Source organism: Acidovorax sp. (assembly GCF_027492855.1).
Taxonomy (GTDB): Bacteria; Pseudomonadota; Gammaproteobacteria; order Burkholderiales; family Burkholderiaceae_C; genus Acidovorax.
The window spans coordinates 1-54,856 of record NZ_JAPUDY010000067.1 but is presented as its reverse complement, the minus strand read 5'-3'; the positions used below and the strand labels follow the sequence as shown (position 1 = coordinate 54,856).

At 65.4% G+C, this 54,856-nt stretch carries 54 protein-coding genes (1 of these 54 cut by a window edge); 15 read left to right on the top strand and 39 right to left on the bottom strand.

Annotated features, from left to right (window positions below; all coding sequences use genetic code 11):
* The 6 genes from adk to Q0105_RS12990 form a co-directional block, all read right to left on the bottom strand.
* On the bottom strand, nucleotides 1-294 hold the 5' portion of the coding sequence (adk, locus tag Q0105_RS13015; RefSeq protein ID WP_298212436.1) for an adenylate kinase. 363 nt of this gene lie to the left of the window's left edge; the window shows 294 of its 657 coding nt (coding positions 1-294); its start codon is at nucleotides 292-294; its stop codon lies off the left edge, out of view.
* A gap of 187 nt (nucleotides 295-481) precedes the next feature.
* Nucleotides 482-1,300 (bottom strand): 3-deoxy-manno-octulosonate cytidylyltransferase, encoded by an 819-nt coding sequence (gene kdsB / locus Q0105_RS13010; RefSeq protein ID WP_298212434.1) that lies wholly within the window; start codon nucleotides 1,298-1,300, stop codon nucleotides 482-484.
* Complete coding sequence (locus Q0105_RS13005) at nucleotides 1,297-1,479, bottom strand: Trm112 family protein (protein WP_056165650.1); 183 nt, start codon at nucleotides 1,477-1,479, stop codon at nucleotides 1,297-1,299. The genes kdsB and Q0105_RS13005 overlap by 4 nt, the downstream gene beginning before the upstream one ends.
* Nucleotides 1,480-1,492: 13 nt before the next feature.
* A complete protein-coding gene (gene lpxK, locus Q0105_RS13000) occupies nucleotides 1,493-2,563 on the bottom strand; it encodes a tetraacyldisaccharide 4'-kinase (protein WP_298212429.1) in 1,071 nt (356 codons plus the stop codon).
* Between the two features lie 5 nt (nucleotides 2,564-2,568).
* A complete protein-coding gene (locus Q0105_RS12995; RefSeq protein ID WP_298212427.1) occupies nucleotides 2,569-3,006 on the bottom strand; it encodes a biopolymer transporter ExbD in 438 nt (145 codons plus the stop codon).
* A gap of 106 nt (nucleotides 3,007-3,112) precedes the next feature.
* Nucleotides 3,113-3,757 carry a MotA/TolQ/ExbB proton channel family protein gene (locus tag Q0105_RS12990; RefSeq protein WP_298212425.1) on the bottom strand — a complete coding sequence of 215 codons (645 nt, stop codon included), beginning with the start codon at nucleotides 3,755-3,757 and terminating at the stop codon, nucleotides 3,113-3,115.
* Nucleotides 3,758-4,109: 352 nt separating this feature from the next.
* On the opposite strand from Q0105_RS12990, the gene xseA reads away from it, so the two are divergent.
* Together xseA and Q0105_RS12980 are read left to right on the top strand one after the other, a co-directional pair.
* Nucleotides 4,110-5,438 carry an exodeoxyribonuclease VII large subunit gene (gene xseA, locus Q0105_RS12985; protein WP_298212423.1) on the top strand — a complete coding sequence of 443 codons (1,329 nt, stop codon included), beginning with the start codon at nucleotides 4,110-4,112 and terminating at the stop codon, nucleotides 5,436-5,438.
* A 206-nt stretch (nucleotides 5,439-5,644) separates the two neighbouring features.
* Nucleotides 5,645-6,226 carry a Fe-Mn family superoxide dismutase gene (locus Q0105_RS12980; RefSeq protein WP_298212421.1) on the top strand — a complete coding sequence of 194 codons (582 nt, stop codon included), beginning with the start codon at nucleotides 5,645-5,647 and terminating at the stop codon, nucleotides 6,224-6,226.
* Between the two features lie 185 nt (nucleotides 6,227-6,411).
* Here the strand turns inward: Q0105_RS12980 and Q0105_RS12975 are convergent, their stop codons facing one another.
* A complete protein-coding gene (locus Q0105_RS12975; RefSeq protein ID WP_298212419.1) occupies nucleotides 6,412-6,942 on the bottom strand; it encodes a DUF192 domain-containing protein in 531 nt (176 codons plus the stop codon).
* 182 nt (nucleotides 6,943-7,124) lie between these two features.
* Entirely contained in the window at nucleotides 7,125-7,340 is a 216-nt protein-coding gene (locus Q0105_RS12970; RefSeq protein WP_298212417.1) for a hypothetical protein, read from the bottom strand.
* A gap of 182 nt (nucleotides 7,341-7,522) precedes the next feature.
* On the opposite strand from Q0105_RS12970, the gene icd reads away from it, so the two are divergent.
* Nucleotides 7,523-8,782: an NADP-dependent isocitrate dehydrogenase gene (gene icd / locus Q0105_RS12965; RefSeq protein WP_298212415.1), complete on the top strand. Its 1,260-nt coding sequence runs from the start codon at nucleotides 7,523-7,525 to the stop codon at nucleotides 8,780-8,782.
* A gap of 451 nt (nucleotides 8,783-9,233) precedes the next feature.
* Here icd and Q0105_RS12960 read toward each other — a convergent pair whose 3' ends face one another.
* Nucleotides 9,234-9,512, bottom strand: coding sequence for a DUF4377 domain-containing protein (locus Q0105_RS12960; RefSeq protein ID WP_298212413.1), 279 nt, complete (start codon nucleotides 9,510-9,512; stop codon nucleotides 9,234-9,236).
* A gap of 87 nt (nucleotides 9,513-9,599) precedes the next feature.
* Nucleotides 9,600-10,121, bottom strand: a complete 522-nt coding sequence (locus Q0105_RS12955) for an META domain-containing protein (RefSeq protein WP_298212411.1) — start codon at nucleotides 10,119-10,121, stop codon at nucleotides 9,600-9,602.
* Nucleotides 10,122-10,511: 390 nt separating this feature from the next.
* Between Q0105_RS12955 and Q0105_RS12950 the strand changes: the two genes are divergently transcribed.
* On the top strand, nucleotides 10,512-11,159 hold the full coding sequence (locus Q0105_RS12950) for a DUF4272 domain-containing protein (RefSeq protein ID WP_298212409.1): 648 nt from the start codon (nucleotides 10,512-10,514) through the stop codon (nucleotides 11,157-11,159).
* A 71-nt stretch (nucleotides 11,160-11,230) separates the two neighbouring features.
* Nucleotides 11,231-11,710, top strand: a complete 480-nt coding sequence (locus tag Q0105_RS12945) for an ASCH domain-containing protein (protein WP_298212407.1) — start codon at nucleotides 11,231-11,233, stop codon at nucleotides 11,708-11,710.
* Between the two features lie 66 nt (nucleotides 11,711-11,776).
* Here Q0105_RS12945 and mmsB read toward each other — a convergent pair whose 3' ends face one another.
* From mmsB to Q0105_RS12910, 7 genes are all read right to left on the bottom strand, one after another.
* On the bottom strand, nucleotides 11,777-12,661 hold the full coding sequence (mmsB, locus tag Q0105_RS12940; RefSeq protein ID WP_298212405.1) for a 3-hydroxyisobutyrate dehydrogenase: 885 nt from the start codon (nucleotides 12,659-12,661) through the stop codon (nucleotides 11,777-11,779).
* Nucleotides 12,662-12,907: 246 nt separating this feature from the next.
* Nucleotides 12,908-13,306 carry a DUF488 family protein gene (locus Q0105_RS12935; protein ID WP_298212403.1) on the bottom strand — a complete coding sequence of 133 codons (399 nt, stop codon included), beginning with the start codon at nucleotides 13,304-13,306 and terminating at the stop codon, nucleotides 12,908-12,910.
* Nucleotides 13,307-13,344: 38 nt separating this feature from the next.
* A complete protein-coding gene (locus Q0105_RS12930) occupies nucleotides 13,345-13,812 on the bottom strand; it encodes a TfoX/Sxy family protein (protein ID WP_298212401.1) in 468 nt (155 codons plus the stop codon).
* A gap of 1 nt (nucleotide 13,813) precedes the next feature.
* The gene (locus Q0105_RS12925; protein ID WP_298212399.1) at nucleotides 13,814-14,431 is read right to left on the bottom strand and encodes an MOSC domain-containing protein; all 618 of its coding nucleotides are present in this window, start codon (nucleotides 14,429-14,431) and stop codon (nucleotides 13,814-13,816) included.
* Between the two features lie 22 nt (nucleotides 14,432-14,453).
* On the bottom strand, nucleotides 14,454-15,620 hold the full coding sequence (locus Q0105_RS12920) for an acyl-CoA dehydrogenase family protein (RefSeq protein WP_298212397.1): 1,167 nt from the start codon (nucleotides 15,618-15,620) through the stop codon (nucleotides 14,454-14,456).
* A gap of 36 nt (nucleotides 15,621-15,656) precedes the next feature.
* Nucleotides 15,657-16,019 (bottom strand): lysozyme inhibitor LprI family protein, encoded by a 363-nt coding sequence (locus tag Q0105_RS12915; protein WP_298212395.1) that lies wholly within the window; start codon nucleotides 16,017-16,019, stop codon nucleotides 15,657-15,659.
* A 287-nt stretch (nucleotides 16,020-16,306) separates the two neighbouring features.
* Nucleotides 16,307-17,830 carry a CoA-acylating methylmalonate-semialdehyde dehydrogenase gene (locus Q0105_RS12910; RefSeq protein WP_298212394.1) on the bottom strand — a complete coding sequence of 508 codons (1,524 nt, stop codon included), beginning with the start codon at nucleotides 17,828-17,830 and terminating at the stop codon, nucleotides 16,307-16,309.
* A 168-nt stretch (nucleotides 17,831-17,998) separates the two neighbouring features.
* Between Q0105_RS12910 and Q0105_RS12905 the strand changes: the two genes are divergently transcribed.
* Together Q0105_RS12905 and Q0105_RS12900 are read left to right on the top strand one after the other, a co-directional pair.
* Nucleotides 17,999-18,898: a LysR family transcriptional regulator gene (locus tag Q0105_RS12905; RefSeq protein WP_298212392.1), complete on the top strand. Its 900-nt coding sequence runs from the start codon at nucleotides 17,999-18,001 to the stop codon at nucleotides 18,896-18,898.
* Nucleotides 18,899-19,172: 274 nt separating this feature from the next.
* A complete protein-coding gene (locus Q0105_RS12900) occupies nucleotides 19,173-19,748 on the top strand; it encodes a hypothetical protein (protein WP_298212390.1) in 576 nt (191 codons plus the stop codon).
* Between the two features lie 101 nt (nucleotides 19,749-19,849).
* Here the strand turns inward: Q0105_RS12900 and Q0105_RS12895 are convergent, their stop codons facing one another.
* From Q0105_RS12895 to Q0105_RS12880, 4 genes are all read right to left on the bottom strand, one after another.
* Nucleotides 19,850-21,466, bottom strand: coding sequence for a DHA2 family efflux MFS transporter permease subunit (locus Q0105_RS12895; protein ID WP_298212388.1), 1,617 nt, complete (start codon nucleotides 21,464-21,466; stop codon nucleotides 19,850-19,852).
* 12 nt (nucleotides 21,467-21,478) lie between these two features.
* Complete coding sequence (locus tag Q0105_RS12890) at nucleotides 21,479-22,816, bottom strand: HlyD family efflux transporter periplasmic adaptor subunit (RefSeq protein ID WP_298212386.1); 1,338 nt, start codon at nucleotides 22,814-22,816, stop codon at nucleotides 21,479-21,481.
* A 153-nt stretch (nucleotides 22,817-22,969) separates the two neighbouring features.
* On the bottom strand, nucleotides 22,970-24,445 hold the full coding sequence (locus tag Q0105_RS12885) for an efflux transporter outer membrane subunit (protein ID WP_298212384.1): 1,476 nt from the start codon (nucleotides 24,443-24,445) through the stop codon (nucleotides 22,970-22,972).
* Between the two features lie 70 nt (nucleotides 24,446-24,515).
* Complete coding sequence (locus tag Q0105_RS12880) at nucleotides 24,516-25,019, bottom strand: MarR family transcriptional regulator (protein WP_298212382.1); 504 nt, start codon at nucleotides 25,017-25,019, stop codon at nucleotides 24,516-24,518.
* Nucleotides 25,020-25,281: 262 nt separating this feature from the next.
* Between Q0105_RS12880 and Q0105_RS12875 the strand changes: the two genes are divergently transcribed.
* Nucleotides 25,282-26,238, top strand: a complete 957-nt coding sequence (locus Q0105_RS12875; protein ID WP_298212380.1) for a ketopantoate reductase family protein — start codon at nucleotides 25,282-25,284, stop codon at nucleotides 26,236-26,238.
* A gap of 132 nt (nucleotides 26,239-26,370) precedes the next feature.
* On the opposite strand, the gene Q0105_RS12870 is transcribed toward Q0105_RS12875, so the two are convergent.
* Nucleotides 26,371-26,847: a hypothetical protein gene (locus Q0105_RS12870; protein ID WP_298212378.1), complete on the bottom strand. Its 477-nt coding sequence runs from the start codon at nucleotides 26,845-26,847 to the stop codon at nucleotides 26,371-26,373.
* Between the two features lie 247 nt (nucleotides 26,848-27,094).
* The gene (locus Q0105_RS12865; protein ID WP_298212376.1) at nucleotides 27,095-27,418 is read right to left on the bottom strand and encodes a hypothetical protein; all 324 of its coding nucleotides are present in this window, start codon (nucleotides 27,416-27,418) and stop codon (nucleotides 27,095-27,097) included.
* 635 nt (nucleotides 27,419-28,053) lie between these two features.
* On the opposite strand from Q0105_RS12865, the gene Q0105_RS12860 reads away from it, so the two are divergent.
* Both Q0105_RS12860 and Q0105_RS12855 read left to right on the top strand, forming a co-directional pair.
* Nucleotides 28,054-28,200: a hypothetical protein gene (locus tag Q0105_RS12860; protein WP_298212374.1), complete on the top strand. Its 147-nt coding sequence runs from the start codon at nucleotides 28,054-28,056 to the stop codon at nucleotides 28,198-28,200.
* A 1-nt stretch (nucleotide 28,201) separates the two neighbouring features.
* Nucleotides 28,202-28,603, top strand: coding sequence for a hypothetical protein (locus Q0105_RS12855; RefSeq protein WP_298212372.1), 402 nt, complete (start codon nucleotides 28,202-28,204; stop codon nucleotides 28,601-28,603).
* A 37-nt stretch (nucleotides 28,604-28,640) separates the two neighbouring features.
* Here the strand turns inward: Q0105_RS12855 and metE are convergent, their stop codons facing one another.
* Nucleotides 28,641-31,019, bottom strand: a complete 2,379-nt coding sequence (metE, locus tag Q0105_RS12850) for a 5-methyltetrahydropteroyltriglutamate--homocysteine S-methyltransferase (protein ID WP_298212370.1) — start codon at nucleotides 31,017-31,019, stop codon at nucleotides 28,641-28,643.
* A gap of 108 nt (nucleotides 31,020-31,127) precedes the next feature.
* On the opposite strand from metE, the gene Q0105_RS12845 reads away from it, so the two are divergent.
* A complete protein-coding gene (locus Q0105_RS12845) occupies nucleotides 31,128-32,066 on the top strand; it encodes a LysR family transcriptional regulator (RefSeq protein WP_298212368.1) in 939 nt (312 codons plus the stop codon).
* Here Q0105_RS12845 and kdgD read toward each other — a convergent pair whose 3' ends face one another.
* Nucleotides 32,067-32,984, bottom strand: a complete 918-nt coding sequence (gene kdgD, locus Q0105_RS12840; protein ID WP_298212366.1) for a 5-dehydro-4-deoxyglucarate dehydratase — start codon at nucleotides 32,982-32,984, stop codon at nucleotides 32,067-32,069.
* 42 nt (nucleotides 32,985-33,026) lie between these two features.
* A complete protein-coding gene (locus Q0105_RS12835) occupies nucleotides 33,027-34,007 on the bottom strand; it encodes a tripartite tricarboxylate transporter substrate binding protein (RefSeq protein ID WP_298212364.1) in 981 nt (326 codons plus the stop codon).
* A gap of 403 nt (nucleotides 34,008-34,410) precedes the next feature.
* Here Q0105_RS12835 and Q0105_RS12830 point away from each other — a divergent pair, with 403 nt between their 5' ends.
* Nucleotides 34,411-35,403, top strand: a complete 993-nt coding sequence (locus Q0105_RS12830) for a tripartite tricarboxylate transporter substrate binding protein (protein ID WP_298212362.1) — start codon at nucleotides 34,411-34,413, stop codon at nucleotides 35,401-35,403.
* A gap of 56 nt (nucleotides 35,404-35,459) precedes the next feature.
* Here Q0105_RS12830 and Q0105_RS12825 read toward each other — a convergent pair whose 3' ends face one another.
* The 12 genes from Q0105_RS12825 to prpC all read right to left on the bottom strand — a co-directional run bounded on the left by Q0105_RS12825 (nucleotide 35,460) and on the right by prpC (nucleotide 49,018).
* Nucleotides 35,460-35,753 (bottom strand): helix-turn-helix transcriptional regulator, encoded by a 294-nt coding sequence (locus tag Q0105_RS12825; protein WP_298212360.1) that lies wholly within the window; start codon nucleotides 35,751-35,753, stop codon nucleotides 35,460-35,462.
* Between the two features lie 166 nt (nucleotides 35,754-35,919).
* On the bottom strand, nucleotides 35,920-37,179 hold the full coding sequence (locus Q0105_RS12820; RefSeq protein WP_298212358.1) for a hypothetical protein: 1,260 nt from the start codon (nucleotides 37,177-37,179) through the stop codon (nucleotides 35,920-35,922).
* A gap of 221 nt (nucleotides 37,180-37,400) precedes the next feature.
* Nucleotides 37,401-37,817 (bottom strand): hypothetical protein, encoded by a 417-nt coding sequence (locus tag Q0105_RS12815; RefSeq protein WP_298212356.1) that lies wholly within the window; start codon nucleotides 37,815-37,817, stop codon nucleotides 37,401-37,403.
* Nucleotides 37,814-38,212 (bottom strand): transcriptional repressor, encoded by a 399-nt coding sequence (locus tag Q0105_RS12810; RefSeq protein WP_298212354.1) that lies wholly within the window; start codon nucleotides 38,210-38,212, stop codon nucleotides 37,814-37,816. The genes Q0105_RS12815 and Q0105_RS12810 overlap by 4 nt, the downstream gene beginning before the upstream one ends.
* A gap of 225 nt (nucleotides 38,213-38,437) precedes the next feature.
* Nucleotides 38,438-40,273: an ABC transporter ATP-binding protein gene (locus Q0105_RS12805; protein ID WP_298212463.1), complete on the bottom strand. Its 1,836-nt coding sequence runs from the start codon at nucleotides 40,271-40,273 to the stop codon at nucleotides 38,438-38,440.
* A 79-nt stretch (nucleotides 40,274-40,352) separates the two neighbouring features.
* Nucleotides 40,353-41,081 carry a LysR substrate-binding domain-containing protein gene (locus Q0105_RS12800; protein WP_298212352.1) on the bottom strand — a complete coding sequence of 243 codons (729 nt, stop codon included), beginning with the start codon at nucleotides 41,079-41,081 and terminating at the stop codon, nucleotides 40,353-40,355.
* Nucleotides 41,082-41,099: 18 nt separating this feature from the next.
* On the bottom strand, nucleotides 41,100-41,567 hold the full coding sequence (locus Q0105_RS12795) for a CopD family protein (RefSeq protein WP_298212462.1): 468 nt from the start codon (nucleotides 41,565-41,567) through the stop codon (nucleotides 41,100-41,102).
* Between the two features lie 35 nt (nucleotides 41,568-41,602).
* Entirely contained in the window at nucleotides 41,603-42,949 is a 1,347-nt protein-coding gene (locus Q0105_RS12790) for a diguanylate cyclase (protein ID WP_298212350.1), read from the bottom strand.
* Between the two features lie 90 nt (nucleotides 42,950-43,039).
* Nucleotides 43,040-43,900 (bottom strand): isocitrate lyase/PEP mutase family protein, encoded by an 861-nt coding sequence (locus Q0105_RS12785; RefSeq protein WP_298212348.1) that lies wholly within the window; start codon nucleotides 43,898-43,900, stop codon nucleotides 43,040-43,042.
* A gap of 61 nt (nucleotides 43,901-43,961) precedes the next feature.
* Nucleotides 43,962-45,155 (bottom strand): 2-methylaconitate cis-trans isomerase PrpF, encoded by a 1,194-nt coding sequence (gene prpF, locus Q0105_RS12780; RefSeq protein ID WP_298212346.1) that lies wholly within the window; start codon nucleotides 45,153-45,155, stop codon nucleotides 43,962-43,964.
* A 54-nt stretch (nucleotides 45,156-45,209) separates the two neighbouring features.
* On the bottom strand, nucleotides 45,210-47,828 hold the full coding sequence (acnD, locus tag Q0105_RS12775; RefSeq protein WP_298212344.1) for a Fe/S-dependent 2-methylisocitrate dehydratase AcnD: 2,619 nt from the start codon (nucleotides 47,826-47,828) through the stop codon (nucleotides 45,210-45,212).
* A gap of 26 nt (nucleotides 47,829-47,854) precedes the next feature.
* On the bottom strand, nucleotides 47,855-49,018 hold the full coding sequence (gene prpC, locus Q0105_RS12770; protein ID WP_298212342.1) for a 2-methylcitrate synthase: 1,164 nt from the start codon (nucleotides 49,016-49,018) through the stop codon (nucleotides 47,855-47,857).
* Nucleotides 49,019-49,189: 171 nt separating this feature from the next.
* On the opposite strand from prpC, the gene Q0105_RS12765 reads away from it, so the two are divergent.
* Complete coding sequence (locus Q0105_RS12765; RefSeq protein ID WP_298212340.1) at nucleotides 49,190-50,662, top strand: short-chain fatty acyl-CoA regulator family protein; 1,473 nt, start codon at nucleotides 49,190-49,192, stop codon at nucleotides 50,660-50,662.
* A 19-nt stretch (nucleotides 50,663-50,681) separates the two neighbouring features.
* Here Q0105_RS12765 and Q0105_RS12760 read toward each other — a convergent pair whose 3' ends face one another.
* Nucleotides 50,682-51,077: a hypothetical protein gene (locus Q0105_RS12760; RefSeq protein ID WP_298212465.1), complete on the bottom strand. Its 396-nt coding sequence runs from the start codon at nucleotides 51,075-51,077 to the stop codon at nucleotides 50,682-50,684.
* Here Q0105_RS12760 and Q0105_RS12755 point away from each other — a divergent pair.
* Both Q0105_RS12755 and Q0105_RS12750 read left to right on the top strand, forming a co-directional pair.
* A complete protein-coding gene (locus Q0105_RS12755; protein WP_366145927.1) occupies nucleotides 51,076-54,159 on the top strand; it encodes an EAL domain-containing protein in 3,084 nt (1,027 codons plus the stop codon). The two genes, Q0105_RS12760 and Q0105_RS12755, sit on opposite strands and share 2 nt — an antisense overlap.
* A gap of 227 nt (nucleotides 54,160-54,386) precedes the next feature.
* On the top strand, nucleotides 54,387-54,856 hold a 470-nt coding region (locus Q0105_RS12750; protein WP_298212338.1), incomplete at its 3' end, for an AAA family ATPase.

The following is a 54,856-nucleotide window of genomic DNA, read 5'->3' as shown; positions in this document are numbered from 1 at the left end:
TGCCTTCATGGCGTCGGCCTGGGGAATGGTGCGGGGGAAACCGTCGAACAGGAAGCCGCTGGCGCAGTCGGGCTGCGTGATGCGTTCCTTGACCAGACCGATGATGATGTCGTCACTGACCAGGGCGCCCGAGTCCATCACGGCCTTGGCCTGCAGCCCCAAGGGCGTGCCCGCCTTGACGGCTGCGCGCAGCATGTCGCCGGTGGAGATCTGGGGGATGCCGTATTTCTGGCAGATGAACGTGGCTTGCGTGCCCTTTCCGGCGCCAGGCGCGCCCAACAGAATCAGTCTCATGGAATTCCTCGAAGGTTAGAAATCGGGTGGCGCCGCTGGCAGGGGCGTTCGAAGGGCGCCTCTGGCCATTCTGTGCGTCCGGGATGCGGTGCTCTGGTTGCGGGCGAGGATAGCATGTGACTACCTTGCGCTGACTTACATAGGTGACGCTCTCCAAAAGGGGGCGCGCACAAGGGCGGCAGAGGGTTTAGCCAAGCAGCGCGCGCACCCGCTCCAGGTCTTCGGGCGTGTCCACGCCGGGGCCGGGTGCGGTGGCCGCCAGATGCACCGCGATGTGGTGGCCGTGCCAGAGCGCACGCAGTTGTTCCAGGGCCTCGACCGCTTCGGTGGGGGCAGGGGCGAGCTGCGGAAACTGCCGCAGAAACCCCGCGCGGTAGCTGTAGATGCCGATGTGCCGCAGCGGCGCAAAGCCCTGCAGCGCGGCCACCCCAGGGGCTGCGGCTTGTGCGGCGCCTTGCCACCAGGCGGTGCCCGCATGGTCGCGGGCGAAGGGAATGGGCGCGCGGCTGAAGTAGTGCGCCAGGCCCCGTGCGTCCAGCACCACCTTCACCACGTTGGGGTTGGCGTAGTCGGCCGGCGAGGCAATGGCGTGGGCGGCCGTGCCCATGCTGGCCTCGGGCCTCGCGGGCAGCAGGGCCGCCACGGCGTTGATGAGGCCGGGGTCCATCAAGGGCTCGTCGCCTTGCACGTTGACGACGATGTCGTCGCCATCCAGCCCCAATTGGGCACAGGCTTCGGCCAGCCGGTCGCTGCCGCTGGCGTGGTCTGCACGGGTCATCACGGCCTGCACGCCATGGGCTGCGCAGGCCGCAAGAATGCGGGCGTCGTCGGCGGCCACCACCACGCGGGTGGCGGCGCTTTGTGCGGCGCGCTGGGCCACCCGCACCACCATGGGCAGGCCGGCAATGTCGGCCAGGGGCTTGTCGGGCAGGCGGCTTGACGCCATGCGGGCCGGGATCAGCACGGTGAAGCTGCTGCCTGCCGCCAAAGCCGTTGTGCTGTTCACCGCTCCAGCTCCTCGTCGGTCAGCGTGCGGGCTTCGTTTTCGAGCAGCACCGGAATGCCGTCGCGCACCGGGTAGGCCAGCCGTGCGCTGCGCGAGACGAGTTCCTGCGCCTCGCGGTCATAGGTCAGGGGGCCTTTGGTGACGGGGCAGACCAGCAGTTCAAGCAGTTTGGGGTCCATGGAGCGGGTTCGTTCAGGCAAAAGGGGATGATAGCGGCGGCTTGGGGGCCGCCGCCGTGGGCAGCAGCGCCGACAGCCGGGTATCCAGGGCGTCAAAAAAGAGGGGATCGACGTGCACTGCCAGCGGCACGGCCAGCGCGTCAGGGTGCCGGGACCACAGCTTGACGGCATCCTTTTCGGTGCAAATCAAGGGATGGCGCTTGTCTGATAAGCGCTGCCAGTTATCAAAATCATAGTGATCCGGCAAGGCCTCGATGCGCGCGAACGTCAGGCCCTCGGCCTGCAGCATGGCAAAGAAGTCGCCGGGCCGCGCCACGGCGGCCAGTGCGTGCAGGGGCTGGCCGCGCAGGCTGGCCAATGGCACCTGGCTGCCGTCGGAGCGCCGTGCATGGGGCGCCAGGCGGCGCTGCAGGCCAAACGCCGGGGCCTGCGTTTCCTGGGGGGCGGCGTTGCCCGCATGCAGCACAAAATCCACGCGACGCGGCCAGGGTTCGCGCAGGGGGCCTGCGGGCAGCAGAAAGCCGTTGCCAATGCCCTCGTCGTTGAAGATGCAGATTTCCAGGTCGCGCCGCAGCGCCAGGTGCTGCAAGCCGTCGTCGCAGACGATCACGTCGGTGTCGGGGTGGGCCGCCAGCAGCGCGCGGGCTGCGGTGATGCGGCGCGGGGCCACGAAGACCGGCACGGCGTTGCCACCGCCCAGGCTGCGGGCGATCAGCAAGGGTTCATCGCCCACTTCGCTGGCCAGGCTGTCGGGCAGCACCGCGCGGCAGTCCTGGCCGCTGCGGCCGTAGCCACGCGAGACCACACCTGCGCGCAGCCCACGGGCCTTTAGGTGCTGCACAAGTGCGATGACCACCGGGGTCTTGCCCGCGCCCCCCGCGATCACATTGCCCACCACGATGACGGGGCGGCCGGGGTGCTCGGCGCGCAGCAGGCCGGTGCGGTACAGCCCCCGGCGCAGCGCCACCAGGGCGCGATACAGCAGCGACACCGGCCACAGCGCCCAGGCGGCCGGGCCGCGCGTCTGCCAGATGGTTTGCAGGCCCCGCTCGGCCGTGGCTCGGGGGGCGGGTGTTTGGGGCATGCCCGTCAGCGGCTGGCCGCGCGCGTGGACGCAGACGATGACTGCGTGGCGAAGGTGATCTGCGTGAGGCCCACGCGGCGCGCGGCCTCCATCACCGTGACCACGGACTGGTGCGGCGCCATGGCGTCGGCGCTGATGATGACCACGCTGCCCGGCCCCGCCGTGGCGGCGCTGCGCAGCGCCTGGGCGATGGCGTCCACGCCCTTGCCGTCCACGCCGGTTTTGTTGACGGCATAGCGGCCATCGGCGGCCACCGCCACGATGACTTCCTTGGGGTGGTCGCGCTGTTGCTCGGCATCGGCCACGGGCAAGGTGAGCTGCAGCTCGGTGAACTTGCTGTAGGTGGTGGTCAGCATCAGAAAGATGAGGATCACCAGCAGCACGTCGATGAACGGGATCAGGTTGATCTCGGGCTCATCCTTGGTGCGGGGGCGGAAGTTCATTGGCGAAGCCTTTCAGGCTGAGGTTTTGCCGCCGGGCCGCCCCAAGGCAAAACGCGTCCCCCTCGGGGAGCAGGGAGCCACGCGCAGCGGGCCGACCGTGGGGGCCTCATTTCTTGCGAAGACGCAGGATATGGCGCACGAACTGCTCGGAGGCCAGCTCCAGCGTGAGCAGGTAGCCGTCCACACGGGCGCGGAAGTAGCGCCAGAAGATCAGCGCAGGGATGGCCACGATCAGGCCGAAGGCGGTGTTATACAGGGCGATCGAGATGCCGTGCGCCAACTGGGTGGGGTTGCCGCCGCCCATGGCCTGGCCCACGCCGCCGCCGCCCGCCTGCGATCCGAAGATCTCGATCATGCCGATCACGGTGCCCAAAAGGCCCAGCAGCGGCGCGGCCGAGGCGATGGTGGCCAGGGCGGCGAGGTATTTCTCCAGCCGGTGGGCCACCGCGCGGCCGGTGCCTTCCATGGCGGCACGCAGGTCGGTTTCGCTGCACTGGGGGTTGCTGTTCATGGTGCGCAGGCCGCTGGCCAACACCTCGCCCAGGGCCGAGTTCTGCGCGAGCTGGTTCACCACATCGGGCGTGGGCAGGGCTTTGGACGACACCGTGATGGCTTCGTCCAGGAGTTTGGGCGGTGCGACGCGGGCCGTTTTGAGGGCCAGGAAACGTTCAAAAATCAGTGCCAGCCCCAGGACGGAACACGCGATCAGGGGCCAGATGGGCCAGCCTGCGGCTTGTATGATGGACAGCAAATCTCTCTCCGCGCAGATGAAAGCAAACGGCGATTATGGCCCAGCTTACAGGTGCTGCCGCGTCACAAACCGTTACGTTGCCGTGCACGCCATCCCTTCCTCCGCTCACCCACAAAAACTGTGGATAACTTTGTGGGCAACCCACGTTGAGGGCCCCGCAAAGCGGCTCCACACCGTGCTTGCAACAGATTGATGAAAAATTGCGCAATGAAAAATGTATATAAATCAATAACTTGCACGTGCGCTGGTGCTTTCCGGGCAGGTGCTGCCTTGACCCAGGTCCGCACCGCCGCTTGCCGGTTTCTGTGGAGTACTCGCAAGGCGAGCGCGGCGCAAACGCCCGCCGTTGCTGATGTTTGAGCGCACAAACCCAGGCGTGGCGCCGCGTGTGTGGGAAGTTGGCGCGCTGTGCCGCGCCATTGCTGATGCCCTGGAGGCCCGATTCAACCCTGTAGCGGTGCGCGGCGAGATCACGGGCTTCTCGCGCGCGTCCAGCGGGCATTGCTACTTCTCGATCAAGGACGCCAACGGCCAGCTGCGCTGCGCCATGTTCCGCCGCGCGGCCAGCCTGCTTGACTTTTCGCCGCGCGATGGTGAATTGGTGGAGTTGCGCGGCCGCCTTGGGGTGTACGAGGCGCGCGGCGATCTGCAGTTCATCGTCGAAAACATGCAGCGGGCCGGGCAGGGCGCGTTGTTCGAGCAGTTCCTGCGCCTGAAGGCCCAGCTCGACGCCGAAGGCCTGTTCGACACCGCCCGCAAGCGCCCGCTGCCACTGCAGCCGCGTGGCATCGGCCTGGTCACCTCGCCCGGCGCGGCGGCGTTACATGACGTGGTCACGGCGCTGCGCCGCCGGGTGCCACACATCCCCGTGGTGCTGGTGCCCGCGCAGGTGCAGGGCGTGGCCGCGCCGCCGTCCATCGTCGCCGCGCTATCAAAACTGTATCTGCTTGCGCAGGCAGGACAAGCGCCAGGGGCTGATTTGACCCGGAATCCACCCATCGACATCATCCTGCTGGTGCGCGGCGGCGGCTCCATCGAAGACCTGTGGGCCTTCAACGACGAGCAACTGGCCCGCACCATCGTGCAAAGCCCGGTGCCGCTCATCAGCGGCGTGGGGCACGAGACCGACTTCACCATCGCCGACTTCTGCGCCGACCTGCGCGCGCCCACGCCCACGGCGGCGGCCGAACTGGTGGCCCAGCCGCGCGACGTGTGGCTGGGCGCGCTGGGCCTGCTGGCGGGGCGCATGGGCGACGGCGTGCAGCGCCAGCTCGACGCCCGCCACCAGCGGCTTGACCAGGCCGCCGCGCGCCTGGGCCGCCCCTCGGGGCTGGTCGCGCGCGAGCAGATGCAACTGGCCCGCCTGGCCCAGCGCATGCGCCATGGTGTGCTATTAAAAATGCAGCGTTTGATCCAATCACAACAAGCGCTGGCGGCTGATTTACCTATCAAGCTGCAGCGCAGCGTGGCCCAACAGGCCGAGCGGCTCGACCGCGCGGCCTTGCGGCTGGAGTTGCTGGACCCCCGCCTGGTGCTGCAGCGCGGTTATGCGCTGCTTACCGACGCAGGCGGCCAGGCCGTGACCAGCGTGCGCCAGGCCCCGGTCGGCGCCGCACTGCGGGCCACGCTGTCCGATGGGGCGGTGGACGTGACGGTGGCCGCCCAGCCACGGCTGCTGTGAGTGCGCCAACCTGTTCCTGGCGTGGCCTGGGCAGGTGCATATAGCCTTTTGGGGGAGGCTTTCTTTTGAGCTGGGTCACCCTGAGGCTGCACAGGTCACCCGATCTTCCTACAATGCCCCCTTCGCTTTGTGTCCGGCTGCATGGCTCAGGAAAGAGCGCGTTGCAGATGGCATCCTAGAAATTCAAACCACGAGGAAACACCACCATGGAACATACCCTTCCCCCGCTGCCCTACGCCATCGATGCCCTGGCCCCGAGCTACAGCCAGGAAACCCTGGAGTACCACCACGGCAAGCACCACAACGCCTATGTGGTGAACCTCAACAACCTGCAAAAGGGCACCGAGTTCGAAGCCATGACGCTCGAAGAGATCGTCAAGAAGTCGAGCGGCGGCATCTACAACAACGCAGCTCAGATCTGGAACCACACCTTCTTCTGGAGCTGCATGGCACCCCAGGGCGGCGGTGAGCCATCTGGCGCGCTGGCTGCGGCCATCAACGCCAAGTGGGGCAGCTACGCCGCCTTCAAGGAAGCCTTTGTGAAGAGCGCCGTGGGCAACTTCGGCTCGGGCTGGACCTGGCTGGTGAAGAAGCCCGACGGCAGCGTGGACATCGTCAACACCGGCGCCGCCGGCACGCCCCTGACCACCGCCGACAAGGCGCTGCTGACGGTGGACGTGTGGGAACACGCCTACTACATCGACTACCGCAATATGCGCCCCAAGTTCGTCGAAACCTTCCTCGACAAACTGGTGAACTGGAAGTTTGCTGAAGCCAACTTCGCTTGATGCAGGCGCATGGCCGTGGGGTGTTCTACCCGGCGGCCTGCCATAAAAAAACGGCCCTCGGGCCGTTTTTTTATGGGGTTGACTGGGTGGATTATTTTTTTAGTCTTTTTGGCAGGTAGCGCTTGTGTATCAAGCGCTATAAGCTATCAAAAATATAGCAAATTGAAGGCGCTACAGCCCCATCATCATTTGCGGCTGAACGGCGCGCCCACAAGCTTGGTGCCGGCCTTGATGCCCTTCTTGGCGAACCAGCCCTGGTTCATCTCCAGCACATAACGCACGGGCTTGGCGGAGCAGTGCGAGTCGAGCGTCTGGGGCTTCATGTCCGCCAGGTTCACGATGGTGCCGTCGTCGGCCACGAAAGCGGCGGTGAGCGGCAGCAGGGTGTTCTTCATCCAGAAGCACTGCTGCGTGGGCTGCTCGAACACGAACAACATGCCCTCGTGCTGGGGCATCTCCTTGCGGAACATCAGGCCGGTCTGGCGCTCTTGCGGGGCCTGGGCCAACTGGGCGTCGATGCGGTGCATGCCTGCGGTCAGCTCGACGCGCTGCAGGTTCATCTGCGGGCCCTCCTGGGCCGTGGCCACTGCGGGGACGACCGACGCCAGCGCCAAGGCGCAAGCGGCGCGGAGTGTTTGGCGTGCGAGAGTTGCGAGACGACGATCAAGGCGTTTACCGGTGGCGGGGAGCAGCGGGGCGGCGCGAAGGGCGGTCATGGACGGGGCTTTCTGGTCAACACGTTCTAAGGGCAGACTGTAGGCGGACTGTACGGCGCGGGGACGTTTCGGCAATGGAAGTCTTTGGTCCTCCCAATAAAAACGCCCGCAGATGCGGGCGATTTTGAATCAGTGCAGGCCTGGCAACGCGTGGGACTTGTGCCAGACCCGGATTCCCTGGCTCAGGCGGCCTTGTGAGCGGTCTTTTTCTTAGCGACCTTCTTGGTGCTCTTTTTCTTGGCGATGTGAGTGGCTTTGGCTGCCGGGGCAGGGGCCTGGGTTTGGGCGGCCATGGGGGCTGCAGCAGGAGCAGGCGTGGCTGGAGCGGCTGCGGGCGCCTGTGCGAAAGCACCGGCAGCGAACAGACCGGACACGAGGACAGCGAGGAGTTTTTTCATATATGCCGTTTCCAAAGTGAGCGAAGGGTTGAGGGCCGTACGAAACACCGTACAGCTCCACCCGCAACGATAGCAGCGAGAGTTGCGTTGACAGGGTTTTGGACGAAATTTTTTCTCATTAGAATGGTTTGAATGCTTACCTTGCCGGGCCCGTCTCGGCGCACCCTGGAGACTCTTCCCCCATGACCACCTACCAGCACATCGTGGTGCCCGCCAAGGGCCAGAAAATCACCGTCAACGCCGACATGTCGCTGAACGTGCCGGACGAGCCCATCATCCCGTTCATCGAAGGCGATGGCACGGGGCTCGACATCACGCCCGTGATGATCAAGGTGGTGGATGCGGCTGTGGCCAAGGCCTATGGCGGCAAGAAGAAGATCCACTGGATGGAGGTGTATGCGGGCGAAAAATCCACCAAGGTCTATGGCCCCGACGTGTGGCTGCCCGAAGAAACGCTGGCCGTGCTGCGCGAATACGTGGTGTCCATCAAGGGGCCGCTCACCACGCCCGTGGGTGGCGGCATCCGATCGCTGAACGTGGCGCTGCGCCAGGAGTTGGACCTGTACGTCTGCCTGCGTCCCGTGCAGTATTTCAAGGGCGTTCCCTCGCCGCTGAAAGAGCCCGAAAAAACCAACATGGTGATCTTCCGCGAGAACTCGGAAGACATCTACGCAGGCATCGAGTTCGAGGCCGAGTCCGACAAGGCCAAGAAGCTCATCAAGTTCTTGCGGGACGAGATGGGCGTCAACAAGATCCGCTTCCCCAACACCTCGGGCATCGGCGTCAAGCCCGTCTCGCGCGAGGGCACTGAACGCCTGGTGCGCAAGGCCATCCAGTACGCCATCGACAACGACAAGCCCAGCGTGACCATCGTGCACAAGGGCAACATCATGAAGTACACCGAGGGTGGCTTCCGCGACTGGGCCTATGCCCTGGCGCAAAAGGAGTTCGGTGCCGAGCTGATCGACGGCGGCCCCTGGTGCCGTTTCAAGAACCCGAAGACCGGCAAGGAAATCACCATCAAGGACAGCATCGCCGATGCCTTCCTGCAGCAGATTTTGCTGCGCCCGGCGGAGTATTCGGTGGTGGCCACGCTCAACCTCAATGGCGACTACATCTCTGACGCGCTGGCCGCGCAGGTCGGCGGCATCGGCATCGCACCCGGCGCCAACATGTCCGATTCGGTGGCCTGCTTCGAAGCCACCCACGGCACGGCGCCCAAGTACGCGGGCAAGGACTACGTGAACCCCGGCTCCGAAATCCTGTCGGCCGAGATGATGCTGCGCCACATGGGCTGGACCGAGGCCGCCAACCTGATCATCAGCTCGCTCGAAAAGTCGATCGCCTCCAAAAAGGTGACCTACGACTTCGCCCGCCTGATGGATGGCGCTACGCAGGTGAGCTGCTCGGGGTTTGGGCAGGTGATGATCGACAACATGTAGCCCCTCCGGTTTCGGGGCGAATCAGAACGCCCCGACAAAAGAAGCCTGAAAGGCCTTGGCAAAACCCCTGGTGCGTTGATAGCACCAGGGTTTTTTCTTTGCGCAGCAGCGTCTGCACAGGTTTGCAAGGCGGGGCTGCTTGCCAGCGCGTTCGAACAGCGTTTTTTTGCGCGCTGCGGCGACGGCATGGGTGCCTGTAGCGGTGTCTGAGTCAGTGCCGCAAATATGCTACTGTTTTGATAGCTTTTTGCGCTTGATGGACAAGCGGTAGCGGCATTTTTTCCTGATTATGTGCATGCCTCAGATGCTTCTCCTCCAACCGTTCGGGCTGAGCCTGTCGAAGCCTTGCACCCACGCGGCAAGCCCTGGCTTCGACAGGCTCAGCCCGAACGGTTGGATCGGACTCTGAGATAGATACATCGTCAGGCACTTTGGGCTTGAAGTTTGGGGCCTAGCGCACCCGTTCTGCCTCTACCACCAGGTCCAGCACATAGGCATGGCTGGGTGCATCGGCGGGCAACTGGCCGTTGCGCGCCAGCGAGTAGCGCTGCACCCGCAGCACATTGCGCAGCCCCGGCTCGTGGCGGTAGCCGTCGATCTCGCCCTGGAAGATGCGCCACTCGCCCACGCCCTGGCGCACACCGTTGTCGGCATAGCGCACATCGCGCACGCGCAGGCATTGGGCGTGGGGCATCAACGGGTGGTTGCAGGCCACGCGCTCGGGGGCCACTTCCAGAAACAGGCGCTCGCCCGCCGTGCCGTAGCGCGTGGCGGGCGTGGGGGTGCCGGCCAGTTCCCATCGGCTGCCATCGGCAAACTACACCGCCAGCTGCGGCGCGTTGGTGGCGGCGGCGCCGCCGCTCCGCAGTTCAAACCGCTGCGCCTGGGGCAGCAGGGCGCCCACACGCTGCTCCAGCGCCATCAAGTCGCGGTCGGCGCAGGCGCGTTTGGTGGACACGGGCTGGCCCACCTGCAGGCCCGGGCCTTGCAACGTGTAACCCGCGCCCATGGCGTTGCACAGGTTTTGCACCGACAGCCGCTGGGCCTCAAAGTGCAGGCGCAGCGGGCTGCGGCCGGCCAGCAGCCAGCCCGGCGCCGCCTGGCCCCGGGCATCGTGCGCGGACACCAAATCCCAGTCATAGGCCTGCAGCGTGTGGGCGGAGGTCGGGGCTGCATGGAGCGAAGAAGAGGGGGTGGTGGAAGAGTGAGAAGGGGGCTGCGTCATGGGGGCTCCCTGGGGCTGGCTGCCGCAGGCGGCCAGCAGTGCCGCCAACGTGATCGCAGCCAGGGCCTTGCCGGAGGCGGGCCGCCCGGCGCTGGGGATGTGAATCGGTGTCATATGCATTCCGCCACCTTAGCGGAAAAGCGCCCCAGGCTGGGTAGGAGAAGGGCGCTTTGGCGGTGGTGCTCGCGCAACGGCGTACCAAGCCTGTGGGTCCGAAGATGGGGGCGAGCTTGGGCCGCACACGGTCACTGGTTCGCAGCCCCCCATTTGCGCGGTCTGAAAAGAGCCTGTTGAGGCCCAGGCGCCGTGCTTTCGCTGGCTATAGTTTGGGAGGTTGGAGTTGCCGGGTTTCCCGGAATTTTTATACTTGGGTATTGGAACAGCGCAACGGCTGCAAACCCAGGCTGTAAGCCGCTTTCAGGAGGATTAAGTGTCCAGAATATCCCGCATGGTCCAGTTTATCCCGCAGGTTTTGCGGGATACATTACGTTAGGTGTCTCGCACATGCTTCCTCAAGATCGCAAGACCTCATCAGAAGAGCTACTCCGAACGCACAACGTTTCGGTCAATGCCTACTTGCCACTCATCGAATCTGAAGACGAAGTCGAGCTTCGCTCCGCGGACGAATTGCTCCACCGTCTGATCGCACTCTGGTCCGTCGTTGACAAGGCATTCCTCCGCGAAGAATCCAAGACGGCCGAATACATTGCGGCACATCGGATGCAAGCCTACCTATCCGAGAAGGAGCGCCAGTTCCTCTTTGCGGAGAGCCCTACAGACCAAGACACAATCCATTTCTCTTGGCAACTCGAAGCGCTTTACTTTGTTGCCTGGTGTGCGGGTCTGTTAGAAATCGCTGCTCTTCCAGATGAGGAATCAAGCGTCAAGCCAATACTTCCGCTGTTTCCTTCTGGCCTGGAGCCTCCAGATCGTCTTCGCAGGGAGATTCGGCCTCGCGGCGTGAGCGAGGTACTTGACCGTGCAGACCTCATGTACAGGCTTCATTGGGCGGTTAGAGACGCGAGGCTGAACGGGGCACCTCCGCTCAATGGTATTAACGGAGGCGTAGTTCAAGAATGGCACCGTGCCGTGAATTGGATGATCCGGTACGACGGGGAAAATAATTGGGACCAAGTTGGAACAGACACCTAACCCATGCTTGCAGCGGACCGCCTACGGCAGCCGCTTACGTCAAACGTTGAAGCCGCAGCATGCCAGCACCCATGACCCCCGTCGTTCGCACGTTCTGGAGCGCGTTCAAGGCCACGCAATCCGTGGATGTCGACGCCAGGTTCTTCGAAGTCTGCGTCTTCGACGACAACGAGCCGAGCGCCAATCACCTGGCAGAGCTGGTGGTGCGCGGAGTCAAGCGGGCCACTGCCGGTCTGGTTTGGTCGTTCGAGGCGGCGAACATGCCGACTCCAAAGCCGGGGGATCTCAGCGTGGTCACAACCTGGGACGGGCATCCGGTGTGCGTGATTGAAACGACTCAAGTCGACATCACGCCATTTTCGGAGGTCACAGCAGAGTTCGCGGCCACAGAGGGCGAAGGAGACGGGTCGCTTGAGTACTGGCGCGAAGTACACACGGCCTACTTTGCAAGAGAGTGCGCCCGCATTGGTCGCATCCCAAGCCCGTCCATGCCGGTCGCTTGCGAACGGTTCAGGGTCGTCTATTGCACGTTCGGCGAAAATGCGGCCTAACCCCTTCGGCCACAAAAAAACGCCAGCATCTGCTGGCGTTTTTCTTGGTCATCAAGGAGTGCTCAATCAGCCCTTGTGCATCATCTTGATGATGCTGGAGAAGTCCAGCGCGCCGTTGCCTGCCAGGCTGTGCGCGGCATACAGGTTGCGCGCCAGGCCGCCCAGGGGGGTGGATGCCTTCACGGCGGTGGCGTTTTCTTGCGACAGGCCCAGGTCCTTGAGCATCAGGTCGGTGCCGAAGCCGCCCGCATAGCCCTTGCTGGCGGGGGCGGTTTCCATCACGCCGGGCATGGGGTTGTACTTCTCCAGCGCCCAGTTGCCGCCCGAGCTGCGGCGCATGATTTCGGACAGCACCTTGGGGTCCAGGCCGTTGGCCACGCCCAGGGCAATCGCCTCGCTGGTGCCCGCCATCAGGATGCCCAGCAGCATGTTGTTGCAGATCTTGGCCGTCTGGCCCGCGCCCACGCTGCCTGCGTGGAAGATGTTGGCGCCCATCTTTTCGAGCACGGGGCGGGCGCGCTCCAGGTCGGCCGCGTCGCCGCCCACCATGAAGGTCAGCGTGCCAGCGATGGCGCCACCGGTGCCGCCTGAGACGGGTGCGTCGATAAAGGCCACGCCCTTGGCCTTGGCGGCCTCGGCCACCTTGCGCGAGGTGGCGGCGGCGATGGTCGAGCAGTCGATCACCAGCGTGCCTGCGGGCAACTGGGCCAGCAGCTCGCCCTGGCCCAGGAACAGGCCTTCCACATGCTGGCTGGCGGGCAACATGGTGATGACCACCTCGGCGCCCTGCGCAGCGGCCTTGGCATCGGTGTCCACGGCCACGCCGTCGGCTGCGAGCTTGTCGCGTGCGGGTTGCGAGAGGTCGAACGCGCGCACCTCGTGGCCCGCCTTGTGCAGGTTCAGGGCCATGGGGCCGCCCATGTTGCCGAGGCCGATGAATGCGATTTTCATGCTGCTGTCTCCAGAGGTAGTGGTGAAAGAAATGGTATGAATTTGATAGCTGCTTGCGCTTGATGGATAAGCGCTAGAGGCCAAAAAGGCTTGAATAACGAGGTGTTTGCCTCTGAGAAACCGGTTCGCCCTGAGCCAGTCGAAGGGCTGTGGGTACAGGGCGCCCTGGCTTCGACAGGCTCAGCCCGAACGGACTGGGGGAAAGTGTGTGAGGGATGCTCATGGCCAGGCAAAAAGACTGGAAACTCATTCGACGATGTCCGCGCCCCGCGCCAGCAGTTCGGTGCGCAGCACCGAGCGGTGGCAGCGCGCTTCGTCCTCGCAGTAGCAGCCCAGCGACATGGCGCTGTGGTGCGACAGCGCGGCCAGCAGGTCGAGCGTGCGGCTGGCCTCGGGCTGGGTCAGCTCCTTGCGGAACTGCTTGACGAAGGCGGCCCACTCTTTGTCGGACTGCGTGTGCTGCGCCTGCTGGGCTTCCTGTACAAGCTCCGGGGTGGGCGAGAGCAGGGGGTACCACACGTCGTAGTAGTCGCGGTTGGCAAACTCGGCCTTGGGCACACCGCGTGGCGGGCGGCGCACGGTGCCGATGCGGGTGCCTTCCCCGGTGGCGCGTGGGGTGCCAAGGCGGACGATGCGAAGGGGCATGGTGGTGGGCTCCGGACGGTGGTGAAGGGCAGGGCGGGTCAGTCGTCGGCTTCGAAGATGCTGTGTTTTTTCTTCTTGGCGGCGGCTTTGGATGCAGGCTTTTTGCTGCCGGTGGCGGCAGGCGCCCTTTGGGTTGCAGCTGAGGTTCTGGCCTTCTTGCGCGGTGACGCCTTGGCCAGCGGGTTGTAGGCCAGGGCCTCCGTCAGCCAGAACTGCCACTGCTCCCGTGTGGCGTAGCCGTTGGGTTCTACCCAAAAATAGCCCAGCATGCCGCCGCGCGGTGACATTTCGCGGGTGTTCTGCATTTCTTGAAATTCCGCATGCCGTGAAGGCGGCAATCGAACCAATAGTTCATTGCCCCGCACGGCAACGCAGATCTTGCTATCGACAAGAAAACAATAGCCACCGAACATGGCGCGCTCCTCCACATCGCTGCGCTGCGCCAGCGCCGTGCGCACGGCGTCGATCAGGTGCAGGGTTTCGTTGGAGAGGGGGCGAGCGGGCATGTCAGACGCGCTCCATCGGGCGATGAGGCGGATGCGGAAGCTGGAATGTAGCCTTGCAGCCCGGTGAGATGAAACCACCTTGCCGCACCACGGCCATCACCCCCGCCTTGCGAAGTAATTGCCCCTGCTCTGTTTTTCCTAAGAGCGCGGCGAGCAAGCCAGGCTGGAAAGCGTCAATTTGTGGGCAGGGATTGCGCAACCCCGTCAGTTCCAGGGTGGGGAAGGGGGCGTCTGTTGATTCGAAGACCACCCGCGTACCAACCGGCAGGGCAATCAGGTCGTCCCACCGCAAGCCGGGCGCGGAAGCCAGGGTGATGTTTTCTCCTAGCTGCCCCGCTGCAACCTCAAACCCCATGGCTTGTACATGTTCAAGCAGCGATGCCGAGATGAGATGCACCTGCCGTAGATTGGGCTGGTCTGGATTGGCCTTGACCCGAGAGCGATGCTGAACTTTGCTGCCGCAATGTGCATCGCCCTCCACGCCGAGGCCTTGCAGGAGGTGAATTTGCTGAGTCGACTGTTTGGAGAAACGGTGTTCTCCATCTTTGTGCACAGCCAAAACGGCCGTACTCAGCAAAGTCTTTTCGGGAGTGGTTGGGCGGGCTTCCTGCATATCCATAGCGAGCAAGTGCAGCGGCTTGTTAACGAACCACCTCAGTCGCATCCCCATCCAGCATGCGCCGCGCAATGATCACGCGCATGATTTCGTTGGTGCCTTCCAGGATCTGGTGCACGCGCGCGTCGCGCAGCAGGCGCTCCAGCGGGTACTCGCGGATGTAGCCGTAGCCGCCGTGCAGTTGCAGGGCGTCGTTGATGACGTTGAACCCCGCATCGGTGGCAAAGCGCTTGGCCATGGCGCAGTAGGTGCTGGCGTCGCGGGCGCCTGCGTCGAGCTTGCTTGCGGCCAGGCGCACCATCTGGCGCGCGGCGACCAGCTCTGTTGCCATGTCGGCCAGCTTGAACTGCAGCGCCTGGAAGCTGGCGATGGGTTTGCCGAACTGCTTGCGGTCTTGCATGTATTGCTGCGCTGCGTTGAGGGCGCCCTGCGCGGCGCCCACCGAGCAGGTGGCGATGTTGATGCGGCCGCCATCGAGGCCCTTCATCGCGATCTTGAAGCCTTCGCCCTCGCGGCCCAGCAGGTGATCGGTGGGGATGCGCACGTTGTCAAAACTGATGGTGCGCGTGGGCTGGCTGTTCCAGCCCATTTTGTGTTCCTTCTTGCCGTAGGTGATGCCCGGTGTGTCGGCGGGCACGGCAAAGGCGCTGATGCCGCCTGCTCCAGATTGCGCATCGCCCGTGCGGGCCATGAGCACCAGCACGTCGGTGCTGCCCGCGCCGCTGATGAAGGCCTTGCTGCCGTTGATGACGTATTCGTGGCCCACCAGTTCGGCACGGGTCTTGAGCGAGGCGGCGTCCGAGCCTGCGCCGGGCTCGGTCAGGCAATAGGACGCGAGTTTTTCGCCTGTGGTGAGCAGCGGGCCCCAGTGGTCGCGCACGGCGGGGGTGGCCCAGGTGCCCAGCATCCAGGTGGCCATGTTGTGGATGGTGATGAAAGCGGTGGTGCTGGGGTCGATGGCGGCCATTTCCTCGAAGACCAGCGTGGCGTCCAGGCGGGGCAGGGCGAGGCCACCGGCGGCCTCGGGGGCGTACAGGCCACAAAAGCCCAGTTCACCGGCCTTGGCGATGGCTTCCTTGGGGAAGATGCCTTCTGCATCCCACAACGCTGCGTGGGGTGCGAACTCCGCTTGCGCAAAGTCGCGGGCCGTCTGGGCAAAGGCGCGTTGTTCTTCGGAGAGTTCAAAGTCCATGGTGTGTGTCTGCCTCGTTGGTTCTTGTTGTTTTGGTTAGGGTTTCGCGGACGGATGGTCCAGCGTCAGCCAGCGCATCAGGCCCTTGCGGCGTGCCTCGGTTTCGGCGCTCAGGCATTCGTTGTACAGGCGGGGCCACTGCGGCTGCGACTCGGCACTGCGCGTGGCCTGCTTGCAGCGGGTGGTGCGCTCGCGCTGCCAGGCACTGTGCTCCTGGCGCAACTGGGGCCGCTCATGGGCCGACAGCGCGCGCATCACGTCGCCGTAGAGGATGGCGATCTGCGTGTCTGCGGCCTGGAAGGCCTGCACGGCACAGGCATTGGTTTCGTCCACGCTGCCGCCGGGCTTGCAGGCAGCGCCGGCCTGGGCAAGCGCTTGCGGCGTGTTCAACGTCGCCATGCAGGATAGCAGAGCGGCGAAGATCCAAGCAGCCGCGTTCATCTTCGGTGGGTTCAGTTGCATGGCCTGGTTTTAACACCGCCAACGCGCTGTTCGCAGGGCCTTCGACAAGCTCAGGCGGAACGGTGAACGAGTTGCATAGCCGCCCCCCAGCCGTTCGGGCTGAGCCTGTCGAAGCCCTGCGCGGCGCTTCGACCCTTCGACGAAGCTCAGGACAGGCAGGCTCAGCGTGAACGGGTTTGCTTTTTCTCGCGGGCAGCGCGGTATGCATCGAACCCTGGCAGCGATTACTTCAAGCTAATGGTGGTGTTCACACCCTGCGACGTGGTGCTGTCGTCAAACCAGCGGGCCGTCACCGTCTTGGTCTGCGTGTAGAACATGATGACCTGCTTGCCGTAAGGGCCCAGGTCGCCCAGCTTGGACGCGCGCGAACCCGTGAACGAGAACAGCGGCACCGGCACGGGGATTGGCACGTTGATGCCGACCTGGCCCACGTCGATTTCTTCCTGGAACTTGCGCGCTGCCGCACCCGACTGGGTGAAGATGGCCGTGCCGTTGCCGTTGGGGTTGCTGTTGATGAATTCGATGGCTTCGTCGATGTCGGCGGCGGGCACCAGGGCCAGCACGGGGCCAAAGATCTCCTGGTCGTAGATGGCCATGCCGGGCTTCACGTTCGAGAAGATCGTCGGGCCCACGAAGTTGCCCTTTTCATAGCCGGGCACCGTGGGCTTGCGGCCGTCCAGCTCCAGCGTGGCACCGTCGGCAATGCCGCGTTCGATCAGGCCTTCCACGCGGGCGAGGGCTGCGCAGGACACCAGCGGCCCCACATCGGTGCCCTTTTCGGTGCCGCCGTTGACCTTGAGCGTCTTGGCCTTGGCCACCAGTTCGGGAACCCACTTTTGCGCCTCGCCCACCAGCACCACCACGGGCAGGGCCATGCAGCGCTGGCCGGCTGCGCCAAACGCGGCACCGGCAATGGCGTTGAGCGACTGTTCCTTGTTCGCGTCGGGCAGGATGATGGCGTGGTTCTTGGCGCCCATCATGCATTGCGCACGCTTGCCGGCCAGGGTGGCGCGGTTGTACACATGGGTGCCCACCTTGGTGGAGCCCACGAACGACACGGCCTTGATGTCCTTGTGGTCGCAGATGGCGTTCACGGCCATCTCGCCGCCGTGGATCACGTTGAGCACGCCAGGGGGGATGCCCGCTTCGAGCGCCAGCTCCACCAGGCGCATCGTCACCATGGGGTCTTGCTCGGATGGCTTGAGCACGAAGGTATTGCCCGTGGCAATCGCCATGGGGAACATCCACAGCGGGATCATGGCCGGGAAGTTGAAGGGCGTGATGCCAGCGCACACGCCCAGGGGCTGCAGCAGCGTGTAGGTATCGACGCCACCGGCCACGTTGTTGGCCAGCTCGCCCAGCTGCAGGTTGCCGATGCTGGCGGCGTGCTCCACCACTTCGAGGCCACGGAACACATCGCCTTCGGCGTCCGGCAGGGTCTTGCCTTGCTCGGCCGTCAGGATGGCGGCCAGTTCGGCCATGTTTTCACGGATGAGCTGCTGGTACTTGAGGAAGATGCGGGCACGTGCGCCGATGGGGGTCTTCTTCCAGGTCTTGAACGCTTCCTTGGCCGAGGCCACGGCGGCATCGATCTCTTCAGCCGTGGCAAACGGCACGCGGGCCAGCACCTCTTGCGTGGCGGGGTTGACCACATCGCGCCATTCGGTGGTCTTGGACTCGACGAACTGGCCGCCGATCAGCAGCTTGACGGTGGGGGCCAGGGCGGCCACGTTGGTGGGTGCGTTCATGCAGTTGTCTCCTGAAGATGATGCCAAAGTGTGGGCCAGCAGCCCTAAGAACAGGTTCTAAGCCTCGCCATGGTAGCTGTGCGAAATTGTGAAGACAATAGACAATGATGCGCACGGGGTTTGCAAAAATGCACACCCATACACACGCCAATAACCAAGGACTGCCCAATGGACTGGGACAACCTGCGCTATTTTCTGGAACTCGCCCGCGCTGGCACGCTGGTGGGCGCCGCCCGCCGCCTGGCGGTGGACCACACCACCGTGGCGCGCCGCCTGCAGGCGCTGGAAAAGCAGGCGGGCTCGGCCCTGTTTGCTCGCGAGGCGGGCGGCCACCGGCTGACCGAGGCCGGGCGTGCGCTGCTGCCCCAGGTCGAGGCCATGGAGGCCGCCTTTCTGGCGGTGGAAAACGCAGCCCCCGGTGTACGCCAGGGCCTGCACGGCCTGGTGCGCATCGGCACCACGGAGGGCTTTGGCAACCTGATCCTGGCGCCGCAGCTTGCGCGTTTTGCGCAGAGCCACCCTGGGCTGGTGGTGGACCTGCTGGCCCTGCCGCGCCTGGTGCACCTGTCGCGGCGCGAGGCCGATATCGTCATCTCGCTGGAGCGCCCGGCGCGTGGTGCGGTGCTGATGGTCAAGCTCACTGACTACGTGCTGCAGCTCTTCGCCGCGCGCGGCTATCTGGAGCGCCATGCCCCCATCCTCACGCCCGACGACCTGCGCGGCCACAGCTTCATCAGCTACGTGGACGACCTGCTGTTCACCAAGGAGCTGCAGATCCTGGACGAATTGCACCGCCCCGCGCACTTTGCGCTGCGCAGCACCAGCATCCAGGCCCAGTACGAGGCGGTGCGTGCCGGGGCCGGGCTGGCGGTGCTGCCCGCGTTCGTGGCGGCGCAAGACCCCGCACTGACAGCCGTTCTGCCCGGCTCGGCACGGTTCACCCGCACTTTCTGGATGTCGATGCCGGAAGAGAACAAACACGTGGCCCGCATCCAGGCCACCTGGGCGTTTCTGCGCGAAACGGTGGCGGCCCAGCAGGGGGTGTTGCTGCCGGGGTCTGCGGATTGACGCTGAGGCCACGCTAGGATCGCGGCCATGGCTTTGCAGCGCCGCGCTTCGACGGGCTCAGTGTGAACGGTTTTCAGTGGATGGATGCCGATTCAATAGCCTGAGCTGTCCGCAACACGCCGCGCCATGCACCCGCTGAAGTAGCCCCCAAACCCACGGCTTATCGCGCGATCACCGGGCGCTGGGGTTCTTTACTCTTTCGCCACAGGGCGAAGCGGTGACCGCTGGATGGATTTCAGGGGGCCGAAGCTGTCGCCACGAGGAGTTCATGGCCATGTCACCGCTTATTTCAGGTCTTGCATCGGTTGCTTCGCTGATCTTCAACGCGACATCGGAGAGTTCTGCAAAATCCGCCGCATCGCGGCGCGGCAGCAGCGATGTGCCCGATGCGCAGCCTTCGTCCGTGGTCATGCTCAGCCCCCAGGCCGAGGCCCTGGCGGGTTTTGCCGGGAAGGGCGTGCTGGTGTCGCAGGACGCGGCCAGCGGCGCCTTGTCGGCCACGCAGCGTGTTGCCGGTGGTGGTGGCTCCGGAGCGGGGCGGATGGCGGCGGGAGGCTCTGTCTCCACGCAGGATTTCAAGGAGCTGCTTACCCGCTTTGGGGCCGATGATGTGCAAAAGGAGCAGATCACGGCGGGGTTTGATGCCAATCAGGACGGCCGCATCTCGCATGCGGAGTTTCTCAAGGGCTTGTCCGACACCTCGATCCACAAGCCGGGCAGCGCGCTGTCCCAGGCGGTGCTGCAGGTCATGGACCAGGGCGGCAACGCGGACGGCGTGGTGAGCCAGGCCGAATTTGCTGCGCTGACCACGGCGTTTGCCAAGGCGGAGTGGCGTATGGGCGCTGCATAAGGCCCCGGAGCGGCGGTCCCAGCGTGAGGGATGGCGGTATTTGCTACTAAAAACATAGCTGCTTGCGCTTGTTGAATAAGCGAAAGCAGCTATTTTTATGCTCAATGTGCGCCGCCCGCGTCCACCGCCGCGCCGCCTGAGACTTTGGGTGGCCGTTTGGTCAGCCAGATCAGCCCAATCAGCATCAGGAACAGAACAGCCGATCCCAAGAAGATGTCATTGGCTGCACGGGTGAATGCTTGCTGGTCAATCAATCGGTTCACCTGCGCCAGCGCCTGCAACTGCGTGAGGCCGGACGCGGTGAGCTGATCGAGCGTCTGCGCAAACACGCCCTGGCCTTGCACCAGCCCTTCGGTCAGGTGGGCATGGTGCATGGCGGCACGGTTCTCCCACAGCGTGGTGGCGATGGACGTGCCCATGGCCCCGGCGGTGATCCGCACGAAGTTCGACAGGCCCGCCGCCGCCGGGATGTGGCTGGGCGGTATGCCCGCCAGGGTGAGCGTGGTCAGCGGGATGAAGAAAAACGCCATGGCCGCGCCCTGCAGCAGGGTGGGGATGAGGATGTGGATGAAGTCGGTCTGCACCGTGAACTGCGAGCGCATCCACAGCACCAGGCTGAACACCATGAAGGCCACGGTGGCCATGCGGCGCGGGTCCCACTGGCCCACCTTTTTGCCCACCAGCGGCGTGAGCACGATGGCGAAGATGCCCACCGGCGCCAGCGCCATGCCGGCGGACGTGGCGGTGTAGCCCATCCACTGCTGCAGCCACAGCGGCAGCAGCACCACGTTGCCGAAGAACAGCGCATAGGCCACCGACAGCGCCAGCGCGCCAAAGGTGAAGTTGCGGCCCTTGAAGAGCTTCAAGTCCACCACCGGGTGTTTTTCAGTCAGCTCCCACACCAGGAACACGGCGAAGGCGATCACCGCAGTCACGGCCATGGCGATGATCTCGCCCGAGGCGAACCAGTCGAGCTCTTTGCCCTTGTCGAGCATGAGCTGTAGCGCGCCCACCCACAGCACCAGCAGGCTCAGGCCCACGGTGTCGATGGGCAGCTTGCGGATGGGGGTTTCGCGCTGGCGGTAGATGCCCCAGGTGAGCGCCCCGGCCAGCAGGCCCACGGGCACGTTGATGTAGAAGATCCACGGCCAGGAGATGTTGTCGGTGATCCAGCCGCCCAAGAGCGGCCCCACCACGGGTGCGACCAGCGTGGTCACCCCCCACAGGGCCAGGGCGGTGCCCGCCAGGGCCTTGGGGTAGCTGGCGAGCAGCAGGGTTTGGCTGAGCGGAATCATCGGCCCGGCCACCAGGCCTTGCAGCACGCGAAAGAACACCAGCGCCTCCAGCGACCAGGCAAAACCGCACAGCCAGGAGGTGAGCACGAACAGAAGCACGCTCATGGTGAACAGGCGCACGGCGCCAAAGCGCTGCGTGAGCCAGCCGGTGAGCGGCACCGAAATGGCATTGGCCACACCAAAGCTGGTGATGACCCAGGTGCCCTGGGTGGGGCTCACGCCCAGGTCGCCGGAGATGGCGGGGATGGAGACGTTGGCGATAGACGAATCCAGCACGTTCATGAACGTGGCCAGCGACAGCGACAGCGTGCCCAGCAGCAGGGCCGTGCCCTTGAGCGGCGAGTAAGAGGCCGGTGGTTGTGGTGCAGCCGGTGGCGGCGCCGTGGCGGGCGCCTGGTCTGCGGTGGGGTTGGCGGCAGTCATGCGGGCCCCGGTTTACTGAACGGCGGGCGATGGCACAGGGGCGGGTGCCGATGCGTGCCGCTCGGCGCGGGGGGCTGTTGCTTGGGCGGCCGGGGCCTTGGTATCGGCGGCGCTGCTGGTCTTGCGCGCAGCCAGTGCCACGGCGGGCTTGCTGCGGCCCAGGTTGGCGGCAATGATCTGCGCCACTTCGTCGTCTGCGGCCTTGAACTGCTCATCAAACACCTTGGTGGCGGCCACGGGTGTGGTGCGCTGGGTGTCGGACAGGGTCTTGCCGCTCTGGTCGGCGGTGTCCACCTTCACATCCATCGACAGGCCCACGCGCAGCGGGTGCTCGGCCAGTTGGCTGGCGTCGAGCGCAATGCGCACGGGCACGCGCTGCACCACCTTGATCCAGTTGCCGGTGGCGTTCTGCGCGGGCAGCAGCGCAAAGGCCGCGCCCGTGCCCGCGCCCAGGCCGGTCACGGTGCCGTGGTAGGTCACCTTGGTGCCGTACACATCGGCCACCAGCTCGGCGGGTTGGCCGATGCGCAGGTTCTGCAACTGGCTTTCCTTGAAATTCGCGTCCACCCACAGGTCGTTCAGGGCCACCAGCGTCATCAGCGGGGCACCGGCCTGCACACGTTGGCCCACTTGCACGCCACGCTTGGCCACGTGGCCGTCGAGCGGCGCGAGGAGCTGGGCGCGCTGCACGGCCAGATGCGCCTCGCGCACGCGGGCCGAAGCACGCTGCACGTTGGGGTGCTGCTCGATGGAGGTGCCTTCGGTTTGCGTCTGGCTGGCGGCCAGTTGCTCTTGCGCGGCCACCACGGCCGACTGGGCGGCGGCCACCATGCTCTTGGCGGCGGCCAATTGCGCCGTGGCGTGCTGAAACTCTTCCTTGCCCACCGCGCCGCTCGCCATCAGCGGAGTGCGGCGGTTCACGTCGTCCTGCGCGCGGGCGGCATCGGCCTGGGCGCGTGCCAGGTCGGCGCCGCGCAGGCTCACCTGGGCCTTCAGGGTGGAGTTGTTGGCGAACAGGGTGCGCACCTCGCGCACGGTCTGCGCCAGTTGGGCCTCAGCCTGCTCCAGCGCCACGCGGGCGTCGGCGGGGTCGAGCTTCACAAGCAACTGCCCGGCCTTGACGTAGTCGGTGTCGTCGGCGCCGATGGAGACCACGGTGCCGCCGACCTGCGGCGTGATCTGCACCACGTTGCCCGCCACGTAGGCGTTGTCGGTGGCTTCCACATGGCGGCCGTTGGCCCAGTGCCAGCCACCCCAGCCGATGGCGGCGATGGCCACGGCGGCGGCAATCAGGGTCAGGCCCCGGCGGCGGGTGGTGTTGGCTTCATTGGCGGTGATGGGTTCGCTCATGGCTGTGGTCTTTCAGGAATGTGTTGTTGTTCGGGTTTTCTACCCCCCACCGTTCGGGCTGAGCTTGTCGAAGCCTGGTGCGGCGCTTCGACTGGCTCAGCGTGAACGGGTGGTGGGGACTGGCATGAACAGGGCCTTGCTGGACTTCCGTGCCTACCGCGCTGCGGTCTTCAGCACGGCCGTGTCATCCGTCCAGCCACCACCCAGGGCCTTCATCAGCACCAGGCGGGTATCGAGCTGGCGGGCGCGCAGGTCCACGGCCAGGCGGCGCTGGGCCAGCACCTGGGTTTCGGTGGTAAGCACCACCAGGTAGTTGCCCAGGCCCGCGCGGTAGCGCTCTTGCGCAAAGCGGTAGGCTTTCTCGGCGCTGGCGGCGGCTTCGTCCTGCAGGGTTTGCTGGCGCGTGAGGGACTGCACCGATGCCATGGCGTCGCCCGCTTCCTTCACCGCGTCGAGCACGGCGCCGTTGTATTGGGCGATGGCCGCGTCCAGCTCGGCCTGGCGGCCGCCCAGTTGCGCGCGCAGTCGTCCGCCGTCGAAGAGGGGCAGGCGCAGGGCGGGGGTGATGCCCAACTGGCGCGAGCTGCCGTTGAACAGGTGGTCTAGGCCCAGCGCGTTCAGGCCGATGAAGGCGCCGATGTTGATGTTGGGATAGAACTCGCTGCGGGCGCTGTTCACGCCCTGGGTCGCGGCTTCCACGCGCCAGCGCGCGGCCACCACGTCGGGGCGGCGGCCCAGCAGGTCAGCGCCCAGTGCGTTGGGCACGGCCGTGGGTTGCAGGCGGGCCAGTTGTGGGGCCAGTGCGGGCAGGGCATTGGGTGCCTGGCCGCTGAGCACGGCGATCTGGCGGCGCGCCAGGGTGATTTGTTCTTCCAGCGCCTCGATCTGGGTGCGGGCATCGGGCACGGCGGCCTGGGCCTGGGTCAGTTCGACCTGGCTATCGAGGCCTGCGGCCACGCGCTCCTGGGTAAGGCGCAGTTGCTCATCACGTTGGTCCAGCGCGCGCACGGCCACGTCGCGCTGCGCCACCAGGCGGGCCAGCGCCACATAGCTGCGGCCCACCTGGGCGGCCAGGGTGTTGGCGGCTGCGGCGGCATCGGCCTGCGCGGCGCGGGCCTGGCCCAGGGCGGCCTGCAGCTCGGCAGCATGTTGGCCGAAGAAGTCGGGCGACCACGACAGCGTGGCCTGCACGGTGCCGCTGTTGTAGGTGTTGCCCGCCACGGGCGCGGGCACCATGCCGTTGGCGGTGTAGCGCTGGCGGGTCAGGTCCACGCCCAGGTTGGCTTGCGGGCCGTTGGCAGCTTCACGCACCTGGGAGAGAGCCACCGCCTGCTCCAGCCGCGCGCGGCTCACGGCCAGGCTGGGGCTGCCTTGCAGGGCCTGGTCGATCAGCGTGTTGAGTTGCTCGTCGCCCAGCGTTTTCCACCACTGGCTGGGCGCGGCGGTTTCGCTGGCGGTGGCTGCATCAAGCCCCACGGCGGCGGGCGTGGTCTGCGCCAGCGGGGTGTGTGGCGCGCCGGGGCTGGCGCAGCCGACCAGCAGGATGGCTGCGGCCAGCGCCAGGGCCGATACAGCGAAATGGGCGACGAAAGCTGAGCGGGTGGAGGGCAGGGGGGCGGCGGAATTCACGGGGTTCTCCAGAATGATTTTTGGGTGTTGTGTGGAGGAAAACTGGGGCGTTGGAAACTGGCGCTCCCCCTCAGGGGGAAGATGCCGAAGGCGGCACGGGGGGGCTCCCATTTACCAGCATGCGGCGCAGCAGGCCCAGCAGCATTTGCCACTCTTCATGGCTGAAGCCGACAAGGTGGCTGTTGAGCACGTCGGCCAACACCGGCGGCACGCGGGCGGCCACTGTCTTGCCCTCGGGCGTGAGGGCCAGGCGGACCACGCGGCGGTCGGTGGTGGAGCGCTCGCGCGCCACCAGGCCCTTGGCTTCCAGGCGGTCGAGCGCGCGGGTCATGGAGGCGGGGTCGGTCTCCAGGTCACGTGCCAGGCTGGCCACGGTGGTCTGGGGGCAGAGCGATATCTTGAACAGGGGCAGCCACTGCGCATAGGTCAGGTCGTGCGCCAGGAGCTGGGCATCCGCCTGCGTGCGGATCGACGTCATCACCTTGCGCATGAGGTAGCCCACGCTCTCTTCGGGCACCAGGTGGTCGGGGCTATAGAAACCCTGGGGCGAGGACGGAGTGGCGGGAGATGTCATGGGATCGGAATTTAATTGACTAGACAATTATTGTCTTTGCAATGATTGAATTCCACAAAATTTGTTGGGGTTATTACGGAGTGGAGAAGGTCCTGAGAGGTTTGCTTTTGCTATTCAATTAATAGCTGCTTGCGCTTTGTAGATAAGCGCCAGTGGTATTTTTTTGCCATGCACCCGAATACACCTGTATGGCGAAGCCACTTCCTTCGCTGGCTATAGTTCCTGGCCAAATCGAACCTCTTTTGTCATTCAGGACCCTGCCATGACCGCCTCTTCCGCCCCTGTTCACACCGCCTCAGAGCCCGCCTTGTTGCGCATCGCCGTGATGGGGGCGGGCGCGGTGGGCTGCTACTTTGGCGCGCTGCTGGCGCGGGCCGGGCATGTGGTGACGCTGATCGGCCGCCCCGCCCATGTGCAGGCCATCCGCCAGCGGGGGCTGCGCCTGCAGACGGCGGTGCTGGACGTGCAGGTGCCGATGGAGGCCAGCACCGAGGCCAGCGCAGCGGCGGGTGCCGATGTGGTGCTGTTCTGCGTGAAATCGACCGACTCGGAAGACGCGGCGCAGCAGATTCGGCCCCACCTGGCGCCCGGTGCGCTGGTGCTGACGCTGCAAAACGGCGTGGACAACGACGAGCGGGTGCGTGCCGTGCTGGACAGCTCCACGCCCGTGGCGGCCGCTGTGGTGTATGTGGCCACCGCCATGCCGGGGCCGGGCCATGTGCAGCACCATGGACGGGGCGAGTTGGTGATTGCGCCGTCGCCACGCAGCGACGAGGTGGTGCGGCAGTTTGCGGCGGCGGGCATTGCCACGCAGATTTCAGACAACGTGCACGGCGCGCTGTGGGCCAAGCTGGTGCTCAACTGCGCCTACAACGCGCTGTCGGCCCTGTCGCAGCAGCCCTATGGCGCGCTGGTGCAGGCGCCGGGCGTGACGGACGTGATCGCCGACACGGTGGCCGAGTGCCTGGCCGTGGCCCAGGCCGATGGCGTGGTGATTCCCGGCGATGTGGAGGCCGCCGTGCGCGGCATCGCGGCCACCATGCCGGGCCAGTATTCCTCCACCGCGCAAGACCTGGCACGCGGCAAGCCCAGCGAGATCGACCACTTGAACGGCTACGTCGTCAAGCGCGGTGCCGCGCTGGGCGTGCCCACGCCGCTGAACCGGGCGCTGCAGGTGTTGGTGAAGTTGGCGGAGGCGGGGAAGGCTGCAGCCGTCTAAAGAGAGGGCAGGCCACACAGTTGTACGCAGTTGGGACTACCCGACAGCATGTGCTGTGCCCAGGCAGACAGCCTATCGACCAGCGCCGTCGTGATCGTTGGCGTGCGCATGGTTTGATCTTGCAACTTGGCGCTATTTTTCTACGAATCGAGTTGCATCCGTAAGCCGGTCCAGATCATCTTCGCGGTGAAGCATCGGCACAAATTGCCAACTCCAAACCCCAATGCCAAGTCGATTGCCAGAGAGGTTGTCGATTGCGTAAGGAATGATGCCCATTCGTAAGCTCTCCGGTATCTCACTTCCGTCTGAATTTTTCGGGTTTACACGGTAGAGCTTGAACGCGGGCTGAGCCCTTGGGTCGCGGGCGAGCCAGAATCCTCCCATCGTGAGTGGTTCACTTACCTGCCCGTCCGGCGCCCGAGAGGCGCCCAGAACAAGGGACTTCCCTTCACCAAGGTAGTAATCCCCAGCATCATCCACTGCTTCCACTCGATAGCGCCCCGCTTCGAGTCCGTGATACCAATGAGTATTACCACCACCCACAGCTATGGCATCAAAGCGCACTGGTTTACGTAGCACGATCTCATGTGCATCTTTGGTTTGAACCATTCGCAAACCTTCTCGGTGGGTGCCGGCGCATCCACTGAGCTTTATGGCGGCGAGCGTTACTAAGAATATTGAGAGGACAAGATGCTTCATTATTTTCATAGTAAGGGAGTTTCAATATAGTTAGTCGAACCACTGTGGGTGATCTCTATATGTGCACACAGCCAGCGCCAGGATGCGTTCGAGCGGCGCGGGTGGCCGCCTTCGTGTACGTGTTGCGGTTGTTGCCACGTGGGGTGCGGGTATGCCTTCAGGTGGCGCGCGCCTGGTTTTCGCGCACCACGTCGCGCACGCGCTGGGCCAGCGAGCCGTTGGCCTGCGCGGCCAGCAGGCGGGCGGTCAGTGCGTCCACCGAGGCAGGGGTTGTGGCCTGGGCGCGCGGGGCGGCTTCGTATTGCTCAATGGCGGTGCGGGCCTCTTGCACGCTCAGGCCCGTGTGTTCAACGATCTGGCCCAGCGTGGCCCAGTATTCGATCTGGCTGGCGACCGAGCGGCGCATGGGTTGCGCAGCCTGCCGGGCTTGCTCCACCAGGACGCTGGGGAGCTTGACGGATGCAAATGCGGTGGCGGTCATGGTTTTCTCCTGATTGGCGCATTTTGCGCCAATCAGGACTATGAGCCAAGCAGCGGACATGCATAGGGCGGTGTGTGCTGCCAGTCACGTATTTGTTTGCTATTAACAGGAGAGCTGCCAGCGCTTGTTGAAAAAGCGCTGGCAGCTCATTTGGCTACGCGCTCACGGCTTCCTCCAACTGCACCCGCACCTCCTGCGCCGCCTGCACCATGTGGCGCAATGCCGCCTCGGGTTTTGAGGCCGCAGTCGGGTCTGGTGCAATGACAGGGACCTATAAACAGACGCTGACGGCGCAGGCGTCAAGCGCCTTGATCGCGTCAAGAGTGCAAGGCACGCTACTGCCAGCGGGAAGCGGTTGGTCGACCGCGAATGCTCGTTCGTATCTCCGGGACATTGAGGCGCAAACAGATATTTCGATAACGCGCGAGCAGTGGGCTCACTTGGCTGAAGATTTGCGAACAAACTCGTACAGCCGATTCTCTCCGGGAGATGCGAAAAAAATCGCACTGAGTTCAACAGAGTCAAGAGTGATTTAATTAGCGAATGGGAAGTCCAAACAGGTCGGCACTGGCCGACCTATAAAGAGCAGGTAGTTGATAAAAATGGCAATGTCTTCAAAGAAATTAGACAACCCTATGATGCACATCATTACATTGAGAACGGTTGCGGTGGACCAGCCACATGGTGGAACATTCATCTGGCTAGGTGGCCTGATCAACATCAGGGCGGTATCCATCGCGCAGGCGGACCTGCGCGTTGGCTCTTTAATGAATGAGGCGTGACATGGGAATTTACGACGATCTATTTACGTTGAGAGGTCAGGGTTCTTTACTGGCCAAATTGAAGCCACTTGAGCCGGCAAAGCTCCAAAAGCTGGTAGATCGCTATCCCAATCTGCCTAGCGATTACATATCCTTCTTGACCACTATAGGGTTTGGCGAAATAGGGCAAGCTCAGTACATGATCTACAGCGGGTTGGGTGAATCTGAGTTCGTGTTTGGAGAGCCGATGCCACCGCAACTGGAAAAAGTAATTTTGCTTGGCGATGACTTTCAGGGGTTTAACGCTGGTTTCCAAACTGATAGCTGGGAAGTTGTTGAGATTGACCCGATAGATAGACGCGTAGATGTAGTTGCCCCTGACTTCCAAACATTCATTCGTCGAGCGATTAGCGACCTCATGTAGTGTCCTGTCCGCGTGTCCGCGAAATCGGCCAATTCGACTATGCAATCACGGCTTCCTCCAACTGCGCCCGCACCTCCTGCGCCGCCTGCACCATGTGGCGCAGCGCCGCCTCGGTCTCGGGCCAGCCTCGGGTCTTGAGGCCGCAGTCGGGGTTGACCCAGAGGTTTTCCACCGGCACCACCTCGGCGGCCTTGTGCAGCAGCGCGGTCATCTCCTGCACGCTGGGCACGCGGGGCGAGTGGATGTCGTACACGCCGGGGCCGATCTCGTTGGGGTATTGAAAAGTGCCAAAGCCCTGCAGCAGCTCCATGTCCGAGCGGCTGGTCTCGATGGTGATCACGTCAGCGTCCATGGCCGCGATCTCGGGCAGGATGTCGTTGAACTCGCTGTAGCACATGTGGGTGTGGATCTGCGTGTCGTTGCGCACGCCGCTCGCGCTGATGCGAAAGGCGCGTGTGGCGCGCTGAAGGTAGCTCTTCCACCCGGCGCGGCGCAGCGGCAGGCCCTCGCGGATGGCGGGTTCGTCGATCTGGATGATGGCGATGCCTGCGGCTTCCAGGTCGCACACTTCGTCGCGGATGGCCCAGGCGATCTGGTCGGCGGTGGTGGCGCGGGGCTGGTCGTCGCGCACAAAGCTCCACTGCAGGATGGTGATGGGGCCGGTGAGCATGCCCTTCATGGGGCGGCTGCTCAGGCTTTGCGCGTACCGCGTCCAGGCCACGGTCATGGGCGCGGGGCGGGCCACGTCGCCGACGATGATGGGCGGCTTCACGCAGCGCGAGCCGTAGCTTTGCACCCATCCGTTGGCGGTGAAGGCAAACCCGTCGAGCTGTTCGCCGAAATATTCAACCATGTCGTTGCGTTCGGCCTCGCCGTGTACCAGCACGTCGATGCCAAGCTCTTCCTGCTTGCGCACGGCCAGGGCGATTTCGGTGCGCATCTTTTCTTCGTAGTGGGCAGCGTCCAGCGCTCCGCGCTTGAAGGCCGCGCGGGCGGCGCGGATCTCGGCGGTCTGCGGGAACGAGCCGATGGTGGTGGTGGGCAGCAGCGGCAGCTTCAAGCGTGCGCGCTGGGCCTGCTGGCGCGCGGGGAACGCGCTGGTGCGCTGGTCGGCCCCCGGCGCTGCGGCTGCCAGGCGCGCGGCCACGGTGGCGCGGTGCACGCGGGGGCTGCTGCGGCGCGCGGCGATAGCGGTGCGGGCGGCCAACAGGGCACCGGCTGCGGCGGCCTCGCCCTGGCCCAGGGCGGTGGCCAGCACGCTCAGCTCGTCGAGCTTTTCGACCGCAAAGGCCAGCCAGGATTTCACCTCGGCATCCAGCTGTGTTTCGGCCTGCAGGCTGAACGGCACGTGCAGCAGCGAGCATGAGGGCGCCAGCCACAGCGCGCCCTGGTGCTTGGCGACCACGGGGGCGAGGCGGGCCAGGGCGGCATCGAGGTCGGTGCGCCAGATGTTGCGGCCATCGACGATGCCCACCGACAGCACCTTGTGCGAGGGCAGCCAGTCGGCCACGCCCACCAGTTCCTCCGGGGCGCGCACGGCATCCACATGCAGGCCGGCCACGGGCAGCTGGCAGGCCAGGCGCAGGTTTTCGGCCAGGGGCGAGAAGTAGGTGGCCAGCAGCAGTGGGGGCGCGCTGCGGGCCAGTTGCCAGTAGCTGGGCTCGAAGGCGTGGCGCCAGGTGTCGGGCAGATCCAGCCCCAGGATGGGTTCGTCGATCTGCACCCATTCCACGCCCTGGGCCTTCAGGCGGGCGAGCACGGCCTCGTACACCGGCAGCAGTTGCGCCAGCAGGCTGAAGCGGTCGAACCCAGCCTCCTTGGCCTTGCCCAGCCACAAAAAGCTCAGCGGCCCCAGCAGCACGGCCTTGGCCTTGTGGCCCTGGGCCTGGGCCTCGGCCACTTCGTCGAACAGGCGCTCGCTGGCGAGGTGGAACCGCGTGCTGGCGCTGAACTCGGGCACAAGGTAGTGGTAGTTGGTGTCGAACCACTTGGTCATTTCCAGTGCGCTCTGGCCCGGCGTGGTGTGTGTCGCAGTGCAGCCCGTGCTGCAGCCCAGGTCCGTGTGTGTGGCCGTGGCCGACACTCCGCGCGCCATGGCGAAGTAGCGCGCCAGCTCTGGCGTGGCGCCGTCGAACGCGAAGCGCGCAGGTTCGCAGCCCAGTAGCTGGATGTGGTTGGCCACATGGTCGTACAGCGCGAAGTCGCCCACGGTGACAAAGCCCAGGCCCGCGTCGGCCTGGGCCTGCCAGTGTTGTTGGCGCAGTTGGGCGGCGGTGTCTTGCAAGTCGGTAGCGCCCAAGTCGCCGCGCCAGAAGGATTCGAGCGCGAACTTCAGCTCGCGCTGCGCCCCCATGCGGGGAAAGCCCAGGGTGTGGGTGAGCACGGGGCGGGCGGGGGAGGGCTGGGCGAGCGTCATGGCGGTTTCCTGTTGTCCGATAAAGCAAAACAATGAAGACACCGATGGTCGCGCGCACTCGTTTATTATTCAAACGAAAGTTTTAGTCGATCAACTTGAAAATAAATAATGAATCAATCGATTCTGGAAATACGCCACCTGCGCACCCTGGTGGCGTTGCGCGACAGCGGCAGCCTGGTGCGGGCCGCGCAGTTGCTCAACCTCACCCAGTCGGCGCTGTCGCACCAGGTCAAGCTGCTGGAGGACCGCCACGGCACACCGCTGTTCGAGCGCAAGTCGGTGCCGCCGCAGTTCAGCGCGGTGGGCGAGCGCTTGCTGGCCCTGGCCGATCTGGTGCTGCCGCAGATCGAGGCGGCCGAGCGCGATGTGGCCCGGCTGGTGTTGGGGCAGGGCGGCCAGTTGCGCATTGCCGTGGAATGCCACACCTGTTTCGATTGGCTGATGCCCGCCATGGACGCATTTCGCACCCGCTGGCCCGAGGTGGAGCTGGACATCGTGAGCGGTTTTCATGCCGACCCGGTGGGCTTGCTGCACCAGGGGCGGGCCGACCTCGCCATCGTGTCGGAGGTGGATGCGGATGAGGCGGGGGTGGACTACCACCCGCTGTTCGGCTTTGAGATCCGTGCGCTGCTGGCCAATGCACACCCGCTGGTCGCCAAGCCGTTTCTCACCGCGCAAGACTTTGCCGACCAGACGGTGATCACCTACCCGGTGCCCGACGAGATGCTGGACCTGGTCCGCCAGGTGCTGGAGCCCGCCGGAGTGCGCCCGCCCCGGCGCACCACCGAGTTGACGGTAGCCATGTTGCAACTGGTGGCCAGCGGGCGCGGGGTGGCCGCGCTGCCGCTGTGGGCGGTGCAGGGCTATCTGGACCGGGGCTACGTCACGGCCCGGCCCATTGCCGCGATGCCTGGTGCGCCGGGGCTGATGGGCGAGCTGCACGCGGCCTGCCTGCCGCAGGTGTCAGGCAAGCCATACCTGCAGGACTTTGTGGGCGTGGTCCGCGAGACGAGTTTCGTCACGCTCAAGGGCGTGACGTTGCTGTGATCAAGCTGACTGCGGCCCGAGCTTGTCGATCAGCGCCTTGAGCTCTTCCATTTCATGGGGCTTGAGGTCCGTCAGCGGTGCGCGCACGGGGCCGCCGTCGTGGCCCACGATCTTGGCGCCTGCCTTGATGATGGAGACGCCATAGCCTTCCACGCGGTTGCGGATGGCCAGGTAGGGCATGAAGAACTCCTTGAGCAGCTTGTGCTGTGTGGCCATGTCGTCGGCCGCCACGGCTTTGTAGAAGTCCATCGCTGTTTTGGGGATGAAGTTGAACACCGCAGACGAATACACCGGGGTGCCCAGCGCCTTGTAGGCTGCGGCATACACCTCGGCCGTGGGCAGGCCGCCCAGGTACGAGAAACGGTCGCCCATCTTCATGTAGATGGAGGACATGACCTCGATGTTGCCCACCCCGTCCTTGAAACCGATCAGGTTGGGGCAGCGCTCGGCCAGGATGGCGAGCGAGTTGGGCGTGAGCTTGGTGCGGTCGCGGTTGTAGACGATGACGCCGAACTTCACGCTTTTGCAAACCTGCTCCACATGGGCGATCAGGCCCTCCTGGCCCGCTTCGGTCAGGTAATGTGGCAACAGCAGGATGCCGTGGGCGCCCAGGCGCTCGGCCTCTTGTGCATGGGCAATGGCGGTGCGGGTGGGGCCACCGGCGCCGGCAATGATGGGCACCTTGCCACGGCAGGTGTCCACGGCGGTTTTGATGACCTGGCTGTATTCCGGGCCGGAGAGCGAGAAATACTCGCCCGTGCCGCCCGCCGCGAACAGGGCGCTGGCGCCGTAGGGGGCGAGCCATTCCAGGCGTTCGATGTAGGTCTTGGGGCGGAATTCGCCCTGTTCGTCGAAGTCCGTGATCGGGAAGGACAGCAGGCCGGAGCCCATGATGGATTTGAGGTCTTGGGGGGTCATGGTGAGTGGGGGCGGTAAGAAAGAAAAAAGGGGGCAGGGGGATTAGTCGAGCTTGATGTTGGCGGCCGTCACCACGCTGGCCCAGCGTGCGCGCTCCTTGGCAAAGAATTGCTCTTGCTCGGCGGGTGTCATGGTCACCACCTCGGCGCCCTGGCCTGCCAGGCGTGAGCGGATCTCGGGCGCACGGATGGCTGTGATGAGGGCCTTGTTGAGCTTCTGCACCACGGCTTCGGGCGTGCCGCGCGGCAGCAAAACGCCTTGCCAGGTGCCGGATTCATAGCCGGGCACGCCTTGTTCGGCAATGGTCGGCACATCGCCGATCAGCGGCATGCGTGTGGCCTTGGAGACACCCAGCACCTTGAGTTTGCCGTTCTGCACCTGGGGCAGCGTGGCCAGCATGCCGTTCATCAGCACCTGGGTCTGGCCGGCCACGGTGTCCTGGATGGCGGTCACGCCGCCCTTGTAAGGGATGTACTGCCAGCGCGCGCCGCTGGCGCGCTCCAGCGCCACGCCTGCGAGGTGTGGCGCGCTGCCCGTGGCCGTCACGGCGAAATTCAGTTCATTTTTCTTCGAGTAGGCGATCAGCTCCTTGAGGTTGCTGACCGGTACCGACGGGTGCACCACCAGCAGGTGGGGCGAATAGGCCAGCATGGTCACGCCACGCAGGTCCTTGGAGGGGTCGAACGACAGCTTGGTATAGACCGAGGGGCTGATGGCCAGCGCACCCACGTCGCACAACAGCATGGTGTAGCCGTCCGGCGCCGCCTTGGCCACGAAATCTGCGCCCAGATTGCCGTTGGCACCGGGCTTGTTCTCGACGATGACACTCTGCTTGAGTACCTCGGACAGCACCTGGCTGATGGAGCGCGCAATGATGTCCGAGCTGCCGCCGGGCGGGTAGGGCACCACGATGCGAAGCGTCTTGGATGGCCAGTCCGCCGTCTGGGCAGAAACAGAGGTAGCGGCGGTGGCGGCCAGGGCGACAGTGCAGGCCAACAGGGCGGTTCGTCGGGTCAAGGTCATGGAATGTGTCTTTTGTTCATTTGTTGTTGGTCATCGTACAACTTGAGACCAGGAAATGCAACGGCTTGTTTTGGAGTGGAAATCATGTCACGGGTCAATTTTGTGAAGATTTGAGTGATCGCACAGAGGGAATTACCTTTGATTGGGATTTTTTGCCTTCCAGAATTCGGGTAATCCCTTTGTGTGCAGGATGATGAACAGGATCACAATGGCCATCTTGTTATACGACAACGTATGACATGTGGGCGAAAGCACCGATTTAACAGAAGCAGGGCAGAACGCAGCGATTGGAGTGGTGGGCGAAACGGCAACCTTCGGGCCACGTGTTTTCCTTTGCCACCGCGCCGCAGTCCACCGCATTTTTCTTCTACATCCCGGTTTCAAACCTCTGGAGACACACACCATGCAACGCAGAACCCTCGTCCGATCCGCCGCCTTGGTCGCAGCAGGCAGCCTTTTGAGCCTGTCCGCCTTGGCGCAGGGCGCCTGGCCCACTGGCAAGCCGATTACCTACATGGTGCCTTTTTCGGCCGGTGGCACCACCGACACATTGGCGCGCCTGATCGGCCAGCAACTGGGCACGGCCCTCGGTACCACGGTGGTGGTGGAGAACAAGGGCGGGGCCGCGGGCAGCATCGGCTCGGAGGCGGCGGCACGTTCGGCCCCCGATGGCTACACGCTGCTGGGCGGCACCGTCAGCTCGCACGCCATCAACGTCAGCCTGTACCCCAAGCTGGGCTACGACCCCATCAAGTCCTTCAACCCCGTCACGCTGATCGGCACCAACCCGGTGGTGCTGGTGGTGTCTGCCGCCAGCCCGTACAAGACGCTCAAGGACGTGCTGACGGCCGCCAAGGGCAGGCAGGGTGGCCTGTCGTCGGCATCGGCTGGCACGGGCAGTTCGCAGCATTTGGCCGTGGAACTGCTGGCCTACAAGTCGGGGGTGAAGTTCACGCATGTGCCTTACAAGGGCAGCGGCCCGGCCATCCAGGACGTGATCAGCGGCCAGGTGGACATGATGTTCGACACCACGGTGGTCGCTTCGCCGCACATCCAGAGCGGCAAGCTGCGCGCCATTGCGGTCACCTCGTCGCAGCGCCTGGCGTCGATGCCCGACGTGCCCACGGTGGCCGAATCCGGCGTGCCGGAGCTCAAGGATTTTCAGGTGCAGTCGTGGCAGGCGGTGTTCGTGCCCGCCAACACGCCCGTGCCGGTGGTGACGCGCCTGCATGACGAGATCCGCAAGATCCTGGCGCAGCCCGAGATGCAAAATCGCCTCAAGGGCTTTGGCATGGAGCCCGCCGACCTGACCGTGGCCCAGATCGCCAGCTTCCAGAAGGCCGAAGTCGAGAAATGGGCGCAGGTGATCAAGGCGGCGAACATCAAGGTGGATTGACTGTTCGGTATCCCCAAAGAAAAGGGGCGGCCCGCCTGGGCCGCCCCTTTTGCCGTTCAGGCCCCGGTGTCCGAAGAAGGGGGCTTGCGGATCAGCTCGAACGCCGGGTGTTGCCCGGTGAGCAGCAAAAACATCGCAAACACCGGTCCCTGCATGTTGCGCTCGTCGCTGGTGCTTTCCAGCGCCTGCCAGGTGCGCGACTGCACGCCGCCCCGGCTGCCGGTCTGCAGCGGGTAACCCATGAGTTCGGCGGCCTGGGCCTGGCTCAGGCCGGCGGCGGTGCGCGCGGCCTTGAGCTGGTCGCCGGTGGGGACGGGCATGTCGATGGCCATCGCAGGGGTGCTTGTCATGGAGAGTTTGGCGCCAAATGGATTGCTATCAATAATATAGCTGCTAGCGCTTGTTGATAAAGCGCTAGAGCCATTTTTGTCACAATTTCAGGTGCAAAATGCACGGCTCTCCAGTGTAAGCGCGGGGCTCGGCGCGGGCATGCGCCTTGGCCCTGCCTTACCGGGTTTACCGGGCGATTCCCATCCAGGCCAGGGCGGTCGGGCGGAAGTCGAGGTTGGTGCGGCGAGCCACTTCCAGCGAAACCGTGTTGACGACCACCAGTTGGCGCGCGCCGGGGTCTGTGAGATAGATCTCGTCCCGCGCTTCGTTCGCCACCAGGGCTGGGAACGGCGCTGCCGTGGGCATGGCGGGGATGGCGCCCGCGATGGACTTCTTGGTCACCCAGCCCGACGCGCCACGCTCCAGGACGTGGAGGGCGCCGGTGTCATCCAGCACGAAGAAATACCGCCCGGCGCGGTCAAAGCTGTGCGCGCGGCGCAGGCGGCCTTCGGTCCAGCCCGTGATCGCCATGGCGGTGGCCTTTTTGGAAGCCGTGTCAATGTCGTAGAACTGGGTGGTGGATGGCGTGCCTGCGTTGCCAATGCCGACGAATTGCGCCAGCTTGGGATGGCCGGCCACCGTGCTCACGCGTGTTGCGGTGGCAATCTTCGTGGCCGTGGCAACACCGGCAGCCTGTGGCGAGACGGCCAGCACACCGTCCGTGCAGCCCGCCAAGGTGGTGCTGCCGCGCGTGTAGCTGCCGTGCATTCCGGGGCATTGCAGGTCGATGCGGTTGACGAAGGTGTATTGCGCACCCTGGCGGCTGTGGACTTCCACCTGCGTCGGGCCGGTGGCGTCGGCCGCGCGGTACGTTGCAATCAGGAAGTTGCCATTGGGCTCTGCGAAGCCGTGCATGGGCAGCGCGAAGTTGATGCTGGCGCCAATCTTGCCCGCGGCCAGGTCCGCGTCCTTGAACACAACGGCGGAAGACACCGTGGACGGCGCCCGGCCGTCCATGAAGATGCTGGCTTGGCCTGCGCGGTTGTCATAGTGGGTGGGCTGGGCGCCGTTGATGCGGAAGCTCAGCATCTTGGGTGCGGCCTTGTAGTCGTGCAGGTGGTCGCCGTGGTCTTCCTGCCAGATGCCTGCATCGGCGATCTGCACGGTGTCCTGCGCCCGCTGGAAGGCCAGCGCATAGCGCCCGCCAGGGCTGGCATACACCGCAGAGGGTGGGTTGGCGAGCGGGAAGTTCGACACCACGGAGCTGCTGTCCAGGTCATAGATGCGCAGCGCGGTCGCGGCGTCTTCCGCGATGGCCAGGCGGCCTGCGGTGTCGATTTTTACGGATTCATGGCGGTCGCCGTTGCCGCTGTTGCCGCCGCCGCAGGCTGCCAATGCCAATACGAAGGACAGCGCCAGGCCGCCCTTGAGGGATGAATTTTTCATGGTTCTTTCTTTCTCACTGAAGCTTGATTCGCTACATGCCGCAGACAGACCCGTTCGCCCTGAGCCCGTCGAAGGGCTGTGGGCAAAGGGCGCCCTGGCTTCGACGGGCTCAGCCCGAACGGATGGGGAAGGGGCGTCTGAGACAAGTGCTTCTCAAGCACTGAAGGTGTCGATACGACACCGCATGCCTGTGTGCATGCGGGTGTTTCCAAATGAAGGGTTCAGTGGAAAGCGGGGGGAGCGCGCGCGTCGAAAAGCGTGGCCCAGCGTGCCACGCAAGCGCCAGCAAGGCGTTGCTGAAGGTTGGTGCAGGGCGCCTGCGCGTGCGAGAGCGCGGGCAGGCACAGCACGGGCCCGTGCTGCTGGCCTTGCGCGTCGAACAAGCGGCAATCCCCGGCGTCGTCGTGGCTGGCGAACAGCGCTTGCAGCCAGCCCGACTCGGGTGCGGTATCCGCGCCGTGGGCATCTTGCGGCGCGAAGCCGGAGGGTGCGGACTGCGCCGTGTCGGCATGGAACGCATGCGCGATGCCGTGCATGAAACCCAGGGCATGGGCACACAACACGCTCAGCAGAACGATGGCGGCGAGCCATTGGCGCGCCGACTGGTCGGTGCGCCGCAAGACGGACAGCGCGTTCACTGTGGCCTGCTCTCCGCGCGGGCCTGGGGTGCGCAGTCCGCGCAGCGCCCATACAGCGTCAGTTCGTGGCCTTCGACCATGAAGCCCTTCGGTGCCAGCGCCTGCAGATCGCCAGGGCAGGCATGCACGTCGAACACGCGTGTGCACAGCGTGCACTGGAAGTGGTGGTGGTGCGACTGCCCGGCGGCTTCGTAGCGCGGGCTTTCGCCAGGCAGTTGAACGGCCTGGATCGAGCCATCGTCCAGCAAGGCCTTGAGGTTGCGGTACACCGTGGCCATGCCCAGGCCATCCACCGCAGCGCGGGCGGTCTCCAGCACCTCTTGGGGCGACAGCGGACGCTCCGCGCTGGCGATGGCCGCGTGGATGGCTGTGCGTTGCCGGGTGAATCGTTCCATGGAGGTTGTCTGCGCTGAACCGAGCTGGGAAATGCGTTATTGAGAATGGATTATCACTCATGATCCACCCTGTGGCGGCGAGGTCCCGCTAGCACCCGGCGCGCGGGCTCATACCAGTTTGCGTTCAATAAACAAGAACCGTTCGGGCTGAGCCTGTCGAAGCCTTGCGCAGCGCTTCGACAGGCTCAGCGTGAACGGACTTATATTTTTGAACGCATGCCGGCATCAGTCCTCGTCCGTCTCGCCCAGAAACCCGCCGCTCTGGTGCCCCCACAGCCGCGCATACACGCCGCCCAGCGCCAAGAGTTGCGCGTGGGTGCCTTCCTCCACGATGCGGCCTGCGTCCAGCACGATGAGCCGGTCCATGGCCGCGATGGTGGACAAGCGGTGCGCGATGGCGATCACGGTTTTGCCTTCCATCAGGCTGTCCAGGCTTTGCTGGATGGCGGCCTCCACCTCGGAGTCGAGCGCGCTGGTGGCTTCGTCGAGCAGCAAGATAGGGGCGTCCTTGAGCATCACACGGGCAATCGCCACCCGCTGGCGCTGGCCGCCCGAGAGCTTCACGCCACGCTCGCCCACCTGGGCGTCGTAGCCGGTGCGGCCGTGCAAGTCAGTCAGCGTCTCGATGAACTCGGCGGCCTCGGCGCGGCGGGCGGCGGTGTGCATGTCTTCCTCGCTCGCGTCGGGGCGGCCATACAGGATGTTGTCGCGCATGGAGCGGTGCAGCAGCGATGTGTCTTGCGTGACCATGCCGATGTTGCGGCGCAGGCTGTCTTGCGTGACATGGGCGATGTCTTGTCCATCGATCAGCACCCGGCCCGAGCGCACGTCATGAAAACGCAGCAGCAGATTGACCAGCGTGGACTTGCCCGCGCCCGAGCGGCCGATCAGGCCAATCTTTTCGCCGGGGCGGATGGTGAGCTGGAGCTGGTCGATGACAGGACGCCCGCCGCCATAGGCAAAACTCACGTTGTCAAAGCGTACCTCGCCCTGCGTGACCTGCAGGGGCTTGGCGTCGGGCGCATCGACCACGGTGCGCGGTTTGGTCAGGGTGTTGATGCCGTCCTGGATGGTGCCCACGCTCTCGAACAGCGTGGTCATCTCCCACATCACCCAGTGGGCGTGGCCGGAGACGCGCAGCGTCATCGCAATGACGGCGGCCACGGCGCCCGCACCCACCTCGCCCAGCGTCCACAGCCACAGCGCCGTGCCGCAGGCGCCCAGGATCATGCCCACCACCAGCACCTGGTTCACGATTTCAAACAGGCTCACCAGCCGCATCTGCGCGTAACCCGTGAGCTTGAAGGCGTCCATGGCCGCGCGCGCGAACTCCGACTCGCGCCGGGTGTGCGAGAACAGCTTGACGGTGGCGATGTTGGTATAGGCATCGGTGATGCGCCCGGTCATCACCGAACGCGCATCGGCCTGCGCCTTGCCCACCTGGCCCAGGCGCGGCACAAAATACCAGCAGGCCAGGCCGTAGGCCACGATCCACACTGCAAAAGGCACGATCAACCGTGCGTCGAACCCCGCCAGCAGCACCAGGATGGTGACAAGGTAGATGCCCATGCCGATCACCACGTCGGTGGTGGTGAAGATCATGTCGCGCACCGCCAGCGCGGTCTGCATGATCTTGGTGGTGATGCGGCCCGCGAACTCGTCGGCATAAAACGCCATGCTCTGGCCCAGCATCAGGCGGTGGAAGTTCCAGCGCAGCCGCAGCGGAAAGTTGATGGCCAGCGCCTGGTGCTTGAGGCTGGTTTGCCAGGTCACCAACACCACCGAGCCGAGCAGCAGCGCCACGATGCCCAGGATGGAGCCCTTGCGCTCGGCCCACAGCGCACCCGGCGCCATGGTCGAGATCCAGTCCACCACATGCCCGAGCACGGCGAACAGCAGGGCCTCGAAGATGGCGATGGCGGCGGAAAGCGCCGCCATCGCGATCACGTAGCCGCGCAGGCCCTGGGTGCCGTCCCACACAAAGGCCATGAAACCCTTGGGGGGCAAGTGGGGCTCGGCGGGCGGGTAGGGGGGAAGGCGGTTTTCGAAATACTTGAACAACACGTAGCAGGGCTCCTCTTACGCCGATGGTAGAGGCCCGGCGCGCCGGAGGTATGGCAGCAGAGAGCTTGCCCGTGCCTCAAGTAGGTGAACCCTCAGAAAACCGCTCCAGCAAGAAATCCACAAAGCTGCGCAGCTTGGGTGAGCGGTAGCGGTCTGGCGGGTACACCACGTGCATGGGGCGGCTGGGGAGCTCGTAGTCGGCGAGCAGTTGCACCAGGCGGCCCGCTCGGACATCGGATTCGAGCAGGATGGCCGACTGCAGGACGATGCCCAGGCCATGCAACGCCGCCACCCGCAGCGCCTGCCCGTTGTTGACCTTGAGCCGCCCGGACACGGGCACCCGGCACACGCCGTCGTCGCCCGTGAGGCTCCAGTGCGCGAGCGCGGAGGGGGTGAACGACAGGCATTCGTGGCCTGCCAGATCGTCGGGCCTTTGTGGCGTGCCGTGGCGTGCAAGGTAGGCGGGAGACGCGCAGACCATCAGCCGGTAAGGCGCCAGAGGCCTTGCGATGAGTGCGGAATCCGGCAAATGGCCGATGCGGATGGCGGCTTCAAAGCCCTCTTCCAGCAGATCCACCACACGGTCGTTCAGCGCCAGGTCCACGCTGATCTCGGGGTAGCGGTCGAGGTAGGACGACAGGGCGGGCATCAGCGCCTCGGCGCCAAAAGTGACGGGTGCGCTGATGCGCAGCTTGCCCGCTGGTGCCAGTTGCTGGTTTTGTGCGAGGGCATCGACGAAACGCAGGCGGCCTATGCCGAACTCAGCGCGGGCGGGCGGCACTTTGGCAAGCTGGCCATCGTGCATTGACGGGGGCGGAGCGCGCTACAAAAGCACGGTGATGGACACGATGGCCACGCCCAGCACCAGGTTCACGCCCACCCATTGGCGAATAGCGGCCATGGCCTGGCCGCCCGCGGGCCAGTCGGATGCCGCCACCGCCCGCTGCAGGCGCCGGAACGGCACCAGGCGGATGTAGCCGAAGATGGCCACCATCACCAGGCCCAGGGTGGCCATGAGGGTCCAGTCCAGCGGCATGGCAAACGTGCCGCCCGCCTGCACCGCTTGCCGCGCTACGCGGCCGATCATCCACAGCCCGCTGGCCAGCACCACCACGATGGCCACCGCCACGGCGGCCAGAAAGCGCCGCAGCACGTCGTGCATCAGCGCCAAGCGCTGCGGCGGCGGGAGCGCCTGTGCTGCGGGGCGCAGAAAGAAGTGGGCAAAGGCCATGCCGCCAACCCAGACGATGACGGACAGCAGGTGGGCGAGGAGGAGGGCGTTGTAGAGCATGGTGCGGCAGGGTGATGCGGTGGATGTGGTGGTGCTCACGGCGTTCCGGCCATGTGCACCTGGTTGCCGCCGTTTTTCTTGGACAGGTACATGGCCTCGTCGGCATGGCCGAGCAGGTGGTGTTCCTCGTCGCCGTGCTCTGGGTAGATGGCAACGCCGATGCTGGGCTGGATGGTGAGGGACTGGCCGTCCAGGTCGAACGGCTGGCCGAAGGCCGCCAGGATCTTGTCGGCCACCGCCGTGGCGTGGTCGCGGGCCTGGCCGCTTTCGAGCAGCACCACAAACTCGTCGCCGCCCAGGCGGGCCACGGTGTCGGAGCCGCGCACACATTCGATCAAACGCTGCGCCACACGCTGCAGCAGCAGGTCGCCCATGGCGTGGCCCAAGGTGTCGTTCACATCCTTGAAGCGGTCCAGGTCGATGAACAGCAGGGACAGCAGGCGCTGGTCTCGCCGCGCGCGGGCCAACGCGGTCTTGAGGCGGTCGAGAAACAGCCGCCGGTTGGGCAGGTGCGTGAGCGCGTCGTACTGGGCCATGTGCTCCAGGCGCTCGTGCATCTGCTTGCGCTCAATGGCTGCGGCCACCTGGGTGGAGGCGAACTGCAGCAGCTCCTTGTCCTTGTCGGTGTAGCGGCCTTGTTCGGTGTAGCTTTGCAGCACCAGCGCGCCGATTGCGCCCTTGTGTGTTTGCAGCGGCACGCCCAGCCAATACAGCGGGGCCGTGGCTTGTGGGGCGGCCAGGTGGTGTGCTGCAAGGGTTTCGGGGGTCAGCAGTAGGGGGCGGCCCTGGCTGATCACCTCGGCGCACAGTGCGTCCTGCGCCAGCGGCATCGGCGCGGGGGCGGGCAGGTGCTCGTTGACGTGGTAGGGGAAGCTCAGTACATCGGTATCGGCGTCATGCAGCGCGACCGCAAAGTTGGTGGCGGGCAGCAGCTTGCCGATGATCTGGTGGATGTCCTGGAACAGCGCTTCCAGGTTCTGGGTGGTGTGGGCGGCCTCCGAGATGGCGTAGATCACGGCCTGCTTGGATTCCGCCAAGCGGCGCTCGGTGACGTCGTGCGCCACCGCCAGCCGCACCTGCTGCTCGGGCAGCCAGCGTGCCGTCCAGCGGATATAGGCAATGGAGCCGTCCTTGCGCACATAGCGGTTTTCGAACTGCAGCTGCAACTGGCCTTCGGTCACGCTCTTGGCTTGGCACTGGGTGGCGGCCAGGTCGTCGGGGTGCACCATGTCGAGCATGCGTTTGCCCACCACTTCTTCGGGGGGATAGCCAAAAATGCGTTCGAACGCAGGGCTGACAAACACGATCGAGCTGTCCACGTTGACGACGCAGACTGCGTCGAGCATCAGGTCCACCACGTTCAGGGAAGAAATGCGTTGCATGGGGCGGTGGGCGCGGGGTGCATGGGGCGCCCATTGTGCCGCGCCCCGCGCGTTCGTGCCTCGCTGCACGCCTGGATATACGGTGCACGCTCAGGTGTATTGGGCCTCCAGTGCATCCCATTCGGCCTTGCGTACTAGCCGTTGGCGTTCGGCAAAGGGGGCGACCAGGGCTGGGTCTTCGTCGATGCGCCGCTGCTCGCGCAGCACGGTGAGCGCCTTTTGCATGCCCGCCACCGCGCCCTGCAGCGCTGCGTTGGCATACAGCACCAGGCCGTAGCCCAGACCGGCGAGTTCCTCGGCGCCGGTGATAGGGGTCTTGCCGCCGATCACCATGTTCATGAGCTGGGGCGCCGCCAGCCGCTTTGGCAGGGCGCGGATCTCCTCGATGCGGGTGACGGCTTCGACGAACAGGATGTCGGCGCCCGCCTCTTCAAAGCGCCGCGCGCGCTCCACGGCGGCCTCAAAGCCCTGGGTGGCGCAGGCATCGGTGCGGGCCAGGATGAGGGTGCCCGCGTCGCGGCGCGCGTCCACCGCCGCCTTGATCTTGCCCAGCATCTCCTCAGTGGAGATCACCTCTTTGCCGCTGAAGTGCCCGCAGCGTTTGGGGCTGACCTGGTCTTCAAGCTGGATACAGTCGGCGCCCGCGCGCTCGAGCGTGCGCACGGCGTGGTAGGTGTTGAGCGCGTTGCCAAAGCCCGTGTCGGCATCGACGATGAGCGGCAGCTCCACCGCATCGCGGATGCGGGCCGTGTGGTCGGCGATGTCGGTGAGGCCCATGAAGGCCTGGTCGGGCAGGCCGAACCACATGTTGGTGACGCCCGCGCCGGTCACATAAATGGCTTCAAAACCCTGGTCGGCCACCACGCGGGCGGACAGGGCGTTGAACGCGCCGGGCACGATGACGCCCCGGCGGGCTTGGGCCAGGGCTTTGAGTTGTTGTTTGGTGTTCATGATTTGCTACTTATTTGATAGCTGCTTGCGCTTGACGAACAAGCGCTATAGCCTGTTTTTGTTAAAAACTATCGGCAGGCACGCGTACCCAGCCTTCCATGAGGATGCGGGCGCTGCGGCTCATCAAGGCCTTGGTGACCTGCCATTGGCCGTTGACCAGCGCGGCCTCGGCCCCCACGCGCAGGGTGCCCGAGGGGTGGCCAAATCGAACGGCGCTGCGTTGACCGCCGCCTGCCGCCAGGTGCACCAGCGTGCCGGGGATGGCGGCGGCGGTGCCGATGGCCACGGCCGCCGTGCCCATCATCGCGTGGTGCAGTTGGCCCATGGAGAGGGCACGCACCAGCAGGTCCACCTCGCTCGCCCCTATGGGTTTGCCGCTGGATGTGATGTAGCTGGCGGGCGGGGCCACGAAGGCGATCTTGGGCGTGTGCTGGCGCTGCGCGGCCTCGGCCACGTCGGCAATGAGGCCCATCTTTACGGCGCCGTGGGCGCGGATGGCCTCGAAGCGCGCCAGCGCCGCTGGGTCTTGGTTGATGTCGCCCTGCAGCTCGGTGCCGGTGTAGCCGAGGTCCTGGGCGTTGAGAAAAATAGTGGGGATGCCCGCGTTGATCAGCGTGGCGGCAAAGTGGCCCACGCCGGGCACGTCCAGCATGTCCACCACGCGGCCGGTGGGGAACATGGCGCCGCCGTCGTCGCCATCGTCCGCCGGATCGATGAACTCCAGCGCCACCTCGGCGGCCGCAAAGGTCACGCCGTCCAGTTCAAAGTTGCCCGTCTCCTGCACCTGTCCATTGGCAATCGGCACATGCGCCACGATGGTCTTGCCGATGTTGGCCTGCCAGATGTGCACGGTGACATGGCCTTGTTGTGGGATGCGCGCCGCGTCGATCAGCCCCATGTGGATGGCGCACGACCCCACGGCCGCCGAGAGGTTGCCGCAGTTGCCGCTCCAGTCCACCAGGGGCCGGTCGATGGCAACCTGGCCGAACAGGTAGTCCACATCGTGCCCCGGCCGCGTGCTGCGGCTCAGGATCACGGCCTTGCTGGTGCTGGATGACGCATTGCCCAGGCCGTCGATCTGCTTGCCATACGGGTCAGGGCTGCCCAGCACGCGCAAGAGCAGGGCGTCGCGTGCGGCGCCGGGCTGCCGAGCGGGCTCGGGCAGGTCTTGCAGCTTGAAGAACACGCCTTTGCTGGTGCCGCCGCGCAGGTAGGTGGCGGGAATCTTGATCTGTGGTGCCACAGGGCTTGTCATGGTGGTCATATCAAATTTGATAGCTGCTTGCGCTTGTTAGATAAGCGCTGGAGCCTATTTTTGCTTGTGGTTTTGGGCCAAAAAGTCCTGCGCAAAACGTTGCAGCACGCCGCCGGCTTCGTACACCGACACCTCCTCGGCGGTGTCGAGGCGGCAGGCCATGGGCACCTTGGCCACCTCGCCATTCTTGCGGCGCACTACCAGCGTGAGCGTGGCACGGGGCTGCAGGTGCCCCTCCACGTCGAAGGTTTCGGTGCCATCAAGCCCCAGCGTGTGGCGGCTGGTGCCGGGCGCAAACTCCAGTGGCAACACGCCCATGCCGATGAGGTTGGTGCGGTGGATGCGCTCGAAGCCTTCGGCCACCACCACCTCCACGCCCGCCAGGCGCACGCCCTTGGCGGCCCAGTCGCGGCTGGAGCCCTGGCCGTAGTCGGCGCCCGCGATGATGATCAGCGGCTGGCGGCGGTTGAGGTAGGTTTCCATCGCCTCCCACATGCGCATGACGGTGCCCTCGGGCTCCACGCGGGCGAGCGAGCCTTTTTTGACCTGGCCATCCACCACGGCCATCTCGTTCACCAACTGCGGGTTGGCAAAGGTGGCGCGCATGGCCGTCAAATGGTCGCCCCGGTGTGTGGCGTAGGAGTTGAAGTCTTCCTCCGGCAGGCCCATCTTCGCCAGGTATTCGCCCGCCGCGCTGTCCGCCAGGATGGCGTTGGAGGGCGAGAGGTGGTCGGTGGTGATGTTGTCGGGCAGGATGGCCAGCGGGCGCATGCCCTTCAGGGTGCGCGGGTTGGCCGCCAGCGCGCCCACGCCTTCGGTGTCCCAATAAGGCGGGCGGCGGATGTAGGTGGACTGTGCGCGCCAGCCGTACTGCGGCGCCACCGCCTCGCCCTGGTCGGCGGCAATGGCGAACATGGGCTCATACACGGCGCGGTACTGCGCGGGCTTCACGGCTGTCTTCACCACGGCGTCGATCTCCGCATCGCTGGGCCAGATGTCCTTCAGGCGGATCTCGCGGTCGCCCACCACCGCCAGCACGTCGTTCTCGATGTCAAAGCGCACGGTGCCTGCGATGGCATAGGCCACCACCAGCGGCGGCGAGGCCAGGAATGCCTGGCTGGCATAGGGGTGGATGCGCCCGTCGAAGTTGCGGTTGCCCGAGAGCACGGCGGTGGCGTACAGGCCGCGGTCGATGATCTCCTGCTGGATGGCGGGGGCCAGCGCACCGCTCATGCCGTTGCAGGTGGTGCAGGCAAAGGCCACGATGCCAAAACCCAGCGTTTCCAGGTCGGCCAGCAAGCCCGCTTCCTTCAAATACAGCTCCACCGCCTTGGAGCCGGGCGCCAGCGAGGTCTTGACCCAGGGTTTGCGCGCAAGGCCGAGCCGGTTGGCATTGCGTGCCAGCAGGGCGGCGGCGATCACGTTGCGCGGGTTGCTGGTGTTGGTGCAACTGGTGATGGCGGCGATGACCACGGCGCCATCGGGCATGGTGCCTTCGTGCGCGCTTGGCATGGCCCACGGTGCGGCAATGCCCTTGGCGGCCAGATCGCTGGTGGCCACGCGGGCGTGTGGGTTGGAGGGGCCGGCCAGGTTGCGCACCACGCCGGACAGGTCGAACGTGAGCTGGCGCTCGTAAACGGCGCCTTGGAGGGTGCTGGACCACAAGCCTGCGGTTTTCGCATAGGTTTCGACCAGTTGGACCTGGCTGGCCTCGCGGCCGGTCAGCGTGAGGTAGGCGAGCGTCTGCTCGTCGATGCTGAACATCGCAGCGGTGGCGCCGTACTCGGGCGCCATGTTCGAGATGGTGGCGCGGTCGCCGATGGTGAGCTTGGCGGCACCTTCGCCGTAAAACTCCAGGTAGGCGCCCACCACCTTGGACTTGCGCAGGAACTCGGTCAGCGCCAGCACCACGTCGGTGGCGGTAACGCCGTCCTGCCGCTGGCCGGTGAGCTGCACGCCCACGGTCTCGGGCAGGCGCATCCACGAGGCGCGGCCCAGCATCACGTTCTCGGCCTCCAGGCCGCCCACGCCGATGGCGATCACGCCCAAAGCGTCCACATGGGGCGTGTGGCTGTCGGTGCCCACGCAGGTGTCGGGGTAGGCCACGCCGCCCTGCACCTGCACGACCGGCGACATCTTCTCCAGGTTGATCTGGTGCATGATCCCGTTGCCCGCCGGGATCACGTCCACGTTGGCAAACGCCTTCTTCGTCCATTCGATGAAGTGAAAGCGGTCCTCGTTGCGGCGGTCTTCAATCGTGCGGTTCTTGGCGAAGGCGTCGGGCTCGAAGCCGCCGCACTCCACGGCCAGCGAGTGGTCCACGATGAGCTGCACGGGCACGACAGGGTTCACCTGGGCCGGGTCGCCGCCCGCCGCCGCGATGGCGTCGCGCAGGCCGGCCAGGTCCACCAGCGCCGTCTGGCCCAGGATGTCGTGGCAGGCCACGCGGGCCGGAAACCACGGAAAGTCGCGCTCGCGCTTGCGCTCGATCAGTTGCATGAGGCACTCGGCCATGATGGCCGGGTCGGCGCGGCGCACGATGTTTTCGGCGTGCACGCGGGCGGTGTAGGGCAGGGTGGCCCAGGCGCCGGGCTGCAGCGCGTCAACGGCCTCGCGGGCGTCGAAGTAGTCGAGCGCTGTGCCGGGCAGGTTCTTGCGGTATTTGATATTCATGGCGTGGGGCAGAGGCGTCGAAGTATTTACCGGCGGTCGTCGATGGGCACGAACGCCAGATCGTCCGGCCCGGTGTAGTGGGCGCTGGGGCGGATGATCTTGTTGTCCTGCCGCTGCTCGATGATGTGCGCGGCCCAGCCGCTGGTGCGTGCGATGACGAACAGCGGCGTGAACATGGCGGTGGGTACGCCCATCATGTGGTAGCTCACGGCGCTGAACCAGTCGAGGTTGGGAAACATCTTTTTCACCTCCCACATCACTGTCTCCAACCGCTCGGCAATGTCATACATCTTGGTCGATCCGGCGTCATGGGACAGTTGCTTGGCCACCCCCTTGATGACCACATTGCGCGGGTCGCTCACGGTATAGACCGGGTGGCCGAAGCCGATCACAACCTCCTTGGCCTCGACGCGGCGGCGGATGTCGACCTCGGCCTCATCGGGGCTGTCGTAGCGTTTCTGGATCTCGAAAGCCACCTCGTTGGCGCCGCCATGCTTGGGGCCGCGCAGCGCGCCGATGGCGCCGGTGACGGCTGAATACACATCGCTGCCCGTGCCCGCCACCACGCGGGCGGTGAAGGTGGAGGCGTTGAACTCGTGCTCGGCATACAGGTTAAGCGAGGTGTGCATGGCGCGCTCCCAGGCGGCGCTGGGCGGCGTGCCGTGCAGCAGGTGCAAAAAGTGCGCGCCGATGGAGTCGTCCTGGGTTTCCACCTCGATGCGGCGGCCCGAGCTGGCCCAGTGGTGCCAGTACAGCAGCATGGAGCCGAGCGAGGCCATGAGCCGATCGGCAATGTCGCGCGCTCCGGGCAGGTTGTGGTCGTCCTTTTCGGGCAGTGCGCAGCCCAGGGCCGAGACGCCGGTGCGCATCACGTCCATGGGGTGGCTGGCGGCGGGCAGTTGCTCCAGCGCCTGTTTCACCGACAGGGGCAGGCCACGCAGGGCCTTGAGCCGGGCCTTGTAGGCCTTGAGCTCGGGGCGCGTGGGCAGCTTGCCATGCACCAGCAGGTGGGCGATTTCCTCGAACTCGCAGACCTCGGCCATGTCCAGGATGTCGTAGCCCCGGTAGTGCAGGTCGTTGCCCGTGCGGCCCACGGTGCACAGGGCCGTGTTGCCTGCGGTCACGCCCGACAGCGCAACGGATTTTTTGGCCTTGAAGGCGGTGGCGGCTGGGGTGGCGGTTTCGGTCATGGCGCGTGGTTCTCCATTGCTGCAAAAGGGTTGTGCACCGGTGTCTTGCTGGTGCATGATTCGCAATGTACGCAAGCCATTCACCCAATGTAAGCCCTGAATTGGCGAAGGTTTGCGAATGAAAAACAAGCAACTTGCGAAGTTTGCGAATAACCACGAGGAAAACAGTTCATGCGCAAAACCTTTATGGGCGTGCAACTGCGCCGCCTGCGCGAGGAGCGCGGCCTCACGCAGGTGGCGCTGGCGCGCACGCTGGGCCTGTCGGCCAGCTACCTGAACCAGATCGAGCAGAACCAGCGCCCGCTCACGGTGTCGGTGCTGCTCAAGATCAGCGCCGCGCTGGGTGTGGACGTGCAGCGCTTTTCCGACGACGAGGAAGCGCGCCTGATCGCGGGCCTGAACGACGTGCTGGCCGACCAGCCGCCAGGCGGCACGGGGCAGGAGCAGGTGTCGCTGGCCGAAATCCGCGAACTGGCCGCCAGCATGCCCGCCGTGGCCCGCACGCTGATCGGCATGCACGGGCGCTACCGGCAGGCGCTGGAGCGGCTGGATGCGCTGGCCGCGCCCTGGGATGACGAGCGCGCGGGGCAGCAGGGCACCGCCGCCCCGGCACCACCGCCCATGGCCTACGAGGAGGTGCGTGACTATTTCTTCGCCCACCACAACCACATGGGCGAGCTCGATGCCGCCGCCGAGCGCTGCGCCGCGCAGTGGGGCCTGGAGCCGCGCCGCGCCGACCACGTGCTGCAGCAGCGCCTGGAGCAGCAGCACGGCGTGCGCGTGGTCACGCCGGGGCCCGAGGCGCCGGTGCTGCACAGCGGCACGCTGCGTTTGTTCGACGCGGCTTCGGGGGTGTTGTACCTGTCTGACCGGCTGGAGGGCGGGCAGCGCAACTTCCACATGGCGACGCAGCTGGCGTTTTTGGAGATGGAGCCCGTGCTGCAGCGCCTGGCGCAGGATGCGCGCCTGTCGAGCCCCGAGGCGCGGCAGCTCGCGCGCATCGGCCTGGCCAACTACTTCGCGGGGGCGCTGCTCATGCCGTATTCGGCCTTTTTGCATGCCGCCGAGGAGGAGGGCTACGACATCGAGCGCCTGGTGCAGCGCTTTGGTGTGGGTTTCGAGGCGGTGTGCCACCGGCTGTCCATGCTGCAGCGGCCGCAGGCGCGTGGCATTCCGTTCATCTTCATCCGCGTGGACCGGGCGGGCAACATCTCCAAGCGCCAGTCGGCCACACATTTCCACTTTTCGCGCATCGGCGGCACCTGCCCGCTGTGGAACGTGTACGAGGCCTTCGCCCAGCCGGGCCGCATCGCCACGCAGCTCGCCCGCATGCCCGACGGGCGCACCTACCTGTGGGTGGCGCGCACCGTGCAGCACGGCGGCGGCGCCTGGGGTGCACCGGGCAAGCTGCACGCGGTGGCGCTGGGCTGCGACATCGAACACGCCCCGCGCTGGGTGTATGCCAAGGGCCTGAACCTGGCCGACCCGGCCGCCGCCGTGCCCATCGGCATGGGCTGCAAGGTGTGCGAGCGCACCAGTTGCCCGCAGCGCGCCTTCCCACCCGTGGGGCGGGCGCTGGAGGTGGACGAGCGGCGCAGCACGCTGGCGCCGTACCCGGTGGCGAATCCACAACGGCTTTTATAGATTGCTCACTATTTGATAGCTATTTGCGCTTTCTGATAAAGCGATAGGGCCTGATTTGGCAGTTTATCCAAGGGGGCGAGCGCCATTTATCCCGTTCAGATGGCTCCGGTGGGGTGCAGGCAAGCGCAAGGGTATCCAGGCAGGTGTCAGCCATGGTGCTGTTTTTCTTTAATAATGGCCCGTAACGGAATGTGTTGGTTCGGCCATGGGGGCGTGCGTGGCTCTGCGCTTTGCGCTCCATGGTCTGGCCGACGCCCGACGGGCAATGCAAAGGCGTGCGTCTGACTTCACTGAACTCCTCCTCCGCACTGAAACCACCTCGCGGCCACAGCAGGCATTGGGCTGCGGGTTTGGGCGTGGCTGCGCTCGGTTTGGCGATGAGCCTGTGGCTGGGGCTGAACCAGGCCTCGTCCATGGCACGCATTGAAGAAGCCCGCTTTACCCAGGAAGCCCGTGTTTTTTCCGACGCCCTGAGTCAGCGCCTGGCCAGCCACACCGAGGTGGTCAGCGGCTTGCGCGGCCTGTTCACCGCCAATCCGCGCCTGTCGCGTCTGGACTTCGAGCGTGCGACCAGCGAGATGGAGGTCGGCCAGCGCTACCCTGGCGTGCGCAACCTGTCGTTCACCCGCTGGGTGCCGGACTCTGAACGAGCGGCCTACGAGGCCCGCGTCCGGGCGGACACGTCGCTGTCGCCCGATGGTTTTCCGGATTTCAGGATCCATCCGCCGGGTCAGCGCGTGGAATATTTCGTGGCCGAATACCTCTGGCCCATGGTGGGCAACGAAAGCGTGCTGGGCCTCGATATCAGCGCCCAGCCCACCAATCTGGCGGCCATGCGCTACAGCCGCGACAGCGGGCAGACGGTGATGTCGGCGCCCTTCGACCTTTTGCAAGAGACGGAGCACCGGGCGGGCATCGTCATCCGTGTGCCTGTGTTCGACCCGACCAGCAGCTCAACCGGAGAGCGCTTTATCGGCGCGGTGGCGTCCACCATCCGGGTGTACGACCTGGTGCGTGGGCTGGGCAGCCTGGGCTATCTCAAGGGCATTGCTGTGGCGATGACCGACCAGGGCCCCGTGCGCACCGAGTCCGGCGGCGCGATGGTGCGCACCTTGGTGGAGCAGACAGCCCCCGGCCTGCCGGGCGCCAAGCCCCTGGTGCGTGACCTGACGGTGCATGACCGGCGCTGGCAGCTCACCTTCTATCCCACGCAGTCGTTCCTCACGCCGTCCGAGGCCCGCCTTCCGCTGCTGGCGGGGCTGGCGGCGGCGCTGGTGTCGCTTTTGCTGGCATCCACCGTGGGCCTGCTGGTGCACCAGCGCACCCTGGCGCTGGTGCGCGCGCAGGCGTCGGACGACGCACGGCGCGAGAGCGAGGAGCGTTTTCGCGCCCTGTTCAACCAGGCCACCGTGGGCATGGCGCTGATGGACACCGCCACGGGCCGCTACCTGCGCGTCAACCAGCGGTATTCGGACATCGTGGGCTACAGCGCGCACGAGATGCAGAGCCTGACGTTCATGAGCCTCGTCCACCCCGAGGATCTGCCCGAAGACCTGGCCCAGTTGGAGCGTCTGAAGGCGGGCGAAATTCCTGAATACCGCATGGAGATCCGCTACATCCACAAGGACGGGCACCCGGTGTGGAGCGATCTGATGGTGTCGCTACTGTGGGACCAGGGCGTGGCGTCGGGGCAGCATATTTCGGTGGTGCAGGACATCGCCTCGCGCAAGCAGATGGAGGAATCCCTGCGCGCCAACGAGCAGCGCATGCGCGGCATCCTGGAGCGCCTGCCCATGGGCCTGTGCCTGATCCAGCAGGACGGCTTCATCAGCTTTCGCAACCGGCGGTGCGTGCAGATCTGCGGCTACACCGAAGAAAGCGTGCCGGATGTGGAGACCTGGTGGCTGCGCGCGTTCCCCGACCCCGAAATCCGCGAGGCGGCGCGCAGCGACTGGGAAGCGGCGGGCGAACAGGCCGCAGGCAATCAAGGCGTCGTCCCCAGCGTCGAATACACCATCGTGTGTGCCGACGGCAGCCGCAAGCCGGTGGAGTTTTCTGGTGTGTTTATCGATGGCGGGCGCCTTGTCACCCTGCAGGACCTGAGCCAGCACAAGGCCGCCGAGGAAGAAATCAACACCCTGGCTTACTACGACCCGCTCACCCGCCTGCCCAACCGGCGGCTGCTGATGGACCGGCTGCAACAGGCGCTGGCCACCAGTGCGCGCCACCAGCGCAGCGGCGCCTTGCTGATGCTGGATCTGGACAATTTCAAGACCTTGAACGAAACCCGGGGCCATGACCGGGGCGACGCGCTGCTGCTGCAGGTGGCGCACCGCCTGCGCAGTTGTTTGCACGAGGACGACACGGTGGCGCGCCAGGGCGGCGATGAATTTGTGGTGGTGCTCGAAGACCTGGGAGACAGCACCGAAGAGGCCGCGGCGCGTGGTGAAGAGGTCGGCCAGCGCATTCTGTCGGTGCTGCGCGAGCCCTACCAGCTCGATGGCGATGCCCACCACAGCTCGCTGAGCATGGGCGTCACGATCTTCAGCGGCATGCAGGAGACGACGGACGAGCTGCTCAAGCGTGCGGACCTGGCGCTCTACCAGGCCAAAAACGCGGGCCGTGACACCCTGCGTTTCTACGACCCCAAGATTCAGGCCGCCGTGAGCGCACGGGCCGCCCTGGAGCTGGACATGCGCGCCGGCCTGGCCCAGGGGCAGTTCGAGCTGTACTACCAGCCGCAGATCGACCGGGGCCGCATCACGGGGGCCGAGGCCCTGCTGCGCTGGCGCCACCCGCGCGACGGTTTTGTCTCGCCCGCGCATTTCATCCCGCTGGCCGAAGAGACCGGGCTCATCCTGCCGCTGGGCGAATGGGTGCTGCAGGTGGCCTGCCAGCGGCTGGCCGCCTGGGCGCAGCAGCCCGAACTGGCCGGGTTGAGCCTGGCCGTGAACGTGAGCCCGCGCCAGTTCCACCAAAGCGGCTTTGTCGCCCAGGTGCTGGCGGCCCTGGCCGGGGCCGGGGCCGATGGCCGCCGCCTCAAGCTGGAGATGACCGAAGGCCTGCTGCTGCAGGACGTGGAAGACACCATCGACAAGATGGGCCAGCTCAAAGGCTACGGCGTGGGGTTTTCGCTCGACGACTTCGGCACCGGCTACTCATCGCTGTCCTACCTCAAGCGCCTGCCGCTCGAACAGCTCAAGATCGACCAGGGTTTTGTGCGCGACGTGCTCACCGACCCCAACGACGCCGCCATCGCCCGCACCGTGGTGGCGCTGGGCACCAGCCTGGGCCTGCGCGTGATTGCAGAAGGGGTGGAGACCGAGGCGCAGCGCGAGTTTCTGGAGCGCCACCACTGCCATGCCTGGCAGGGTTACCTGCTGAGCCCGCCCTTGCCGGTGGCCGAGTTCGAGGCCCTGGTGCGCAGCGCCTACGAGGCCGAGCAGCGCAAGACCGGGCTCGACGACGATGCGATGGATTTGATTTATCAAATTTGATAGCAATAAACCATTGCGGAACAAGCGCTAGGGCTTGTTTTAACCAAATGTTTCCATCCAGGCCGGGTGATAGCCCTCAGCCCGCCCGCCAAGGCCCGGTGGCGGGCGGGCGGCGCGGTATCATTCCGCCCTTGCAATATGCAATAGCCTGCGTGTGCCCCGCCCGGAACGCCCGTCCGGCGCCCGTTTCCACCCCTGCGCTCCCTTTTTTGCCCGCCTCCTGACCCGTGCGTCTTACCTCGATCAAGCTTTCCGGTTTCAAGTCGTTCGCTGAACCCACCAACTTCATGCTGCCAGGGCAACTGGTCGGCGTGGTGGGCCCCAACGGCTGCGGCAAGTCCAACATCATGGACGCGGTGCGCTGGGTGCTGGGCGAAAGCAAGGCCAGCGAATTGCGTGGCGAGAGCATGCAGGACGTGATCTTCAGCGGCACCACCACGCGAAAGCAGGCCAGCCGCGCCAGCGTGGAGCTGGTGTTCGACAACTCGGACCACCGCGCAGGCGGCCAGTGGGGGCAGTATGGCGAGGTGGCCGTGCGCCGCGTGCTCACCCGCGACGGCACCAGCAGCTACTACCTCAACAACCAGCCCGTGCGCCGCCGCGACGTGCAGGACGTGTTCCTGGGCACGGGCCTGGGGCCGCGCGCCTACGCCATCATCGGCCAGGGCACCATCAGCCGCATCATCGAGTCGCGCCC

What these genes read in the sequence shown, in the direction of transcription:
- Q0105_RS13005 (WP_056165650.1), bottom strand. Translation starts at nt 1,479, where the DNA reads ATGGACCCCAAACTGCTTGAACTGCTGGTCTGCCCCGTCACCAAAGGC.
- lpxK (WP_298212429.1), bottom strand. Translation starts at nt 2,563, where the DNA reads ATGCCCCAAACACCCGCCCCCCGAGCCACGGCCGAGCGGGGCCTGCAA.
- Q0105_RS12995 (WP_298212427.1), bottom strand. Translation starts at nt 3,006, where the DNA reads ATGAACTTCCGCCCCCGCACCAAGGATGAGCCCGAGATCAACCTGATC.
- xseA (WP_298212423.1), top strand. Translation starts at nt 4,110, where the DNA reads ATGTTTGAGCGCACAAACCCAGGCGTGGCGCCGCGTGTGTGGGAAGTT.
- Q0105_RS12980 (WP_298212421.1), top strand. Translation starts at nt 5,645, where the DNA reads ATGGAACATACCCTTCCCCCGCTGCCCTACGCCATCGATGCCCTGGCC.
- Q0105_RS12975 (WP_298212419.1), bottom strand. Translation starts at nt 6,942, where the DNA reads ATGACCGCCCTTCGCGCCGCCCCGCTGCTCCCCGCCACCGGTAAACGC.
- Q0105_RS12970 (WP_298212417.1), bottom strand. Translation starts at nt 7,340, where the DNA reads ATGAAAAAACTCCTCGCTGTCCTCGTGTCCGGTCTGTTCGCTGCCGGT.
- icd (WP_298212415.1), top strand. Translation starts at nt 7,523, where the DNA reads ATGACCACCTACCAGCACATCGTGGTGCCCGCCAAGGGCCAGAAAATC.
- Q0105_RS12955 (WP_298212411.1), bottom strand. Translation starts at nt 10,121, where the DNA reads ATGACACCGATTCACATCCCCAGCGCCGGGCGGCCCGCCTCCGGCAAG.
- Q0105_RS12950 (WP_298212409.1), top strand. Translation starts at nt 10,512, where the DNA reads ATGCTTCCTCAAGATCGCAAGACCTCATCAGAAGAGCTACTCCGAACG.
- Q0105_RS12945 (WP_298212407.1), top strand. Translation starts at nt 11,231, where the DNA reads ATGACCCCCGTCGTTCGCACGTTCTGGAGCGCGTTCAAGGCCACGCAA.
- mmsB (WP_298212405.1), bottom strand. Translation starts at nt 12,661, where the DNA reads ATGAAAATCGCATTCATCGGCCTCGGCAACATGGGCGGCCCCATGGCC.
- Q0105_RS12935 (WP_298212403.1), bottom strand. Translation starts at nt 13,306, where the DNA reads ATGCCCCTTCGCATCGTCCGCCTTGGCACCCCACGCGCCACCGGGGAA.
- Q0105_RS12930 (WP_298212401.1), bottom strand. Translation starts at nt 13,812, where the DNA reads ATGCCCGCTCGCCCCCTCTCCAACGAAACCCTGCACCTGATCGACGCC.
- Q0105_RS12925 (WP_298212399.1), bottom strand. Translation starts at nt 14,431, where the DNA reads ATGGATATGCAGGAAGCCCGCCCAACCACTCCCGAAAAGACTTTGCTG.
- Q0105_RS12920 (WP_298212397.1), bottom strand. Translation starts at nt 15,620, where the DNA reads ATGGACTTTGAACTCTCCGAAGAACAACGCGCCTTTGCCCAGACGGCC.
- Q0105_RS12915 (WP_298212395.1), bottom strand. Translation starts at nt 16,019, where the DNA reads ATGGCGACGTTGAACACGCCGCAAGCGCTTGCCCAGGCCGGCGCTGCC.
- Q0105_RS12910 (WP_298212394.1), bottom strand. Translation starts at nt 17,830, where the DNA reads ATGAACGCACCCACCAACGTGGCCGCCCTGGCCCCCACCGTCAAGCTG.
- Q0105_RS12905 (WP_298212392.1), top strand. Translation starts at nt 17,999, where the DNA reads ATGGACTGGGACAACCTGCGCTATTTTCTGGAACTCGCCCGCGCTGGC.
- Q0105_RS12900 (WP_298212390.1), top strand. Translation starts at nt 19,173, where the DNA reads ATGTCACCGCTTATTTCAGGTCTTGCATCGGTTGCTTCGCTGATCTTC.
- Q0105_RS12895 (WP_298212388.1), bottom strand. Translation starts at nt 21,466, where the DNA reads ATGACTGCCGCCAACCCCACCGCAGACCAGGCGCCCGCCACGGCGCCG.
- Q0105_RS12890 (WP_298212386.1), bottom strand. Translation starts at nt 22,816, where the DNA reads ATGAGCGAACCCATCACCGCCAATGAAGCCAACACCACCCGCCGCCGG.
- Q0105_RS12880 (WP_298212382.1), bottom strand. Translation starts at nt 25,019, where the DNA reads ATGACATCTCCCGCCACTCCGTCCTCGCCCCAGGGTTTCTATAGCCCC.
- Q0105_RS12875 (WP_298212380.1), top strand. Translation starts at nt 25,282, where the DNA reads ATGACCGCCTCTTCCGCCCCTGTTCACACCGCCTCAGAGCCCGCCTTG.
- Q0105_RS12870 (WP_298212378.1), bottom strand. Translation starts at nt 26,847, where the DNA reads ATGGTTCAAACCAAAGATGCACATGAGATCGTGCTACGTAAACCAGTG.
- Q0105_RS12865 (WP_298212376.1), bottom strand. Translation starts at nt 27,418, where the DNA reads ATGACCGCCACCGCATTTGCATCCGTCAAGCTCCCCAGCGTCCTGGTG.
- Q0105_RS12860 (WP_298212374.1), top strand. Translation starts at nt 28,054, where the DNA reads ATGATGCACATCATTACATTGAGAACGGTTGCGGTGGACCAGCCACAT.
- Q0105_RS12855 (WP_298212372.1), top strand. Translation starts at nt 28,202, where the DNA reads ATGGGAATTTACGACGATCTATTTACGTTGAGAGGTCAGGGTTCTTTA.
- metE (WP_298212370.1), bottom strand. Translation starts at nt 31,019, where the DNA reads ATGACGCTCGCCCAGCCCTCCCCCGCCCGCCCCGTGCTCACCCACACC.
- Q0105_RS12845 (WP_298212368.1), top strand. Translation starts at nt 31,128, where the DNA reads ATGAATCAATCGATTCTGGAAATACGCCACCTGCGCACCCTGGTGGCG.
- kdgD (WP_298212366.1), bottom strand. Translation starts at nt 32,984, where the DNA reads ATGACCCCCCAAGACCTCAAATCCATCATGGGCTCCGGCCTGCTGTCC.
- Q0105_RS12835 (WP_298212364.1), bottom strand. Translation starts at nt 34,007, where the DNA reads ATGACCTTGACCCGACGAACCGCCCTGTTGGCCTGCACTGTCGCCCTG.
- Q0105_RS12830 (WP_298212362.1), top strand. Translation starts at nt 34,411, where the DNA reads ATGCAACGCAGAACCCTCGTCCGATCCGCCGCCTTGGTCGCAGCAGGC.
- Q0105_RS12825 (WP_298212360.1), bottom strand. Translation starts at nt 35,753, where the DNA reads ATGACAAGCACCCCTGCGATGGCCATCGACATGCCCGTCCCCACCGGC.
- Q0105_RS12820 (WP_298212358.1), bottom strand. Translation starts at nt 37,179, where the DNA reads ATGAAAAATTCATCCCTCAAGGGCGGCCTGGCGCTGTCCTTCGTATTG.
- Q0105_RS12810 (WP_298212354.1), bottom strand. Translation starts at nt 38,212, where the DNA reads ATGGAACGATTCACCCGGCAACGCACAGCCATCCACGCGGCCATCGCC.
- Q0105_RS12800 (WP_298212352.1), bottom strand. Translation starts at nt 41,081, where the DNA reads ATGCACGATGGCCAGCTTGCCAAAGTGCCGCCCGCCCGCGCTGAGTTC.
- Q0105_RS12795 (WP_298212462.1), bottom strand. Translation starts at nt 41,567, where the DNA reads ATGCTCTACAACGCCCTCCTCCTCGCCCACCTGCTGTCCGTCATCGTC.
- Q0105_RS12790 (WP_298212350.1), bottom strand. Translation starts at nt 42,949, where the DNA reads ATGCAACGCATTTCTTCCCTGAACGTGGTGGACCTGATGCTCGACGCA.
- Q0105_RS12785 (WP_298212348.1), bottom strand. Translation starts at nt 43,900, where the DNA reads ATGAACACCAAACAACAACTCAAAGCCCTGGCCCAAGCCCGCCGGGGC.
- prpF (WP_298212346.1), bottom strand. Translation starts at nt 45,155, where the DNA reads ATGACAAGCCCTGTGGCACCACAGATCAAGATTCCCGCCACCTACCTG.
- acnD (WP_298212344.1), bottom strand. Translation starts at nt 47,828, where the DNA reads ATGAATATCAAATACCGCAAGAACCTGCCCGGCACAGCGCTCGACTAC.
- prpC (WP_298212342.1), bottom strand. Translation starts at nt 49,018, where the DNA reads ATGACCGAAACCGCCACCCCAGCCGCCACCGCCTTCAAGGCCAAAAAA.
- Q0105_RS12765 (WP_298212340.1), top strand. Translation starts at nt 49,190, where the DNA reads ATGCGCAAAACCTTTATGGGCGTGCAACTGCGCCGCCTGCGCGAGGAG.
- Q0105_RS12755 (WP_366145927.1), top strand. Translation starts at nt 51,076, where the DNA reads ATGGCACGCATTGAAGAAGCCCGCTTTACCCAGGAAGCCCGTGTTTTT.
- Q0105_RS12760 (WP_298212465.1), bottom strand. Translation starts at nt 51,077, where the DNA reads ATGGACGAGGCCTGGTTCAGCCCCAGCCACAGGCTCATCGCCAAACCG.